The sequence below is a fragment of the Peribacillus sp. NPDC096540 genome, assembly GCF_050278525.1.
Classification (GTDB): domain Bacteria; phylum Bacillota; class Bacilli; order Bacillales; family DSM-1321; genus Peribacillus.
On the sequence record NZ_JBNNTG010000001.1, the window covers coordinates 164,686 to 222,356 of the forward strand.

Consider the following 57,671-nt stretch of genomic DNA (forward strand, 5'->3'; position numbering starts at 1 on the left):
CCGAAGCCAAAAAGCGTGCAGAGCAAGCAGCGGCACAAGCAGTGGCACAAGCAGCATCTCAAGCAGCATCTCAAGCAGCTGAATCAAAAAAACAATCTTCTTCTTCCAGCTCTAGTGCAAATAGCAGCAGTTCATCACCATCTTCATCATCAGCACCATCGGCACCATCTACGGCTAATGTAAGTCAAGTGCCAGCTGTTTCATCGGGTACTTTTACTAGACCAAGTGCAGGATATGTATCTTCAACAATGGGTGAACGTTGGAATAAACAGCATGCAGGTATTGATATTGCTGCTAGTGGAACAGTTCCTGTTGTAGCAGCAGCAGATGGAGTTGTAAGCCGTTCTTACTTCTCTAGTACATACGGTAATGTTATCTTTGTTACTCATTCAATCGGTGGTCAGCAATGGACAACGGTATATGCACATTTAAGCTCTAGACAAGCAAGTACTGGTTCTGTTGTTGCCAAAGGTCAACAAATTGGTATCATGGGGAACACAGGACATTCATTCGGTCAGCATTTACACTTTGAGCTACATAAAGGTGCATGGAATTATAGCAAGTCAAATGCAGTAAATCCATTAAACTACATACCTAATTAATACCCAATATATCAATAGAAAAACAGACTAGGATAAAATTCTAGTCTGTTTTTTGTTGTGTTCACTTTTTTTCTACAAGCATATTTCCTCCTAGCTGCTCATATAGTGAAATACATATCAGGGCAGAAATGGGGATAAATATGGTCAAAAAATGGGTACTTCCTCTAGCGATCATTATGTCATTAATTATCGGGGCAGGGGGCGGCATATATTGGACAAGCTTCCCAGTTAAGAATGAGACAAAACAGGAAAACCAAATGGTAATAAAAGATAAGGAATGGGCAAAAGTGGAACAAGCTTATGGTTTGATCGTAAATCAGTATGTGGACAAGGTGGACGGTTCTCACCTGGTCGAAGGTGCCATTCAAGGGATGCTGTCAGCATTGAAAGATCCATACTCCGTATATATGGACAAGGGAACCGCAAAGCAATTTAATGAAACGTTAGACTCCTCGTTTGAAGGGATCGGTACGGAAATCGGGATGGAAGATGGTAAGGTCATTATTGTGTCTCCTTATAAAGACTCCCCTGCTGAAAAAGCGGGGTTAAAGCCAAAGGACCAAATTCTTAAGGTGAATGGTGAAAATGTCGAAGGTTTGGATTTGTATGAGACACGCTTAAAAATCCGTGGTGAAAAAGGGTCAGCCGTCAAAATGGAAATAAAGCGTGCGGGGGTTTCAAATCCAATTGAATTCAATATGGTTCGTGATGAAATTCCACTTGATACTGTTTTTTCATCGATTAAAGAAGTGGCGGGAGAGCAAATCGGCTATATTGAGTTAACCACTTTCTCGGAAAATACCGCATCTGATTTTAAAAAGCAGATGAAGGAGCTAGAAAAGAAAGGGATTAAAGGATTGGTCATAGACGTACGCGGCAATCCAGGTGGCCTCCTATCGAGTGTGGAAACGATACTTGGAGAGTTTATCACAAAAGATAAACCATATTTACAAATTGCCGAAAGAACGGGAGAAACGCAATCCTTTTTTACAAACCTAAATAAAGAAAAGGATTATCCGATCGCTGTCTTGACGGATAAGGGAAGTGCTTCAGCCTCAGAAATCTTAGCTGGTGCGATGCAGGAGGCGGGGGGCTACCCATTGATCGGTGAGAAGACCTTCGGCAAGGGCACGGTACAGCAGGCTGTACCAATGGGAGATGGCAGCAAGATTAAGCTTACGCTCTACAAGTGGCTGACGCCATCTGGGAACTGGATTCATAAAAAGGGGATTAAGCCGACAATTGAAGTAAAGCAGCCGGTTTACTTTGATGCCCATCAGCTGTCCGTTGAAAAGGTATTGCAGCGTGATATGAATGATGAACAAATTCAATATGCCCAAACAATTTTAAAAGGGCTTGGTTTTGAAACGGGACGTGAAGATGGCTATTATGACTGGAGTACAGAGATAGCAGTTAAAGCATTCCAAAAGCAGTATGGTTTGAAAGTGACAGGTAAACTGGACACTAAAACCGCTGCACACCTAGAAACCGCAATTCTGGGGGAAATTCAGGATGAAGACAATGATATTCAGTTGCGCACGGCATTGAATTATGTGGTGAAGTAAAGGAGAAGGCATCGCACATTTGTAGCGATGCCTTTTTGAATTGGTTCAATTTGAGGGCTGGATATTTTAAATACGATGAACAGAGAAAACTTAAGGAAACGCTATTTTTTCTTCATCTTAATAGGCAGGGAGCTGACATATTTGATAGAATAGTAGGTAACTGATTAGGAGAAATTATACATACAGTTGATTACTTGTAAGGATGGTGGGAAGAAATTGACAACAGATTGGCTGAGTGCATGCTTACTAGGATTAGGAAAACTCTTTCTTCATCCATTGCTTTATGTTTCAATTGCATATTGTTTATTCATAGGTTATCTTCGCGTTAAACGAGAACGCCATGACTTTAATACGAAGATTTACAGAAAATCCATGGAGCTGCGTGCTTTGTTTCCGCAAGGACTGATCTGGGGATTAATTCTTTCTTTCCTCACCTTGGCTTCTGGAATTGTCATTCCGCTGGCGGCGTTAATCATTGTGGCAGTGGTTACGATTATAGCTGTGCTGACCGTGAACAGGAGATTTGTTTCACCCGTTTATACAATGGGAGTCACCTTCTTTATCCTTTTCTTTTTATACGATAGAGATATTCAACTGCCGATATTTCAGGATGCGTTTAATCAGTTGAATCAATCTGTCTATCCAACACTCGTTTTGTTGATTGGGTTTTTATTGATTGCTGAAGGCTTTCTGATTGTTAGTAATGGAAGTAAAAGGATATCCCCTCAGTTGGAGGTTTCCAAGCGGGGACAGCCAATAGGTGTGTATGTTTCTCAACGAATATGGCTAATTCCGATGTTCGTTATGATTCCAGGAGGTGAACTTCCAGCGCCTTTCGAATGGTATCCGGTTTTTTCAATCGGTGAAGTGTATCTGTCACCGATTGTTGTGCCCTTTTTAATTGGGTTTAAGCAAAAAGTTCATGGAACGCTTCCGGAACAGGCTATTAGGGCCCAAGGTAAAAAGGTAGGAGCATTAGGGTTCGTGATTACAGCATTTGCGGTTATTAGTAACTGGTACCCGCTATTGGCCATCATAACAGCTGTTTTAGCTCTTCTAGGACGAGAGTTTCTGCATTATTCACAAAAGGTTTCGGACGCAAGGCTCCCTTTTTATTTTTCGAAAAGCAAGCTTGGTGTCCAGATTTTAGGCGTTATCCCTCAGTCCCCGGCGGATAAAATGGGGTTAGTTAAAGGCGAGATCATCTCGAAAATAAATGGTATCGTCGTCAGGGAAGAAGAAGAGTTATACAGGGCGCTGCAGGTAAATCGGGCTCACTGTAAGCTTGAGGTCATCGGTAATAATGAACAAATTCGTTTTGTGCAAAGAGCTTTATTTGACGGCGAGCATTATGAATTAGGCATTCTGTTTGTTGACGATCAATTGAAAGAGAGTGGGCAAGCAGGGTAATTGCGATAATCACGTGGAATAGTGTCTAATTCCACGTTAATAATTTTGCGTGACGTATTATTTTTGTTGTTGATCGATATAGAGGAAAATAGTTGCCGATTTTGAATGGATCTTTGACCACATCACTACCTTTTACTTCAATGAAAGAGACAAAACTTCAATTGAAATGAATTTGAAAAAATGAAACGGCCTTTCTTGATTATCGAGAAAGGCCGTTTCTTAGTTTGAGTTTTACTTTTCAAGCATTATTTTTTCTAGATCATCTAGCATCTTGTTAGCTGCAATAACACCGCCAGCTGTATTCCAAGTTGCGTCGCTGACCTCATAGGTATTTCCTTTTTTCACTGCATCTAGGTTTTTCCAAAGAGGATCATTTGTCCATTCTTTTGCTGTACTTAGGGCTTGTTTGTCACCTTCAGGTGCGTATGTGAAGTAGAAAAGAATATCTCCATCCATTTTAGGTATGACTTCTTTTCCTACCTCAATTGCAAGGTTACCAAGTTTATTATCTGCAGTAAACAGTTCTTTCTGCTGCTCTGCACGTTTAAATCCTAATTGATCGAAAATTACTCCAGAGAATGAATCTGTGTAGTAAATACGAGTTGTTCCAGCCATGAAACGAACAATAGATACTTCTTGATTTACCTTATCACCAAGTTTAGCTTTTAAGTCTTCAGTATGGGCATCAAATTGAGCAATTACATCGTTACCTTTTTCTTCAAGATTTAAAGCTTTTGCATATAATTTAAAGTTTTCTTTCCAATCTCCTCTAAGTGTTTCTGAAAAAACAGTAGGAGCAATCGCACTTAATTTATCATATACAGCTTCCTGGCGTATTTTACTGCCGATAATTAAATCAGGTTTTAGTGCTGCAATTTTCTCTAAATTTACTTCATGCTCAACACCAACAACTTCAACGCCATCCATATCTTCTTTAATATGATCGTACCAAGGGTCTCCAAGCCAAGATTGAACAGCACCAACTGGTTTAACTCCTAAAGCAAGTAATGCTTCTGTACCTTCATTTGTAAGAACGACCACTCTTTTAGGTTGTTTTTCTAATTTTGTGGTTCCCATTGCATGTTCAATTGTATAGCTTTTCTCTTCTTTTTTGTCATCAACCTTATTTCCTTCAGCTTGATCATTTGAACTTCCGCAAGCTGCTAGAAGGAAGACTGCAAATAAAGTAATAATAGTAAAAAGTGATCTAATCTTAAACATCTTATGTATCCCTCCTAATTTAAAGCGAATGATAATCATTCGCACTTACCAGCATCATCATAAAATGAATATACTTTTCTGTCAATATATAATTGAAAATGATTCTCAAAATCATTGACATAGTCCCTTTACCGCCAGTACAATTAATTATCATAAGTATTACAAAAGTGATTGGGAAGGTAATTGGATATGTTATTAAAAAATACATGGCAGAAATGGATGGGGTTATTTATTACCATTGTTTTGCTGCTTTTTTTACTGTGCTCAAGCATTGTATACGGTTATACGAATACAACTTGGCAAATGGCCATTGACGCATTTACACATTTCAATGGATCAAATGAACATATTGTTATTCAATCTGTAAGATTTCCCCGCGCTCTTATCGCATCTGCAGTTGGTGCAAGCCTAGCTATCTCAGGTGTATTAATGCAAACGCTAACTAAGAACCCACTTGCTTCTCCTGATATATTTGGGGTCAATGCTGGGGCTGGCTTGGCGGTTGTTACTGGTGTCACCATATTTGGAATAAGCAATCTCCAGGTATTCACTTGGCTGTCTTTTATTGGAGCTGCTATAGCAGCGGTAAGTATATATATGATCGGTAGCATGGGCCGTGGTGGGTTAACACCGATGAAGCTGACATTGGCTGGTGCAGCAATGACAGCCATGGTATCTTCGTTAACACAAGGTCTTCTTGTCTCAAATGAAGCACTTTTAGAGCAAGTTTTATTTTGGCTTGCAGGGTCAGTTTCCGGTAGGAGTTTGGAAAATTTAACTGCAGTGTTTCCGTATCTTGCAGTTGGATGGGCCCTAGCCTTAATTACATCTGGAAAAATGAATGTGTTATCTATGGGTGAAGATGTTGCAAAAGGCCTTGGCTTAAATATAGTTTTTCTTAAAATTGTGCTGGGACTGGTAGTTATCCTACTCGCGGGAGGATCAGTAGCGGTTGCTGGTCCAATTGGCTTTATTGGAATTGTTGTTCCCCACCTTACCCGTTTTATAGTAGGTATTGACCATCGCTGGTTGATTCCTTTTGCTGGACTTTTAGGGGCGGTGCTTTTGCTTGCAGCTGATATCATATCAAGGTATATTTTGATGCCACAGGAAGTTCCGGTCGGAGTTATGACAGCAATTATTGGGACCCCATTCTTTATTTATATTGCCAGAAAGGGGTTCAGCGGTCGATGAAGTCATATAAGAACTTTCGTTTGTTTAATGAAAGAATATCATTCCTAATGGATAAAAAAGCTATTATTGTTGTTTTTGTATTATTTTTGGTTACTGCGTTAGTGTTTGTGATCAGTACAGGGATAGGTGAAATGAATATTCACCCTTTGAGTGTCTTACAGGTCTTCCTTGGAGGAGGAACTGAGGGTGATCGCCTTGTGATTCAGTCTTTCCGCCTGCCAAGAATTATTGTTGCACTTTTGGTAGGGATGGGTCTTGCAGTAGCAGGGGGGATTCTTCAGGGGATGATTCGAAATCCACTTGCCTCACCTGATATTTTAGGAATAACTGGAGGAGCAACTGTAGCTGTTGTTGGTTTCATGGCTATTTTTAGCGACAAAAATCATTCTTTAACAGTGAGTATTAATTGGATGCCTCTAGCTGCGTTTATTGGTGCCACAGTTGTTGCATTACTTGTTTATTTCTTAGCATGGAAAAATGGAGTTCCCCCAATAAGGCTTGTATTGATTGGGATAGGAGTCATGGCTTTAATGAAAGCCCTCACTACTTTGATGATGATTCTTGGTCCAATCTATCAAGCAAGCCAGGCAAACCTTTGGATTACAGGATCAGTGTCTAACTCTAGCTGGCAAAATATCGCCGTGCTTGCACCATGGACCATCCTATTTCTTTTACTAGCTTTTCTTTATGCAAGAAATATTAATTTACAGGAGCTTGGTGATGACTTGGCAACTGGGCTTGGAGGGCAAGTTCAAAAACAGCGATTTACATTATTGATGATCAGTACGGCTTTGATTGGTGGTTCTACTGCTTTTGCAGGAGGTATTGGCTTTGTTGGATTAATGGCTCCTCATATGGCTAGAAGATTGGTAGGTTCAAGTTTTGGAGTGTTATTACCGACTTCAGCCTTGCTCGGCGGTATACTAGTTATGATCGCAGATTTGATTGGACGAACCTTATTTTCACCACTAGAGATACCTGCAGGTGTCTTTACAGCAAGTATTGGGGCTCCATACTTTATTTACTTACTTTATAAAACGAGGAACTCATAAATGCTAAAATATGAGGGAGCAGGAAATAGGGCAGGATATTTATAATACCTGATCTCGTTATCAAAAATAAAAGAAGCAGCTATCCTAACGGATAGCTGCTTCTTTTATTAGGCTTCTTTAGCTGCTTCGATTTCAATGGTAAGTGTGATTTGGTCGCCTATAAGAACGCCGCCTGTTTCTAATGCTGCATTATAGGTTAAACCATAATCGCTGCGTTTGACTTTCCCTTTTCCGCTAAATCCTGCTTTTTCATTTCCCCATGGATCTTTTCCTTGACCTTCAAACGTAATAGCGAATGTTTCTTCATTTGTTATTCCATTAAGGGTTACATCACCCGTCACATCGTACTCATCATCACCTGTTTTCACAATTTTCGTTGACTTAAACGTTAAAGTCGGGTTTTTTTCTACATCAAAAAAGTCAGCTGAAAGCAAATGATTATCTCGGTCTGCATTACGTGTGTCGATACTTGCCACATCTACAGTAAAATCTATTTCAGCTGTTGTTAAGTCAGATGGATTTGCAGAAATGTTTGCCTCGAATTTATTAAAACTCCCTTTTACTTTTGCGATCATCATATGTTTTACAGAAAATTCAATAGCACTGTGGGTTGGATCAATTGTCCATTTTGTATTTGTCATTGTTTTTTCCTCCTAATATATGAATCTTGAATATATATATCTTTAATTTGAGATATTTGAACGTAATGTAATTATAAAAGGTTAGCTAACTAGTGTCAACTGGAATTTTTCCTGAATTTTGAAAAACGCACAAAAAACCTGTGCCAATTTTATGAGGCGCAGGCCTTTTAATACTTTATTTTTTATAAAATAAAACTAACTGTCTTTATTAATTGGGCTCTTTCTTTTCTTCATGAATAGCGACTTTACTTGGCCAGAAGGCACGGCACCCAAGTAGTGCGGTAATCGCTGGAACAAGGAATGGACGAACGATGAACGTGTCCATTAACCATGCCTGATGGCAGCATAGCCTTTTTTAGTTGTCTACTTGAAAGGGGTAAGTCCAGAATAGATTTCCATTCAAAGCTTTTTATTGATTATAAAAATTTTAACTCAAAGTATACAATCTGAAACACCCAAACTTGAAAGACCACGGTACAAAAACGGGAAATTTCCAGGTTATTTAGGAAAACAAGCTGTTATATTTATCTCCGATCCAACACTACTTTTTTCCTTAATCTTGAAGAACTTGGTCTTACATTATCTGAATAATGTTGAAGAAAGAAGAGTAAGATTTGGGGATTAGGGGAAGGTAAAGTGTATTGTGGATTTTATTAGTAAAGGAGGAAATATTTTGTTTGGAAAATCAAAAAAAACAAATGATAAGTCTGAAAAAATGTTAACAAACCGACAAGGGCACCCCATCACTAATAACCAGAGTATCCGAACGGTCGGCAACAGAGGCCCAAGTACACTAGAGAACTACGACTTCCTGGAGAAGATTAGTCACTTTGATAGAGAACGGATTCCAGAGCGGGTCGTGCATGCCCGCGGTGCAGGCGCCCATGGCTATTTTGTTCCGACTGGCAAAGCAGGGGACGAGCCGATTTCAAAATATACGAGAGCTAAGGTATTTCAGGAAGAGGGTAAAAAAACACCAGTATTCGTCAGGTTTTCATCTGTAATTCATGGAGGGACTTCACCAGAAACCCTACGTGACCCCCGTGGATTTGCTGTTAAATTTTATACAGAAGATGGAAACTGGGATCTTGTCGGAAATAACCTGAAAATTTTCTTTATCCGTGATGCCATGAAATTTCCGGATTTGATTCACGCTTTTAAGCCCGACCCGGTCACGAATATACAGGACGGGAGAAGAATTTTTGATTTTTGCTCAAGCTCTCCAGAAACATTTCATATGATTACGTTTTTGTTCTCCCCTTGGGGCATTCCTGCTAACTACCGCATGATGCAGGGATCTGGTGTTAATACCTATAAATGGGTGAATGAAGAGGGCAAAGCAGTCCTTGTTAAGTATCACTGGGAACCTAAACAAGGGATCAAGAACTTGACACAGAAAGAGGCTAATGAAATTCAGTCTACGAACTTCAATCATGCCACACAGGATTTATATGAAGCAATCGAACGTGAGGAATATCCGGAATGGGATCTCAACGTACAGATTATGAGTGATGATGATCACCCTGAATTGGATTTCGACCCGCTAGATGATACAAAGATTTGGCCAAAAGATGAATTCCCATGGCTGCATGTTGGTACGATGGTATTGAATAAAAATCCGGAGGACTATTTCACTGAAGTGGAGCAGGCTGCATTCGGTACGGGCGTCCTAGTAGATGGACTAGACTTCTCGGATGACAAGATGTTACAAGGGCGTACGTTCTCGTATTCTGATACACAACGTCACCGTGTAGGAGCAAATTATCTTCAATTACCGATTAATGCACCGAAAAAACCAACAGCAACCAATCAAACTGGTGGACAAATGCAATATGAAGTTGGCAGAGGAGATCAAAGTCCTCATATCAACTACGAACCATCAACTGTAGGCGGTTTAAAAGAAGCCAAGCAAACCGGCAAAGAGTATACACCTTTTATAGAAGGAAAACTTGTTCGAGAAACAATTGATCGCCAAAGCAATACGAAACAGGCTGGTGAAACATTCCGTGAATTTGAAGATTGGGAAAGAGATGAATTAATCTCCAATCTTGTGTCAGCATTAGCTCCTGCAGATCCACGCATTCAGGAAAAAATGGTTGCTCTTGCAGAGGAGGCTGATGAAGAATACGGTCGCAGACTGAAAGAAGGTTTAGATTCAGTTTCAAAACATACAGAGTCTTCAAAACCTATGGGAGGGACGGATAAACCAGAGGAAGGAGCTAGAAAAGGACATGACTCAGATCCGTATTAACAGGTGGAAAAGAGGCAAACTTCCTTCTTAGAAGGGGTTTGTCTCTTTTCTTATTAGAAAAACATTTGTAAACGTGGTGGAGCAACCTTTCGAACAATTATTAAATATAGTAGGAAATAGATTGGCAAAAAACTTCAGAATCATTTAAACTGAAACTATTCTATTTTTCTCTTATAAAGGAGATGAAAAAATGATTAAATTCCTTTCTGCCCTTTTCTTTCCTTGTCTACTTGTTATGCTTTTTTCAAGGGTCACCTATAATTATATCGTGGGTCTTGTTTTAACAGTTGCGTTGATTACAGCTTCTGCATATAAAGGTTATACGCATACAAATTTATTAATCATCGTTGACGCACTGTCACTGACAGTGGGATTTTGGTTGTCAAAAAGAATGATGAAACGAACATCAAAGAGCGCCTGACATAAAGGTGCTTTTTTTGTACTTCTTCTTGTTATCACTCTTGGCATCTAAAGAATATAAAAACTAAAAATAGAATGGACGTTCGCTTTTTGCTGGTTTGTTTTGAGGCTATTGTGGTAGAATGTGTATATATACTTACTTAAACCGGAATAAATAGAAGGGATATAGTATATCCCTTATTTTATATAAAAATATTTCAGTAGGAGGCTATGCTTGGTGAAGGATAAGTTTGAGTTAGTCTCAAAATACTCTCCTCAAGGAGATCAACCTGCGGCAATAGAAAAGCTTGTCGATGGTGTAAAAGAAGGAAAGAAAATGCAGACATTGTTGGGAGCAACGGGTACAGGGAAAACATTTACCGTTTCTAATGTAATTCAACAAATCAATAAACCGACGCTTGTCATTGCCCACAATAAAACGCTGGCAGGGCAGCTTTATAGTGAGTTCAAAGAGTTTTTTCCTAATAATGCTGTTGAATACTTTGTTAGCTATTACGATTACTACCAGCCAGAAGCCTATGTGCCTTCCACTGATACATTCATTGAAAAAGATGCAAGTATCAATGATGAGATTGATAAACTACGTCACTCGGCGACATCCTCTTTGTTCGAACGAAAAGATGTGATCATCATTGCCAGTGTTTCTTGTATTTATGGATTGGGTTCTCCAGAAGAGTATCGGGAGATGGTGGTATCTCTCCGCACAGGCATGGAGATAGATAGAAATGCATTGTTGCACAGACTTGTGGACATTCAATATGAGCGGAATGATATTGCATTTCAACGGGGGACTTTCCGGGTTCGTGGTGACGTGGTCGAAATTTTCCCGGCCTCCCGCGATGAACATTGTGTACGGGTCGAGTTTTTCGGGGATGAGATTGATCGTATTCGTGAAGTCGATGCCCTAACCGGTGAGATTACTGGTGAACGGGAACATATCGCCATTTTTCCAGCTTCCCATTTCGTAACTCGTGAAGAGAAAATGAAGATCGCCGTTCAAAATATCGAAGAAGAGCTGGAAGTACGATTGAAGGAATTGCGGGAGGATGAAAAACTGCTTGAAGCTCAGCGCTTGGAGCAGCGGACCCGTTATGATTTAGAAATGATGCGGGAAATGGGTTTTTGTTCGGGTATCGAGAACTATTCACGCCATTTAACCCTCCGTCCCTCAGGTGCAACACCATACACCTTGATGGATTACTTTCCAGAAGACTTTCTATTAGTTGTGGATGAATCACACGTAACCCTTTCACAAATCAGGGGCATGTTCAATGGAGATCAGGCTCGTAAGCAAGTGCTCGTTGATCATGGCTTCCGCCTGCCTTCTGCAAAAGATAACCGTCCACTCCGATTTGAGGAATTTGAAGAAAAGGTTCATCAATCTATATTCGTCTCGGCAACTCCGGGACCATTTGAACTCGAACACACACCGGAAATGGTTCAGCAGATAATCCGTCCTACTGGCTTGCTAGATCCTACGATTGAAGTACGACCAATTGAAGGCCAGATAGATGACCTAATAGGTGAAATACAGGAGCGGGTTAAAAAGAATGAACGGGTACTAATTACGACCTTAACGAAAAAGATGTCTGAAGACTTAACTGATTATTTAAAGGAAATTGGAATCAAAGTTCAATACCTGCATTCAGAGGTAAAAACATTAGATAGGATAGAAATCATCCGAGAATTACGAATGGGCAAATACGATGTGCTAGTTGGAATCAATCTTTTGCGTGAAGGTTTGGATATTCCGGAAGTGTCGTTGGTTACGATTCTCGATGCTGATAAAGAAGGCTTCCTTCGCTCAGAGCGTTCACTCATTCAAACGATGGGCCGGGCTGCTCGTAATGCCAGCGGCCACGTTATTATGTATGCCGACCGTATTACGAATTCGATGGAACTTGCTATTAATGAAACGAAGCGGCGCCGTGAAATTCAGGAAAGATACAATAAGGAGCATGAAATTACACCGCAAACCATTCAAAAGGACATTCGTGACTCCATCCGGGCTACTCATGTAGCCGAAGAAGGAGAAGAGTATAAAGAAGACCTTGCTCCAAGCCTCGCGAAGCTGCCTAAAAAAGAGCGCGAAAAAGTGATGGTAAGTATGGAAAAAGAAATGAAGGAAGCAGCAAAGGCACTGGACTTCGAACGGGCTGCCGAGCTGCGTGACTTATTACTAGAGTTAAAAGCGGAAGGGTGACGAAACATGGCAATGGAGAAAATTGTGATAAAAGGCGCAAGGGCCAACAATTTAAAGAATATTGATGTCACGATACCTAGAGATAAACTCGTCGTGATAACAGGGTTATCCGGTTCTGGAAAGTCTTCCTTGGCTTTTGATACGATTTATGCAGAAGGTCAAAGACGTTATGTAGAATCACTGTCCGCTTATGCCCGTCAGTTTTTAGGCCAAGTGGATAAACCGGATGTCGATGCGATTGAAGGGTTGTCACCGGCGATTTCTATAGATCAGAAAACGACGAGCCGGAATCCTCGTTCAACTGTGGGGACTGTCACGGAGATTTATGATTATTTAAGATTGCTATATGCTCGAGTCGGCAGGCCAACCTGTCCGATTCATCATATAGAAATTACCTCTCAAACGATTGAGCAAATGGTAGATCGCATCCTTGATTACCCTGAGAGAACCAAGCTTCAAGTATTGGCACCGATTGTTTCAGGTAGAAAAGGAACGCATGTAAAAGTTTTAGAAGAAGTAAAAAAACAAGGGTATGTCCGCGTTCGGGTGGATGGAAAGATGCACGATCTTAGTGAAGAAATCACTCTTGAAAAGAATAAAAAGCATTCTATAGAAGTCATTATAGACCGAATTGTTATTAAAGAGGGAGTCATGTCACGGCTTGCGGATTCACTAGAAAGTGCTTTGAAGCTTGGTGAAGGAAAAGTCATAATTGACGTTATGGGTGAAGAAGAACTTCTGTTCAGCGAACACCATGCCTGCCCATACTGCGGCTTTTCCATCGAAGAGCTAGAGCCGAGAATGTTTTCCTTCAATAGCCCGTTCGGGGCCTGTCCAGATTGTGATGGCTTGGGAGCGAGACTTGAAGTGGACCGTGATTTGGTCGTCCCGAATAAGGAATTAAGCCTGCGTCAACATGCGATTGCCCCATGGGAGCCAACGAGTTCTCAATATTATCCTCAGCTTCTTGAAGCAGTTGCCACCCATTATGACATAGATATGGATGTGCCAGTTAAAGATATACCGGATGATAAATTGGAGAAAATTTTATACGGTTCAGGTAAAGATAAAATTTATTTCCGTTATAAAAATGATTTTGGAAGAGTGCAAGAAGGACATATTCTATTTGAAGGGGTCATCAGAAACATCGAGCGGCGTTTTAAGGAGACGAACTCTGACTATATTCGTGAACAAATGCAGAAGTATATGTCAGAGCACCACTGTCCAACATGTAAGGGACATCGGCTGAAAAAAGAGAGTCTTTCTGTGCTTATTCAAGGGGTCCATATAAGTGAGACTACCGCTTTATCGGTAGAAGAAGCATTAGTATTTTTTGACGAGCTTGATTTGACCGAAAAGGAAGCTGCAATTGCGAGATTGATTTTACGTGAAATCCGGGAGCGGCTCGGTTTCCTAGCCAATGTCGGTTTGGAATATTTAACGTTAAGCCGGGCAGCAGGAACATTATCAGGCGGTGAAGCACAGCGTATTCGATTGGCAACACAGATTGGTTCCCGTTTGACTGGTGTTTTGTACATTTTGGATGAACCGTCTATAGGATTGCATCAGCGAGATAATGATCGATTAATTGAAACATTAAAGAATATGCGAGAAATTGGAAACACGCTGATTGTTGTTGAGCATGATGAAGATACGATGCTTGCTGCGGATTATTTGATTGATGTCGGACCAGGTGCAGGTGCTCATGGTGGAGAAATCGTGGCAGCTGGAACCCCGGAAGAGGTCATGAATAACCCTAAATCATTAACCGGCCAATATTTATCAGGGAAGAAATTTATCCCGCTGCCATTGGAACGCCGGAAAAATGACGGTCGTGTTATTGAAATTAAAGGGGCCAAACAAAATAACCTAAAAAACGTTAATGTTAAATTCCCGCTTGGAGTTTTTACAGCTGTCACAGGAGTTTCAGGTTCGGGGAAAAGTACATTAGTGAATGAGATTCTTCATAAGTCATTAGCTCAAAAGCTAAACCGCGCCAAAGCTAGACCAGGGGAGTTTCGTGAAATTAAGGGAATCGAGCATTTAGATAAGGTCATTGATATTGACCAATCACCTATTGGTAGAACGCCACGCTCTAATCCAGCGACCTATACAGGTGTATTTGATGATATTCGTGACGTTTTTGCTTCAACGAATGAAGCGAAAATCCGTGGCTATAAAAAAGGACGATTCAGTTTCAATGTGAAGGGCGGTCGTTGTGAAGCCTGCCGTGGTGACGGAATTATCAAAATTGAAATGCATTTTCTTCCTGATGTCTACGTTCCGTGTGAAATCTGTCATGGTAAACGTTATAACCGAGAAACGCTTGAAGTGAAATATAAAGGTAAAAACATTTCTGATATTCTCGATATGACTGTTGAGGAAGGGGTTAATTTCTTTGAAAACATCCCGAAAATCAAGCGGAAGTTACAAACGATTTATGATGTTGGTCTGAGCTATATCAAGCTTGGACAGCCGGCAACCACTTTATCGGGCGGTGAAGCACAAAGGGTGAAACTCGCTTCTGAATTGCATCGCCGTTCAACTGGCCGCTCTTTTTATATTTTGGATGAACCGACTACCGGACTTCATGTCCATGATATAGCGAGGTTGCTCGAAGTCTTGCAACGGCTGGTAGACAATGGGGATACTGTTTTAGTAATAGAACATAATCTTGATGTCATCAAAGCGGCGGACCATATTATTGACCTAGGTCCAGAAGGCGGGGATAAGGGCGGAATGATTGTCACTTACGGTACGCCTGAAGAAATATGTGAAGTTTCCGAATCATACACAGGGAAATACTTAAAGCCTGTTCTGACCCGTGACCAAATTAGAATGGAAAATTTGATTGAAGAAAAAGAACAAGCGCACGAACATGCTTAAAAAAACAAGCCAGTTGGCTTGTTTTTTTGTGGAATTATGACAGCGGCATTTTAATTAATCATTTGATTAAAATCTATGAATGCTAGATATTTCCGGGGAAATTCCGCTTTGCTCTTTTCGGAAATTGTCGCAGCACCTTGTCGAGAAATGGGAATTAGTGTATTTATGAAACTTTTTAGATTTCTAGGCGTATGTATGAATAAAGTGATATAAGAAGGCGAGGAATGTTCATGCAGGAAGAAAGAAAGAAAATTTTAGAGATGATTCAAGATGGAAAGTTGACAGCGGTAGAAGCAATGAGCCTTTTGGAAGACTTAGAAAAAGCTAGTCAGGAAAGTGAAGCGAAAGAGCAGAAACTACAAAATGAATTATCAACCGTAGTCGTGGAAAAGAAAAGCGAGGATAATCCTCAAGACACGTTTAAGAAAAATATTCAGTCATCAAAGGAAAAGATTATTGATTTTGTTGAAAGTGCTTTTAAGAAGATTAAAGAAACCGATCTTGATTTCAATTTTGGAAAATCAGTTGATGTCAGTCATATTTTCCAGCATGATTATGAGGTTCTGAATGGAGTTGATATAGATATAGCGAATGGGAAAATAAAAATTGCTACTTGGGATCATAAGGATGTACGGGTTGAATGTCAGGCAAAGGTTTACAGGGTAGAGGATATCGAAGAAGCGAGAAAAAACTTTTTAGAGGATGTTCACTTCTCGATTGAAGAAGGGAAAATGATGTTTAAGGTTCGCGAAAAATCCATTAAAGTCGATGCAGTTTTGTACATTCCACGGAAGGAATATGAGGACATTCAGGTAAGGTTGTTTAACGGTGCTATAACCGCCGAATCATTGCAATCCAATATACTCAAAGCAAAAACAGCTAATGGTGCGATTCATATTTTAAAGGGTAATGGTGAGTCGTGCGAGCTCGAAACAGGTAATGGAACGATCACCATTTCAGATACAAATTATAATGACTTGGAAGCTGAAACCTTAAACGGTGCTATTAATGCGGATGGTTATTTCAAAAAAATAGATGTGCAAACTTTTAATGGTGAAATCGTCTGCAAAAACTCCGAGCTAGATTGCGACTCTATACATGCTAAATCGATTACCGGAAAAGTCCAGATGGTCCTGCCGCCTGGAAAGGCAATCGAGGGAGAATTGAAATCTAATTTAGGAAGTTTTAACGTAAGCTTGGAAGGTATGACCATCATCGAGGAAAAGAGTGATGTGGTTCAAAAGGTACTTAAGTTTAAGACTGCTAAAGAGGAAGTTCCTGTGCTTCATGTATTTGCAGAAACCAAGACTGCAGCGATAACAGTTTCCTAGAAAATGAAAGCCCACCAGTCAAATGGCGGGCTTTCATTTATTTTTGTACGGTAATGATTGCTTTGTATCCGTCTTTGGCTAACCTTTTGATAAGAGCCTCTGCATTTTTCTTTTCTGTAAAGGCACCTATTTGAACTTTATACAAAATGGGGTTTACATCAGCTTGGAGGTTATAGTAGGCGAAGATGCTTTTAGCAATAGATTCTCCGCATTTTTGCCGATACGCTGTAGTTTTTAAAAGAGATGCTTCTTTTTGATTGGTCATAAACCCGCATTCGACTAAAATGGCCGGACATTTTGTTTCGCGTAAAACTTGGAAATTGGATGTTTTTACCCCTCTATTTTTTAACTGAGTGGCTTTAACAAGTTCGCTTTGGGTCTTTTCAGCTAGGGAAAGTGACTCTTTCGGTCTCGAGACATAAATGAACGTTTCAATTCCATTTGCCTCATGCCAACTTCCAGAACCAAAGGCATTTGCATGAATGGAGATATATAAGTCAGCTCCGAGCGAAATGGCTCTGTTTATACGTTCCTTAAGTGGAACATCTCGACCGTCTTCATGAACAAAATGAACGGTGACTGCTTTTGATTTTTCTAAATAAAACTTCGTAAATTCAGCCGTTTCCCGATTGAATTCGTATTCCTTCATACCCTCAGGAGATTGTTTACCGGGGGTATTATAGCCATGCCCTGCATCAATAATGATTTTCATGGAATTCTTTCCTTTCCAAAAATACTTTATCCATTATTATAATCAATCGAGTGGAATAAAAAGTAGCATGTTCATCAGAAAAAAAGAATAAATCGATAATGCTTTGTTTGGTTATTAACAGAAAAATGCTAAAATAGACAAAGTATCTCTAAAAATAGTATTGCTCCAAAAGGAGGAAAGATATATGGCAAAAGTCCGTACAAAGGATATAGTTGAAGCATTCGGTCTAGAACTTATCAGCGGAGAAGAAGGAATTAATCGCCCAATTGTGACTAGTGATTTATCTCGTCCAGGTCTCGAAATAGCTGGTTTTTTTGATTATTATCCAGCGGATCGAGTACAGCTCTTAGGTATGACGGAGATGTCATTTTTTAATCGACTGAATGAGCCGGATCGAATACAGAGGATGGAAGAACTATGTAGGGACTATACACCAGGCATTATCATTACGCGTGGTCAGGAAGTGCCAATAGAGTTGATTGAAGCATCAGAGCGGGAGTCCGTTCCTGTGATGAGATCTAATATGAAGACTACAAGGTTATACAGCCGTCTGACCAACTTCCTTGAAAGCAGACTAGCACCGACTACAGCTGTTCATGGTGTATTAGTAGATATCTATGGCTTAGGTGTATTGATTACTGGAAAAAGCGGAGTCGGTAAAAGTGAGACAGCGCTTGAATTAGTGAAACGGGGCCATCGCCTTGTTGCAGATGACTGCGTAGAAATCCGTCAGGAAGATCAGGATACGTTAGTCGGGAATGCTCCTGATTTGATTGAACATCTTCTTGAAATACGAGGGCTAGGAATCATTAATGTAATGACGCTATTTGGGGCCGGTGCTGTCCGGAGCAATAAAAAAATCTCGATAGTCATTAGTCTTGAACTATGGGAAAAAAATAAGCAATATGACCGGGTTGGACTTGATGAAGAAAAAATGAAAATTATTGATACGGAAGTTACGAAAATAACCGTACCTGTCCGCCCTGGACGAAATTTAGCTGTAATTATTGAAGTGGCAGCCATGAACTATCGTCTAAAACGGATGGGAGTAAATGCTGCAGAACAATTTTCAGATCGTTTGAATCATGCGATTGCAGAACCGGATCATGATGAATTTTAATGAATAGGAATATAGAAAAGAGGGGACGAAATGGAACAAGCTATACAGCCGCTGAATCCGATTGCAATTGATCTCGGGCCAATTCAGATACATTGGTATGGTCTAATTATCGGTTTCGGCGTATTACTAGGTCTAATTATTGCTTTAAGGGAATGTGAGCGCAGAGGTCTTGATAAAGAAATATTTACAGATTTGATATTGTTTGCTGTTCCAATTGCGATTATTTGTGCACGTATTTATTTTGTCATCTTCCAGTGGGAGTACTATTCACAAAACCCGGGGGAAATCATCAAAACATGGCATGGCGGCATAGCCATACACGGTGCATTGATTGGATCAGTGTTGACTGCCATAATTTTTGCCAAGGTCAAGAAAATCTCATTTTGGAAGCTGGCGGATATTGCTGCACCAAGCTTATTGTTGGGACAGGCAATTGGCCGTTGGGGTAATTTTATGAATCAGGAAGCGCATGGAGGAGAAGTAACAAGATCGTTCTTGGAAAATATGCATCTGCCTGAATTCATTATTAACCAAATGTACATAAATGGAACTTACTATCATCCAACTTTTTTGTACGAATCGGTTTGGAATATTATCGGTGTAATTATTCTTCTAAGTTTACGCAAAGTGAACCTGCGTAGGGGCGAGCTATTTTTAACATATGTATTATGGTATTCCATTGGTCGTTATTACATTGAAGGGCTAAGGACAGATAGCTTGATGTTAACGGAGTCACTTCGTATCGCACAAGTGATTTCCATTGTGTTGGTCGTCGTTGCTATTGCATTAATGATCTTTAGAAGGGTCCGTGGATATGCCGAGAAAAGATATTTAGATGCATAGAGAATATGTGTAAAGGGAGAGGGCATAGTGATAGTAGATTCGGTTAAAAAGGGGTTCCTTTCTGGCTTGAATACAACTTGGTCATTGGGAAAAGTGATTTTTCCAGTTACTTTGATTGTTACCGTGCTTCAATATACACCTGTATTGCCATGGATCATAAACTTGATAGCACCATTGATGAATCTCATCGGCCTTCCGGGTGACGCGGCAATCCCTCTCGTACTAGGGAATTTCTTGAACTTATATGCAGCGATTGCAGGTATATTAACGCTAGACCTGACTGTAAAAGAAGTATTTATTATCGCAATGATGCTCTCTTTTTCACACAATTTATTAATTGAATCAGGTGTGGCGATGAAAACCGGTGTCAAGCTGTGGATCATTTTAACTGTGCGGATTGGACTGGCGCTTTTGTCTGCTGTTGTCATCAATCTTGTTTGGCAGGGCGGATCGGAAATGGCACAAGGAATTGCTATTCGGGAGACACCCGAGATTACAGGAGCTAGTGCCATCCTTTTACATGGGGTTATGCAAGCTCTTTCAGGAATTGCCCAGCTGGCAGTTATCGTAATCCCGCTTATGGTCGCCGTTCAAATCATGAAAGATTTAAAATGGCTGGAAGTCTTCTCAAAAGCTCTTGCTCCTTTTATGAAAGTTTTAGGGATGAAGCCAAATGCCTCTATGCCATTTGTAACAGGGTTGACACTGGGTCTTGCATATGGGGCAGGTGTAATGATTCAAGCAGCGAAAGAGGATAATGTCTCGAAGAAGGATATGACGATTGCATTTATCTTTTTAGTTGCTTGTCATGCTGTTATTGAGGATACACTTATTTTTATTCCACTGGGGATTCCGGTTTTGCCGTTATTACTTATCAGATTAATCACCGCTATTGTACTTACGATGGTGGTCGCTTATATTTGGAATCGGACTGACAGTGTGCAGAGGAAGGAAGCCGTATATGAACAGTAACATAAATACATTATTATTTGACCTTGATGGAACGTTAATCAATACTAACGAATTGATTATCAACTCTTTTACAGAAACTTTAGAGCATTATTGTCCGGGACAGTTCAAGCGAGAGGATATTATTCCATTTATCGGCCCGACATTGGTTGATACGTTTTCGTCTATCGATCCGGAACGTGTAGATGAAATGATCGCTTTCTATCGGGAGCATAATTGGAAGAATCATGATTTACTTGTGACACAGTATGACGGTGTGTTTGAAACAATTCAAACTTTGAAGCAGAGTGGCTATAAATTGGCAGTCGTTACGACGAAGAAACGTGATGTCGTCGAAAAAGGTCTGCGTTTAAGCAAACTTGATCAATTCTTTGAAGTCGTGGTCACTTTGGATGATGTGGAAAAAGCCAAGCCGGATCCAGAGCCGCTGGTAAAAGCGTTAAACCAACTTGGTTCGGTTCCTGATGAGGCGATCATGGTTGGAGACAGTTATCATGATATTCTTGGCGGGAAAAATACGGGTACAAAAACAGCGGGTGTCGCGTGGTCGATTAGAGGCCGTGAATTTTTAGAAAGCTATCATCCTGACTATATGCTTGAGCAAATGGCTGACTTACTGAATATCATAGAGATCGAAAAGCTTACAGAGGTTAGAAAATGAGACGCACGACCCGCTATCCGGTAGAAGGGGCTAATTCACTTTGGCATGTGTATAAGACCGTACCATTTTGGAAAGTCGTGAAGAACTTTGTGGTGATTCAGTTAGCGCGTTATACACCGTTTTTAGGCATGAAGAATTGGCTTTACAGGACTTTTTTACATATGAAAGTTGGAAAGCATACTTCGTTCGCCTTGATGGTCATGCCGGATGTGATGTTTCCGGAAAAAATATCAGTTGGGATAAATACAGTCATCGGCTACAATACAACGATTCTTGCTCATGAATATTTAATTAATGAATATCGGTTAGGAGAAGTCGTGATTGGAGACGAAGTGCTGATAGGAGCCAATTCGACTATCCTCCCAGGACTTACAATTGGGAATGGATCAATCGTTTCTGCCGGGACTCTTGTCCATAAAGATGTTCCTGAAGGAGCTTTTGTGGGAGGAAATCCAATGAAAATTATTTATACGAAAGAGGAAATGCTGAAGCGGGAACAGCAAACTTCCTTATAAAAAAGAAGGACTTGCTCATTTAATGTGTCAAGTCCTTTTTACTGTAATTTGGGGTATAGCGGAGCCAATTCACTCTTTATCTGATGGATAACTTGGTCAATCGATACCATCTCTTCGTTTGTCGCTACTTCATACGTATTTTTTAATACTTGAAAAAACTTTTCCTGAGTTTCTTTATCCATTTTGTGCTTGTCCTCCTAGTCTCTTTATATGGAGAGAGGGCTGCAAAAGGATGCAGCCCTCATTTTTAATTGTCTAGTTCAGATTTCAGTAAATCGGCCACCAAAACATACCTTTCGGGTGCACTACCAATATATGAAAATGGATAGCAGGTTGTTACAGTAAGCGTAGCTTTAGGCTTGGGAACGATCACGGTGCGGTCATCAGCATCGACGATACGGACTTTCCTCACTTTATAGGTAAACGTACCAGCTTCTGTTTTGGTGATTAGCAGGTCGCCCTTTCCAACCTCACCAAGCTTCCTGAAGATGGTATCCCGATGTCCGGATAAAACGGAATTATCCTTTTCACCCGGTAGAACCGACTCAGCGTAATGACCGACACCCTTTTCAAGTTCATCCTCGTTCGTTCCATGGTAGATCGGAAGTGTTGCCTCAAGCTTTGGAATATAAAGCTCACCCATTAAATCACCTGTTTCCGGTCGTGTATCATATAGTTCATCTTCGTCCGGAGTATTATCCGCTTTTGTTTCTGGGTGTTTGGTTGTTGCCTCAGTTGTTTCAAACTTATTCCATTTATATATGGCATATCCTTTTAACAGTGTATAAGCGTTCGTCGTTGTAAAATAAAAACCCATGATTAAAAAGCAAGTCGCAGTGACAAGTAACCATTTCTTTTTCTTGGAATGCCTATTGTCGCTCATTTTACTTAACGAGTCTCGCTTTTCTAAATAATCCAAATCCAAAGGCTATCATGACTAAACCGATTAATGAACCGAATAGGTAATTACCTGCTGTGTTAGGCAACACTCCGCCTTTTATAGTTTTATGTGTGGGTTTCTTCTCTCCGCCTTTTATTGTTTTATGTGCGGGTTTCTTCTTTGTTTTTTTTACATCAACCACTTTAGATATGACCTCTGTAGACTGTTTAAGGTCATTACCAGTTTCTTTCACTAAATTGGAACCAATCATTTCACCTGTCAATTTAAAATCTAGTAAAAAGTTGCCGCTTAAATCATAGATTGAAACTAGTAAACTAGCATTCGTTAATTCCTTAAGCTTGAATAATGCTTCAAGGGATAGGTTTGTGGTGACACCGTCCTGAATTAAAGCAAATTTGAATTGAATTTGTAGCAAGTTTTGCAAATCATCATAAATCGAAAGCAATTCCGCTACTTGTTTCGCAGACAATTCATCAATTGTTTCAAAATATTCGAATTGGTTCATCCTATCGGAAATCGCCATTAGACGATCTTCAAAAGCTGGATCCTCGACGATGGGTAAAAGGTGATTCATGAATCTGTCGAGCTCTTCGTCTGTAAGACCGATCTCAGTAAAGAGTCCATCCATTAAATCGAGCATCTCTTCATCATCATACTCCATGTCTTCCTCATCATAATCCATTTCTAAAATAATAAGATCTTCAATGTCATAAATGAAGTGGAAGGTATCAATAATGGACTCTCCCTCTTCAAGTTCGCCGTAATCAATTAATAAGTCTGTAAGTTCTTCTTCGGTCATTTCATATTCATTAAGAAGATTCTGTAAAGTCTTAGGAGTGACAGTCGGTCCCAATGTATCACGTAGCTCTGCTACCGATTCGAACTCATCTAATGTCAAATCGTAGTAAGCTAAATAATCTTCCAGTTCAACTTGTGTCATTCTTATTTCAGTCAGATATGCATTCAGCTCATCCTGGTTAATCATAGTTGCGGCAAAGCTCTTTGTTCCGCTAAAACCAAGCGAAAAAAGAACGACACATGCAACAAAAAACGAAAAAATTCTCTTCAATCTCATTTCCCCCTAAAATAAAATAATACCAATCTCCTAAAAAGTATAAGACAGCCTAAACAAAAGGTATACATCAATAACAAAGATTGGCTAAAGATAGGTATATGGATCTGGGAAATAGGTTCTGGCCCTTTACTTTTTATTCCAAAACCTTGCTGCTGTAAGTATCAGTAACCGTTATTTGTTTATGGAAATAGGGTCATGCACCTTTTTCTTGACGGGAGATGGGGGCAGGGGTAAACTATTAACAACTTCATCTTGTTACCATATTAGCGAACTAAAGTAATTTAATAGATAATTGCGAGTATTTATATGATTATGTTATTTTTTTTGATACTATTTTATATGTTAGCCCAGGTGGTTTTAAGAGTTTAATATGGAAAGATAATTGTATATACAAAAAAAGAATACTTGTAACGACATTGGTTTTTGCTTAAAGGCGGACCAATTGGAAATATATATAAAGTAACCATTATTCAAAAGGATGTGCAGTCGTGACTAAGCCATTTATGTTTGAGAAACCGTTAGGCATGAGAGATACACTGCCGGTGCTGTATGAAACGAAAGCCTCGGTCCGAAATAAAATGAGTGATGAAATCAAGAAGTGGGGTTATCAATTTATTGAAACGCCTACTTTGGAATATTATGAAACAATTGGTGAAGCTTCAGCTATTTTGGATCAGCAGTTGTTTAAACTGCTTGATTCCCAGGGCCATACGCTTGTACTTCGACCGGATATGACAGCCCCTATTGCACGAGTTGCAGCATCCAAACTGTTAAAACAGCAAATACCGCTTCGTCTTGCCTATACAGCGAATGTGTATCGCGCTCAGCAGCGTGAAGGCGGACGGCCAGCAGAATTCGAACAGATTGGTATTGAATGTATCGGGAATAAATCAATCAGTGCCGACGCTGAAATGATTGCGTTACTGGCCGATGTTTTAAAGGCAGCCGGACTTCAGGAATTTAAGATTTCCATTGGTCATATTGGATTTTTACAGGAATTTTTCTTGAGCATTCTAGGTACGGAAAAAAGAGCTTCTGTATTAAGGAAGTTTTTATATGAGAAGAATTATGTAGGTTTTCGGGAGCATGTAAAATCACTGCCGCTTTCATCTATCGATAAACAACGGCTCATCGAGTTTACTTCATTAAGAGGTAGTGAAGACACGCTGAAAAAAGCGTTGGATTTGGTTGAAAACAACAAGGGACAAGATTCTCTAGGTGAACTGAAGGAGTTATCTGCTCAGTTGAAAGAATTTGGCGTGGATCAATATGTGAGCTTTGATTTAACATTAGTCAGCCATATGAGCTACTACACCGGAACTTTATTTGAAGTGTATGCAGATCAAGTAGGTTCACCAATCGGTAATGGTGGCCGCTACGATAACCTACTTGAAAAGTTCGGCTGGAATGCTTCTGCTACGGGTTTTGCCATTCGTGTGGATCGTCTTGCTGAAGCACTTGGGGAACCTATGCAGCCTGTTGCGCCGGAATGTATTTTATTCACTCCCGAACGCCGAATGGAAGCACTGGATTTTGCAAAATCAAAACGATCTGAAGGAAAACGGATGACGATTCAAGATATCACGGTCGTTCAAAATGTTGATGCGTTTACAAGAACATTTTCGGAAGTGCATTTATTTGTGGGAATTGGAGGGAATGGAAAAGATGAATAATAGCTTTTTAACAATTGCGATGCCTAAAGGGAGAATCTTTGAAGAAGCGGCAGAGCTATTAAGAAAGGCCGGTTTTCGTCTACCTCCTGAGTTTGATGATTCCCGGAAATTAATTCTTGAAGTAGAAGAGGAGAATCTACGTTTCATTTTAGCTAAACCGATGGATGTTGTGACATATGTGGAACACGGGGTAGCGGACATTGGAATTGCAGGTAAAGATGTTATGTTAGAGGAAGAGCGAGATGTATATGAGTTACTTGATTTGAAAATTAGTGCCTGCTACTTAGCTGTTGCTGGTCTACCTGGTACGAAAATCAGCGACATCGCGCCAAAAATAGCTAGTAAATATCCAAATGTGGCCTCTAGTTATTTCCGTGAACAAGGTGAGCAAGTCGAAATTATTAAATTGAACGGATCTATTGAGTTAGCTCCTTTAATAGGCTTAGCTGAACGAATTGTGGATATCGTTTCAACGGGACAGACATTGAAGGAAAACGGTCTTGTTGAATATGCCAAAATTGCCGATGTGACTTCAAGGTTGGTGGCAAACCCTGTCAGCTACCGTATAAAAGAAGCACGGATTACTGAAATAGTAGATCGCTTAGCAGAAATTATAGAATAGTAAAAGAATCGCTAATGAGGTGAGCGTATGAAAATTGAACGGTTAGCAGAAGGAATTTCACTGAAGCGCTCGGTTGATGCAGGTACGGCTGATCAACGAAAAGCGGTTCAGGATATTATTTATGATGTAAGAAAAAGCGGAAACGTTGCTTTACATAATTATACTGAGCGTTTTGATGGTGTAAGTCTTGAGGAGTTACTCGTTTCCGAACAGGAAATTGAAGAAGCAACAGCAGCCTTAACAGTAGAGCAGCTTGCAATAATCCAAGAAGCTGCAGATAATATTCGATTGTTTCACGAGAAACAAATTAGGAATTCATGGATTACCACTGATGATACAGGAACAATGCTTGGACAAAAATTAACACCTCTTGATGCGGTTGGGGTGTATGTTCCAGGTGGCACAGCTGCATACCCTTCATCTGTACTGATGAACACAATGCCTGCTAAAGCTGCAGGAGTGGAACGAATTGTTATGGTATCTCCTCCAGGAAAAGACGGCAAATTAACGCCAGCGGTTTTAGCGGCTGCGAAAATTGCAGGAGTGACAGAAATTTATAAGGTTGGAGGCGCTCAGGCTATAGCGGCTCTTGCTTATGGAACAGAAACAATTGTGAAAGTTGATAAAATAGTAGGTCCAGGAAATATTTATGTTGCGTTAGCCAAACGGGAAGTATTCGGGGACGTTGCCATCGATATGATTGCCGGGCCTAGTGAGATAGCTGTGTTAGCTGACGATTCCGCAATTGCTTCTGAAGTGGCAGCGGATTTGCTATCACAGGCAGAGCATGATGCCCGTGCTTGCAGTGTTCTGGTGACGACTTCAATGGAGCTGGCTGAAGAAGTATTAGCGGAAGTGAACAAGCAGGTAGCGTTACTTCCACGCCGTGATATTGCAGCTGCATCCATTAAGGATTATGGACGAATTGTTGTATGCGAGAATATGGTGGAAGCTGTTGGGGCCATCAATGAACTGGCACCTGAGCATTTAGAAATTGTGACCCATAATTCACTCGAAGTAATGGCTAAAATTCGCCATGCAGGGGCTATCTTTATTGGTCGCTTTAGTTCGGAGCCAGTCGGTGATTATTTTGCAGGCCCAAACCATGTGTTGCCTACTAATGGGACAGCCCGCTTTTCCAGCCCGCTGAATGTGGATGATTTCCAAAAGAAATCCAGCATCATCATGTACAGCGAAACCGCCTTCCGTCAAAATGCGGAGAAAATCGCTGCCTTTGCCCGCATGGAAGGCCTTGAAGCCCATGCCCGCGCCATCGAATCTCGCGGTGGGAATAAACTTGGGAAATAGGGTCTGACCCCTGAAAATAATGTGGAAAACATTGATATAAAAGTATTTGTAATGCATTTTGCATCATGGGAAATGGGGTCTGACCCCAATGAGGAGGAGTTGTAATGGAGCGTTTTGCTAGTGTGGAGCGGAAGACGAATGAGACTGATATTAGCCTGAAGTTTGGTGTGGATGGGGAAGGGAATTCCTCAATTAAAACGGGTGTTCCGTTTATGACGCATATGCTTGATTTATTCACGAAGCACGGGAAGTTTGATTTGACCGTTGATGCGGAGGGCGATACAGAAGTAGATGATCATCATACAACTGAAGATATTGGTATTTGCTTAGGACAAACATTATTGGAAGCTCTTGGAGACAAGCGAGGTATAAAGCGTTACGGAAATGCTTTCGTGCCTATGGATGAAGCACTTGCGCAGGTTGTCATCGATTTAAGTAATCGTCCGCATCTTGAGTTTCGTGCTGAATTTCCTTCACAAAAGGTTGGTACCTTCGATACTGAATTAGTGCACGAGTTCCTTTGGAAGTTTGCCCTTGAAGCCCGGATGAATCTCCATGTTGTCGTTCATTACGGTCACAACACGCATCATATGATTGAGGCGATATTTAAAGCGCTTGGGCGTGCATTGGACGAAGCTACTACCATTGATCCTCGGGTTAAAGGTATTCCTTCAACGAAAGGAATGTTGTAAATGATAGGAATCGTCGATTACGGAATGGGGAATTTATTCTCTGTCAGTAAAGGGCTGGAACGACTTGGAGCTGACTCATTCATTTCCGATAATCCAGAAGAACTTTCTAAAGCGACAGGAATTATTCTTCCCGGTGTCGGTTCTTTCAGAGATGCTATGAGTCTTTTGGAAAAACAAAAGCTTGATGAATTCCTGAAAAAATATGTAGCCGGTGGAGGTTATTTATTAGGCATCTGCTTGGGTATGCAGCTTCTCTTTGATGAAAGCGAGGAAAATGGACCGGCAAAAGGATTATCCCTCATCCCAGGTAAAGTCGTTCGTTTTACGGGGGTGGATGCCAATGAGCAGACTTATAAGGTGCCGCACATGGGCTGGAATCGTCTTGAATTTAAACATTTATCGCCAGTGATCGAAGGCCTTGAAGAGGAACACGTTTATTTCGTCCATTCTTATTATGCTGATACTGATGAGTCATATATTACCGCTTCAGCAACGTATGATGTGGAAGTACCGGCGATTGTTGGCAAAGGAAATGTATTTGGGATGCAGTTTCATCCGGAAAAAAGCGGCCAGATGGGCATGTCACTCTTGAAAAATTATTTGTCATTAGTAGAAGGGGAGGAAAAAGCATGAGCAACTTTACGATTTACCCAGCGATTGATATGCGTGGAGGCAAATGCGTTCGCTTAATCCAAGGAGACTACAATCAGGAAACGGTTTATGGCGATTCCCCCTTTGATATGGCTAAAAGTTTTGCGGACCAAGGAGCCGATTGGATACATATGGTCGATCTGGATGGAGCTAAAGAAGGCGTTCGTATCAACGATTCCTACGTAATTAAAGCAGCTAAAGAGTTAGGGGCCCGCGTTCAAATTGGTGGAGGCATTCGGACGGAGCAGGACATTGCTCATTATCTTGATAATGGTGTAGAGCGTGTAATTCTAGGCAGCTCCGCCGTTTCAGACCCGGAATTTACTAAAGATATGATCAGAAAATATGGAAACCATATCGCGATTGGCATTGATGCGAAGGATGGTAAGGTTGCCACGCATGGCTGGCTTCAAACGTCAGAAACGCTGGCCATAGAGCTTGGGAAACTACTAGCTGATGCTGGCGCAGAAACATTTATCGTAACAGATATCGCGACAGACGGCATGCTTTCAGGACCAAATAAACACGGGATTGTAGCAATGGCGAAGGCAACTGGGAAAAATGTAATTGCTTCTGGCGGCATTAGTTCACTCGAAGATCTAGTTACTCTCAAAGAGTATGAAGCTCAAGGTGTTTCAGGGGCGATTATTGGCAAGGCCCTGTATACTAATCGCTTTACTGTAAAAGAAGCGGTAGAAAAGGTGCGTGGTTAAATGCTGACCAAACGAATTATTCCTTGTCTGGATGTAAAAGAAGGACGTGTAGTTAAGGGGATACAATTTGTTTCCTTGAGGGATGCCGGGGATCCAGTTGAGCTTGCTGCCTTTTACGACCAAGAAGGTGCTGACGAACTTGTCTTCCTTGATATTTCTGCTTCACATGAAGGTAGGGAAACGATTATTGACGTTGTTCAAGCGGTAGCAGGCAGTCTAGCAATTCCGTTTACAGTTGGCGGCGGTATTAATTCGCTAGCGGATATGAAGAAGATTTTACGCGCTGGTGCAGACAAAGTATCCTTAAATACCGCAGCTGTTTTACGTCCTGACTTAATTAATGAAGGTTCCGATTATTTTGGTGCTCAATGCATCGTAATTGCTATTGATGCGCGATATGATGAAGAGCTTGGTTCATGGCGTGTTTATACCCATGGCGGTCGAAAACCTACTGAATGGGAAGTTATTGATTGGGCGAAGGAAGCGGTCACAAGGGGTGCTGGTGAAATTTTATTGACAAGCATGGATTGTGACGGAGAAAAACAGGGCTTTAATATCGAATTAACAAAAGCGGTATCAGAAGCAGTTTCGGTTCCTGTTATTGCCTCAGGCGGTGCGGGCAATGCGGAACATTTCCAGGAAGCATTTGAAGAAGGAAAAGCGGACGCAGCGTTAGCAGCTTCGATTTTTCATTATAAAGAAACCTCTGTCAAAGAAGTCAAAACGTTTCTCAAACAACAAGGAGTGGTTGTACGATGAATCTCGAAACTATTAAATATGACGAAAAAGGTCTGGTTCCGGCGATTGTCCAAGATGCAGGAACTGGCGAAGTGCTGACACTTGCTTATATGAATAAAGAATCCTTGCAATTATCCATAGAAAAAGGAGAAACCGTGTTCTTCAGCCGTTCACGCAAAGAGTTATGGCATAAAGGAGAAACGAGCGGGAATACACAGAAAATCACTGAAATGAAGTATGACTGCGATCAGGATGCTATAGTCGTTCGTGTTGTTCCTGCAGGGCCGGCATGCCATACAGGCGCAACAAGCTGTTTCAGCGAAACGATTTATCAAAATAAAGAAGCGCTAAAAGCGGTACAGACAAATGTGACTTTCTTGACGGAATTAGAGAAATTGATTAAAAAAAGAAAAACAGAAATGCCTGAAGGATCTTATACAACCTACTTATTTGATAAGGGTGTTGATAAAATCTTGAAAAAAGTCGGAGAAGAAGCTGCTGAAGTGATCATTGCTGCTAAAAACCGAGATGCTGAAGAACTTTCTATGGAAAGTGCAGACCTTCTTTATCACTTATTCGTTCTTCTTCAAGAACAAGAATTGCCTTTCCAAGCAGTGCTTGATGTATTGAAGGATAGACATTCTGATAAAGACGAACCTAAAGAAAATGAATAAATAATCAGATGCCCTCCATAATACGGAGGGTATTTTTCTGTGTGTTTACGACTGGGATGACATATATCGATGACCAAACCGTAAATAATGGTCGAATGTTGCTTTCGGAGGAAATAAAATGAGCGGAATGGGACGTTTCGGTAATCCATGGGTGGTAGAAGAATTCACCGTTACTAAATGAATTTCGAAATAAACTACAGCTTGCCAATATCCGTTCTAAATCGTTAAATATAAAAAAATCCAAGATCAGGTTGAATCTTTTTTACACCTGTGAAGGGAAACAATTATGAGAAAATGATGATTAAAAACCTGTTTGATTTTGCCTGATAATTTCTAAATAAAAGAATCATAAATCCATTTTCCATTTTCTTGAATTGTTCGGCAAATATTCTTCAATATGTTATAATACTATGGTTAATCAACTTGTAGATGGAGGATTACATGAGTAAAGACTCTAAATTTGGCCAACAGGCAAAAATTCTAACCTTTCACCCGACAGGTGAGTATTATTTCACCAAGGGTCTAAAAGCATATCATAGACGAGAACTACCTAAATCAAAAAAATACTTGGAACGTGCGCTGGAACTTGAACCTGCAGAACCGATGATAGCCTGTCAATTGGCAATCACCTGCTCAGAGATCGGGGAATATAATTATTCAAACAACCTCTTGGAAAATATCTTGGATGTTATGGATCCATATATGTCGGAATGCCATTACTTCCTGGCGAATAATTATGCTCATTTAGGCATGTTCAAAGAGGCTTACCGTCACGCGAGTGCATACCTGGATAAAGAAGAAGACGGAGAGTTCAGTGATGATGCAGAGGATCTTCTGGAACTAATCACCTTCGAGTCGGATGAACCCGAAGAAAATCTCTTTAAGCATGATGGACTTATTTCCAAGCAGGAAAAGGCTCGCGAGTATTTGGAATCGGGGAATTTCCCTAAGGCAATTGAAGTACTAAAAGAAACGATTGCCGAATACCAGGATTATTGGTCGGCTTATAATAATCTAGCACTTGCTTATTTTTACCTTGGCCAGGTAGATGAAGCCTTTGAAACGTTGGATGAGGTACTTGAAAAAAGTCCAGGAAACTTGCATGCGCTTTGTAACCTGGTGGTTTTCCATCATTATCAACAGGATGAGGATAAGGTGGAAGAGCTCATACAAATGCTCGAAAAAATTCGGCCGATGTTATCTGAACATCGCTTCAAGCTTGGTGCAACTTTCGCGTTAATCGGGAACTATGCATCCGCATATAAATGGCTAAAAATATTGCAGAAACAAGGGTTTGAAGGAGATGGAACCTTCTACTATTGGCTTACCATATCGGCCTTCCACTTAGGACATGAACAGGCAGCTAGAAAAGCTTGGAAAAAGGTTGTAGAAATGAATCCTGAAAAAGAAGGCATGGAGCCTTGGGGGGATATGAATGCAACTTCTGATGGGTTTGAACATCATTTTCCTTCCATTATTAAACGGCTTGAAAGCGAATTTATTGAAGAAAGATTATTTGCTATTTTCCTTTTGAAACATTCGGTTCATAAGCAAAAGCTATTGAAAAACCAGGTCCTCAACCTAAACCAGAACTTTACTGACTTGGAAAGGGATTATGCAGACCTTGTGCAATCTCCTGCAAAAAATCGTCAACTGACACCCATTGATTTTGCCGATCGAACGGCTGAATTATTATATCAGCATTTTCAACCGATTCAATTAGATGAAGCTGGGCTTTATTTAATGTGGTTTTCTGTCTTCATCGAAGCGGTTAAATCAGAGCAAAAGCTTAATAATCCAGCAGGCTGGGCATCTGCAGTCGAATACGTGTGGAATCAGCTTAAAAATGAAAAGATGAGCAAGCAGGCAATAGCAGACAAACATTTCATATCGGTGTCGACCTTATCGAAGTATGTAAAATTGGTTCAAACGCTCCTAGAGTGAGCAGATATTTGGACGAAAAATTATTTGTTATATAGGATAATAGGTAGGGAACACTAACCTTAGTGAAGGTTCCATTTGTTATGGAATATGGAGGAGTGAGAACATGTCTGAAAAAATTTATGACGTTGTTATTATCGGAGCTGGTCCTGCTGGGATGACGGCTGCAGTCTATACATCACGTGCGAACCTTTCAACATTGATGTTAGAACGCGGAGTACCAGGCGGCCAAATGGCCAACACAGAGGAAGTTGAAAACTATCCAGGATTCGACACAATCCTCGGACCTGAACTTTCAACAAAAATGTTTGACCATGCCAAGAAATTTGGTGCGGAATATGCCTATGGAGATGTTAAGGAAATAATCGATGGGGAAGAGTATAAAACAATTGTTGCCGGTTCTAAAGAATTTAAAGCACGTTCGATCATTATTTCTTCAGGTGCCGAATACAAGAAAATCGGCGTTCCTGGCGAAAAAGAATTAGGCGGACGTGGTGTATCGTATTGTGCTGTTTGTGATGGAGCATTCTTCAAAGAAAAAGAACTGTTCGTTATCGGCGGAGGGGACTCTGCAGTTGAAGAGGGTGTGTACCTAACTCGTTTTGCTTCGAAAGTAACGATCGTTCACAGACGTGAAGAGCTTCGTGCACAGAAAATCCTTCAGGATCGTGCGTTTGCCAATGAAAAAATTAACTTCATCTGGAATCATACTTTGAAGCAAATTAATGAAGAAGGCGGTAAAGTTGGTGGTGTCACTCTTGTTTCCACAGTAAATGGAGAAGAGAAAGTACTGGACGCAGACGGTGTATTCATATATATCGGAATGCTGCCACTAACTAAACCATTTGAAAACTTAGGCATCTTGAATGCTGCAGGCTACATCGAAACGAATGATCGGATGGAAACACGGGTCCCAGGTATTTTTGCTGCTGGAGATGTTCGTGAAAAAACATTACGCCAAATCGTTACAGCAACAGGTGATGGAAGTATTGCTGCTCAATCTGTTCAGCATTTTGTGGAAGAACTTCAAGAAAAGTTGCAACCAAAAGCTTAAGTATTATTATTTATATACAAAAATTAACACATCGTAATTCTGTTTTAATTATGTTGTAACACAAGTGAAATAATGATTGGGTATAGTTAGAGTAGAAGTTGACCCCCTTTTATTATAAAACGTTGAGGACTCAGATTAAGAATCTGTGTCCTTTTTTTTGTTTCCTGCTTCCTGCTTTAAGACTATACCTTTCCTACCATTTTTTAGGGGCAGTCAATATGTTGTAATAGAAGTGAGACATCCATCTGCATCCAGGGAGAGAAAGTGGAGAAGAATAGGAGGTAAGCTAGAGAAAAAAATTTCTCTGTGATTCCACAGGATGAATATTCCCCCAATGCAGGAAGGTTACTTTATTGTTAGCTTATTTCAAAAATAGTATAATGATAAGATATACTAAACATATATCACATAAGGGGTAAGATTTAAAATACAGCTTGTTTGAACTATAAGCATTTGTAAATCGCCAAATGGATGTCTAGCGGCGGTTTAAGGATATAAACTGAATCTCTGGAATGCAAGAGTGAAGGTTTCTATAGTCGAGCAGAGGCCAATTTGAGGTGAAGAACGTGCAACGTGTCACAAACTGTGTATTGATTAAAGATAATCAAATCCTATTATTAAAAAAACCAAGACGCGGATGGTGGGTCGCTCCTGGTGGCAAGATGGAGCCCGGAGAATCCATACGTGATGCCTGTATAAGAGAATATCGCGAAGAAACAGGCGTTTATTTAAAAAACCCTACCATCAAAGGCATTTTCACCTTCATTATGAAGGATGGGGATAAGGTGTTGTCAGAATGGATGATGTTTACTTTCTTTGCTACAGACTCTGATGGCGTCAATGTAGATGTATGTGAAGAAGGGGAGCTTTACTGGCACCCTATAGAAGGTGTTAAAAAGCTGAAAATGGCTGAAGGGGATTTTCACATTCTAGACTATATGGTTCATGGAAGTGGAATTATTTACGGAACGTTTACCTATACACCTGAATTTAAGTTGCTTTCTTATCGACTAGATCCAGGTTAATATTTGCTTATAAAAAAGATTGCTATACATGGGGGCGGAGAAATAATGAGTACAGGGCAGATGAATGAAACGCAATTGGTCATCATAACTGGAATGTCAGGAGCAGGAAAGACAGTGGCGGTTCAAAGTTTTGAAGACCTCGGCTTTTTTTGCGTCGATAATTTGCCGCCCACTTTATTACCAAAGTTTTTGGAGTTAATGAAGGACTCTGGGAATAAGATGAATAAAGTAGCACTAGTTATGGATTTACGGGGGAGAGAATTTTTTGATTCCTTATTTCTAGCTTTGGACAAATTAACTGAAACATCATCGGTCTCACCAAGAATTCTTTTTCTTGAAGCTGATGATGATTCCTTGGTCCGTCGATACAAGGAAACGAGAAGGACCCATCCATTAGCTCCATTAGGCCGGCCATTAGAAGGCATTAAAATGGAACGGGAACTCTTGGATGAACTAAAGGGAAGGGCTCAGTTGATTTTTAATACTTCACAGCTGAAGCCACGTGAATTAAGGGAAAAAATTGCTTCAGAATTTTCAACGGATAAAAGTGTAGGATTTACAGTCAATGTCATGTCTTTCGGGTTCAAGCATGGTCTACCTATAGATGCAGACCTTGTGTTTGATGTACGTTTTCTACCCAATCCGTACTATATTGACCACATGAGGCCAAAGACGGGATTGGAGCAAGAAGTATCTAGTTACGTTTTAAAATGGAGTGAGACACAAAAGTTTTTAGAAAAGGTAACAGATTTGCTTACCTTTATGCTTCCGTATTATAAGCGTGAAGGGAAAGCACAACTTGTTATTGCGATTGGATGTACAGGAGGTCAGCACCGTTCTGTAGCATTGACCGAGTATATTTCGAACTACTTCCAAAAGGATTACAGGGTTCAGGTGTCTCATCGAGATATCGAAAAAAGTAAGGGGAAAGTAAAAGATGCTAAATAAAAAGAAACAGCCTAGAGTTGTGATCATTGGAGGAGGGACAGGCCTTCCAGTTTTATTAAGAGGATTAAAGAAGCATCCAGTGGATATAACAGCAATCGTTACGGTAGCTGATGATGGTGGAAGTTCAGGGCGCCTTCGTGAGGACATGGATATCCCTGCACCTGGTGATATTCGTAACGTGCTTGCTGCATTGTCAGATGTAGAGCCACTTGTTGAGCAAATGTTTCAGCATCGCTTTAAGAGTAAAAATGAGTTGTCCGGGCATTCGTTGGGGAATCTGATTCTCGCTGCTATGACCTCATTGACGGGAGATTTTGTCCATGCAATCCAGGAAATGAGTAAATTCCTGAATGTCCGGGGTAAAGTACTGCCAGCTGCCAACCAAAGTGTGGTTCTCCATGCGGAAATGGATGATGGATCGATTGTTACTGGAGAATCCAAAATCCCCTATTCAGGAAAGAAAATAAAAAAAGTGTTTCTGTCGCCTCAACATATAAAGCCGCTAAGTGAAACTCTCCAAGAAATCAAGCAGGCAGATCTTATCGTAATTGGTCCAGGAAGCTTATATACTAGCATTCTGCCTAATTTACTTGTCCCAGGCCTTGGTGAAGAAGTAGGCCGCTCTAAAGCGAAGAAAGTGTACATTTGCAATTTAATGACACAAGCAGGCGAGACGCTGGATTATAGTGCAAGCGATCATATAAAAGCTATATATGATCATATGGGAAATGCATATATTGACAGGATACTTGTTAATAATGAGGAAATACCGTTTGAAATTCAGCAACGCTATAAAGCTGAATATGCCAAACCGGTTGTGTACGATGTGGAAAGTCTAAAAAGAATGGGTCTAGAAATCATACAAGAACGCATTTTCAACTATGAAGGTAATGTAATACGCCATGACACCAAAAAAGTGGCAGATTTACTTTATAATATGCTTATAAATGAAACGAAAAGTCATATAGTTCCGTAGATATAAGTGGAGACTGCTTTTTGACTAATAAAAAGAGATTACCTGCGTTCGATTGGAGGTGAAATGGATGTCTTTTGCTTCAGAAACAAAAAAAGAGCTTACTACATTGGAAGGAAAGGATTGCTGCGGAAAAGCAGAATTGTGTGCGCTTATCCGGATGAATGGATCCCTTTCATTTTCTAATCGGAAGCTTGTTGTGGATATTCAAACTGAAAATGCAGCGATTGCCAGACGGATTTACACGCTGTTGAAAAAAAGTTATGAGGTCCAGGTCGAGCTGCTGGTTCGTAAAAAGATGAAGCTTAAAAAGAATAATGTTTATATTGTCAGGATGTCATCTGGAGGGCAGCGGATTTTAACCGATTTAGAAATTTTAGGTGAAGGCTTTGAAATTCTCCATGCCATATCCGATACTATTGTTGGGAAGAAATGTTGTAAGCGTTCATATCTAAGAGGTGCATTTCTTGCCGGAGGCTCGGTTAATAATCCGGAAACGTCTTCCTATCATCTTGAGATTTTCTCGCTTTATAAAGAACACAATGATGCGCTTTGTGAGCTAATGAATAAGTTTGGCTTAAAGGCTAAGACGCTAGAACGTAAAAAAGGGTATATCATTTATTTAAAAGAAGCCGAAAAAATTGCTGAGTTTTTAAGTATTGTGGGAGCTCATGCAGCTTTATTAAGGTTTGAGGATGTAAGAATTGTCCGTGATATGCGAAATTCCGTGAATCGCCTTGTGAATTGTGAAACAGCTAATTTGAACAAAACGATTGGGGCCTCATTGCGTCAGGTTGAAAATATCCATTACATTGAGGATACGGTAGGGTTGAATATTTTACCAGATAAGCTTCGGGAAATTGCGGAGCTAAGGATAGCATTTCAGGATATAACCTTAAAGGAACTTGGAGAAATGGTATCAGGAGGAAACATAAGTAAGTCGGGGATTAATCATCGTTTGCGAAAAATTGATGAAATAGCTGATAGACTCCGTGGAGGAGAAGCTATTGCTGCGAAAAAATAAAGCTAACAGGGGAGATCAAGATGGTGGAAAAACAAGTAGAAGTACGACTAAAAACAGGTTTACAAGCGCGACCAGCGGCTCTTTTTGTTCAAGAAGCTAACCGCTTTCATTCAGATGTTTTCCTTGAAAAAGAAGGCAAAAAGGTGAATGCAAAAAGTATTATGGGACTAATGAGTCTTGCCATTAGCTCTGGCGTGTCCGTAAAGCTTATCGTTGAAGGCCGTGATGAAAAAGAAGCAATAGAGGCATTAGAAGAATTCGTACAGCAAGAAGGATAAAATAAGAGGATGCCGACAAGCATCCTCTTATTTTTTTTATAGTTTTCACATAAAAGAAAAAGGACTCAAAAGTCGCTTAATGCAACTTTCGAGTCCTTTTGTTTTATTATTTAGAGTCTTTTTTATCTTCAAGATTGCTACGAGTGATTACTTTGTCAATTAAGCCATATTCAAGAGCTCTTTCAGAGGTCATGAAGTTATCACGTTCTGTATCTCTTTGAAGGACTTCTATAGGTTGACCAGTACGTTCTGCAAGGATTTGGTTCAATTTGTCTTTCAAATGAAGGATACGGCGTGCTGCAATTTCAATTTCCGTTGCTTGACCTTGAGCTCCTCCAAGTGGTTGGTGAATCATGACTTCACTGTTTGGCAGAGCATAACGTTTGCCCTTTTCACCAGCAGCCAATAGGAATGCACCCATAGAAGCAGCCATGCCAATACATACAGTTGATACGTTAGGTTTAATATATTGCATTGTATCGTAGATAGCCATACCAGATGTGATGCTTCCACCTGGGCTGTTAATGTATAAAGTAATATCTTTTTCAGGATTTTCTGCTTCTAAAAATAGTAGTTGAGCAACAATAGAATTGGAAACATTGTCATCAATTGCGCTTCCAAGCATAATGATCCGGTCTTTTAATAAACGGGAATAAATATCGTAGGCACGCTCCCCACGACTTGTTTGTTCAATAACTGTAGGAATTAAATTCATGTTCATTTCCTCCTTCGATTAAGAGAATCATATAAATTCTTTATGTATGTATGATACACTTTTTGGTCAATTTAGGTCAAACAAAACAAACCCTATTATTGATAATTTGTTCGACAATTTTCTGACTAAGTCTCCTTCCTGTTTATATTTATTAATAATTATGCCGCACAGGGATGAATTTCCACATTACCCATAATACCCAAAATCCGAAGTTTTAAACCTGATAGCCCTTGCAAAGGAAGGCATTCTATCATATAATGAAGTCTGTCGAAAAAATATAGTAACTAATCTTTTATTTCGCCCTCGTAGTGCAACGGATAGAACGCAAGCCTCCGAAGCTTGAAATGCAGGTTCGATTCCTGCCGAGGGCATTACCAATCTCCTGCTTAATAAAGTGGGGGATTTTTTATTTGTCATTTTTAAGCGAAGGCATCCGATGGGTCCAACCGATTTTTGATGAATTTACTCGATTTCCGTAAATTTCTATCGAATCCTGTAATATTACCCTCAATTTGGAAAATATACGCCGCCACCTCTGGAAAATGTTGATTTCTCAATAAAAGTAGTTGTGAAAATCGCTTTCCTGACATATAGTATTTAAAATAAACATACTATTTAGAAAAAAACGTAAGCGTTTTCATGGGTTTTTGTGTAGAATTTTCTCCTGATAATGTAAAATGGAATGGGGGAGGGATGAATCGATGAGTATGAATATGAAAGCAGGACTTTTTCAACAGCAAACATTAAAGATGGCAATGACCCAGGAGCTGATGCAAGCTATTACATTGTTGCAGTACTCCGCACAAGAGCTTTCCGCATTCTTAGAAAATAAAATGGTGGAAAATCCATTACTGTCCCTAGATCAGCCTACATCTGCTTTGTTTCAGCCAACCTTTGACCGGAAAAAAGGTAAACGAACTCTTAATAATACGTATGATGCTAATTATTGGATTGAACAAATCAGTGAAGATACCTTTTCACTTGAACAGCATGTCATGTCGCAAGTGAATCACCAGCACCTTTCTGGTGAGCAGCAGAAGGCGATGTTGCTCTTAATTCATAACCTTGATGAAAACGGTTACTTGCGAATCCAGCTGGAAGATATATGTGTTCCGGGAATATCTTCAGTCGTTTTGGAAGAGAGTCTACTACTTTTACAGCAACTCGAGCCGCATGGGCTTGCAGCGAGAAATCTTCAAGAATGTCTTTTACTTCAGGTAAAAGCAGAAGGTGTGAATCTGCTGGCAGAATCGATCATAGAAAACCATTTCCTCGATTTTGCTGAAAAGCGGTGGAAAGACTTAAGTAAGAAAATTGGCGTTACAATGAAGGAGATTCAAGAAGTTTTTGATTATGTCCAGACATTGAACCCGCGTCCTGCTTCACTCTTTTTTCAGGAAAAACCATCCTATATTGTGCCGGATGTGGTCGTGGAAGTTCGTGACGGAATCCTGCTTGTCGGGAATTATGATGGTAACACCCCAAATCTTAATGTGGATAAAGGGTATTTAAACAGAATGAAGAGCCATAAGGACCAGGGAGTGCAACGCTTTATCCAGGATAAGTGGCAAGAATACCAATGGATCTCAAGAGGGATTCAACAGAGAAAAGAGACTATATTGAAGGTTATTCAATGTATAGTCGAAAAACAGCCCGCGTGCTTTCATCACGGTTTAAATTATTTAAAACCGATGACCATGAAAGAAATCGCCGACGAGCTTGGAATACATGAGTCCACAGTAAGCCGGGCTGTTAAAGGGAAATACGTGCAGACACCATTTGGTACGATAGAGATGAGGATATTTTTCACTACTTCTTTACAATCTGTCGGCCTTGATGAAGATATGTCGGGCATGCAAGCAAAAAAAAGCCTTCAAGCAGCCATCGATGGTGAAAATAAACAAAAGCCGCTTTCGGACCAGGACTTGGCTGAACGATTAAAAGAGGAACATGGAATTATTCTGGCACGTCGAACTGTCGCCAAATATCGGGAACAATTAGGGATTCCATCTTCATCTAAACGAAAAAGATATGATTGAAAAGGATGAGTGATTTGGAATCAAATGTGTTTGTATTATATAGCAGGGAAAAATGTCCATTATGTGAAAAAGCCAAAAAGATTCTTGAAGAGATGAAAGTGGAATCAGGTATAGTATATACGGAAATTGATATCTATTCTGATGACGCTTTACTTGAAAAGTTCGGGCTTATGATCCCTGTTATTGAATGGAAAGGTAATATAATTCAATTCGGAAATGTTGATAAATCAGCTTTAAATAGGCTTGTGGAAAAATAATTTTTCAAATCATTTGAAGAAACATTCCGTTCCTGCTAGAATAAAATATGTAGCAGGAATATTTTTTTATTTCAAGTGGGACACAAAATGACTAGGTGGGACACAAAGTGTCCAACTTAACTTTTAGGAGTTTTAAACATGCGCACATTACTCGAGGTACAAAGAAAATTATTACCTGATTTCCTTATGGCTATGCAAAAAAGATATGATATCCTGCGTTATATCAAAATGATGCAGCCAGTTGGAAGGCGAAGTCTGGCAGTTAGCCTTAATTTGACGGAGCGGACGCTTAGAGGTGAGGTGGATTTTCTGAAAAGTCAGAACCTGATAAATATATTCAGTTCTGGAATGACGCTGACTGATGAAGGGATGGAAATCCTGGATAAGTTAGAAGGAATAATGCGTGAAGTAATGGGTATAGACATAATGGAACGGAAGTTGCAGGACATATTACAAGTGGATGAAGTCATCATAGTCTCTGGAAATTGTGATGAAATTCCATGGGTGAAAAAAGAATTGGGGAAAGCTTGTGCAAACCGTATGAAACAAGAATGGACCTCAAAGAATACCATTGCTGTTACCGGTGGATCAACAATGGCCGAAGTGGCTAATTCTTTGTCACCTGATGAAGCTTCAAGGAAATTGACGTTTGTCCCTGCTCGCGGCGGAATTGGTGAAGCAGTACAGAATCAAGCTAATACCATTGTAGAGAAAATGGCATATAATGCGCATGCCTCGTACAGAGTGTTATATGTACCTGATCAATTAAGCGGTGAGGTATATGCTTCCTTTATGAAAGAACCTACAATTAAAGAAGTCATTTCCCAAATCAAGTCAGCTGATATGATTATCCATGGAATTGGTGATGCTTTGGCAATGGCAAAGAGAAGAAATTCTTCACCAGAAATGTTAAAGAAGCTGATTGATGGAAATGCTGTAGGAGAAGCATTCGGTTACTATTACGATGAAAACGGAAAAGTTGTTCATAAAGTTTTGACTGTCGGCATTCAATTAGATGATCTTAGCCCTGAAAAGCGAGTGATAACTGTAGCAGGTGGGAAAACTAAAGCAAAGGCAATCCGTTCATATATGAAAGGCGCACCTTCATCGACGGTTTTAATCACGGATGAAGCGGCAGCACAAGAGTTAATTCAGGGGAACTATACCCCTTAATATATTTGCGAACTTAAAAGGAGGAATTTTTCATGGTAGTAAAAGTTGGAATTAATGGTTTTGGACGTATTGGACGTAATGTATTTCGGGCAGCATTGAATAATCCTGAGGTAGATATTGTAGCTATTAACGATTTAACAGATGCTAATATGTTAGCGCACCTTCTGCAATATGATTCAATTCATGGTTCTCTTAATGAAAAAGTAACAGTGGATGGAGATTACCTGGTTGTTGATGGCCATAAAGTTAAAGTTTTGGCTGAACGTGATCCTGCACAGTTAGCATGGGGTGAATTAGGAGTAGAAGTAGTTGTTGAATCTACAGGACGTTTCACAAAACGTGCCGATGCAGCTAAACATTTGGAAGCTGGCGCGAAAAAAGTCATTATCTCGGCTCCTGCATCTGATGAAGACATCACAATCGTTATGGGCGTAAACGAAGAAAAATATGATGCAGCAAACCACCACGTAATTTCCAATGCATCTTGTACAACGAACTGCTTAGCTCCATTTGCTAAAGTACTTCAAGAACAATTCGGAATAAAACGCGGTATGATGACTACTGTTCACTCTTATACAAATGATCAGCAAATCCTTGATTTGCCTCATAAAGATTATCGTCGGGCACGTGCAGCAGCTGAAAATATCATTCCTACAACAACTGGGGCAGCAAAAGCTGTTGCGCTTGTTCTTCCTGAACTTAAAGGGAAATTGAATGGTATGGCAATGCGTGTACCTACTCCAAACGTATCTGTAGTTGACCTTGTTGCAGAACTTGAAAAAGATGTAACAGCTGAAGAAGTAAATGCAGCATTTAAAAAAGCATCAGAAGGAGAACTAAAAGGAATTCTTGAGTACAGCGAACTTCCTCTAGTATCAGGTGACTATAACGGTAACCCATCATCTTCTACAATTGATGCTCTTTCCACGATGGTAATGGAAGGAAACATGGTAAAAGTATTATCTTGGTATGATAATGAAACAGGATATTCTAGCCGTGTTGTAGATTTAATCGACTATTTGGCTAAAAAAGGATTGTAATTAGAATATAAAAAAACCTCACCAAGGTGAGGTTTTTTTAATAACACCTCTAAAAAAACTTGGCAGAAGATGATATTATTAGTAAGTCATTAAACAGTCAAGCGTTTACATTTCTTGTTTTTGGATAATTTCTTGGAAACCGACTATAATGAAAAAGAGAAAAGGGGAGTTGGGATATTTACCCTCTCCCTTTTTGACTAAAAGAATCAAAAATATGATAACAATATCTAAGGGGGTTCTTGGATTATGAATAAAAAGTCGATTAGAGATATTGAATTAAAGGGGAAACGCGTATTTTGCCGTGTTGATTTCAACGTGCCGATGCAGGACGGAAAGATTTCGGATGATACGAGAATCAAGGCTGCACTACCGACGATTTCCTATCTGACAGAACAAGGCGCTAAAGTCATTTTAGCTAGCCACCTTGGTCGTCCAAAGGGACAAGTTGTTGAAGAATTGCGTTTAGCTCCTGTTGCGGAAAGACTAAGTGAACTTAGTGGCAAAGATGTACAAAAGGCTGAAGAAGCTTATGGGGAATCAGTTCAATCAATGATTGATAACATGGGAAATGGCGAGATTCTATTGTTAGAAAACGTTCGTTTCTATCCTGGCGAGGAGAAGAACGATCCTGAATTAGCGAAGTCATTTGCTGCATTGGCTGATGTTTATGTAAATGATGCTTTTGGAGCTGCTCACCGTGCACATGCTTCAACGGAAGGGATAGCCCATCATCTTCCAGCTGTTGCAGGATTGTTAATGGAAAAAGAGCTTGCGGTATTAGGGAAAGCTCTATCCAACCCAGATCGTCCTTTTACAGCTATAATTGGCGGGGCAAAAGTAAAGGATAAAATAGGTGTTATCGAGAACCTGTTGGAAAATGTCGATCACTTGATTATTGGTGGTGGATTAGGTTATACATTTATTAAAGCACAAGGTCATGAAATCGGTAATTCTTTATTAGAAGAAGACAAAATTGAGCTGGCAAAATCTTTCATTGAGAGCGCGAAAGAAAAAGGCGTACAACTTCATTTGCCAATTGATGCTGTTGTGGCAGCAGAATTTTCACCTGATGCAGAAGCCCAGAATGTCGATATTGATGCTATCCCAAATGATAAAATGGCGCTTGATATTGGACCTAAAACGAGTGAGTTATTTGCAGATGTAATCAAGGGCTCTAAGCTAGTAATTTGGAATGGACCAATGGGTGTATTTGAATTCGATAAATTCGCGAATGGAACGAGAATTGTTGCGGAAGCATTGGCGGAAGCAAAAGATACGTACAGCATTGTAGGCGGAGGGGATTCTGCTGCAGCTGCTGAAAAGTTTGGCTTAGCAGAAAAGATGTCCCATATATCAACTGGTGGCGGTGCATCGCTTGAGTTCATGGAAGGCAAAGAGCTGCCGGGCGTTGTAGCCTTGAACGATAAATAAGGGTGAACCGTTAAATTATCAACTTTAGAAGGGATGAAAAACCAAATGCGAAAACCGATTATTGCAGGAAACTGGAAAATGAATAAAACACTATCTGAAGCGACTGCCTTTTTAGAAGAAGTGAGCAATTTGATTCCGAAGCAAGATTTAATCGATTCAGTTGTATGTGCTCCAGCTTTATTTTTGGATCAACTTGTTCAATCAGCAAAAGGAACCGATGTGAAAATCGGGGCGCAAAACATGCACTTTGAAGAAAGTGGTGCCTTCACAGGAGAAATCAGTCCAATTGCTTTGGCGGATCTTGGTGTATCATATGTCATTCTTGGTCATTCGGAACGCCGTGAAATGTTCAATGAAACGGATGAAGCCGTAAATAAAAAAGCTCATGCTGCTTTTGCAAATCAGTTAACGCCTATCATTTGTTGTGGTGAAACACTGGAGCAGAGGGAAGCTGGCGAAACGAATGATTTCGTTGGTAGCCAGATAGAAAAAGGCCTTGCAGGGCTATCTGATGAACAATTAAAACAAGCTGTTATTGCTTATGAGCCGATTTGGGCGATTGGAACAGGAAAATCATCATCTGCTCAGGATGCAAATGAAGTTTGTGCACATATCCGCTCAGTTGTTGCAGAAAAGTTTTCTAACGAAGCAGCGGCAGCCATCCGCATTCAGTACGGCGGCAGTGTGAAACCTGAGAATATCAAAGAGTACATGGCTCAGCCTGATATTGACGGTGCACTGGTTGGTGGGGCAAGCTTGAAAACCGATTCCTTTTTACAATTGCTGGAGGCTGGTCACTATGAGTAAGTCGCCTGTGGCACTTATCATCTTAGACGGTTTTGGTTGCCGCAATGAAGAAGAAGGAAATGCTGTTTTTCATGCAAAAAAACCGAACTTTGATCGTTATTGGGACCAGTATCCGCATTCCCATTTAACTGCAAGCGGGGAAGCTGTCGGCTTGCCTGCCGGTCAAATGGGGAACTCCGAAGTGGGACATTTGAATATTGGGGCAGGACGGATCGTTTATCAAAGTCTTACTCGTGTGAACCTGGCAATCCGTGAAGGTGAGTTTGCAGAAAATCCAACTTTGGTCGATGCGATGAGCCATACCAAGAAAAAAGGCACGGACCTTCATCTTTTCGGCCTTCTTTCAGATGGCGGCGTGCACAGTCATATTGAACATATGTACGCCCTGCTGAAATTGGCCGCTAAAGAAGGAGTTAAAAATGTATATGTACATGCATTTTTAGATGGACGTGATGTCGGACCGAAAACGGCGCAAGGTTATATTAAGGAAGCGGAAGCGAAAATGAAGGAAATCGGTGTTGGTCAGTTTGCGACCATTTCCGGAAGATATTATTCGATGGACCGTGATAAACGCTGGGAACGTGTGGAGAAATCCTACCGTTCAATGGTGTATGGTGATGGACCTGCTTACTCTTCTGCTATGGAATGTGTCGAGGATTCTTACAAACATGGTATTTTTGACGAGTTCGTGATACCTTCAGTCATAACTTCGGAGGACGGTAAACCGGTGGCAACGATTAAAGATGATGATGCAGTTATCTTTTATAACTTCCGTCCAGACCGGGCAATTCAGATTTCAAATACATTCACGAATGAGGACTTTCGCTCATTTGACCGCGGTCCTGGTTTTCCGAAGCACCTCCATTTTGTATGCTTGACACATTTTTCAGAAACAGTTGAAGGATATGTTGCTTTTAAGCCGACAAATCTTGATAATACATTAGGGGAAGTACTTTCTCAAAATCAACTAACTCAGCTTCGCATTGCTGAAACGGAAAAGTATCCTCATGTGACATTTTTCATGAGCGGCGGGCGTGAAGAGAAGTTTCCTGGAGAAGAAAGAATTTTAATTAATTCTCCGAAAGTTGCTACATATGATTTACAACCAGAAATGAGTGCTTATGAAGTAACGGATGCGTTGTTGGAACAAATTGAGGCGGACCGCTTTGATGCTATTCTTTTGAATTTTGCCAACCCGGATATGGTCGGCCATTCAGGGATGCTGGAGCCGACTATTAAAGCGATTGAAACCGTGGATGAATGCCTAGGTAAAATTGTTGACCTAATCGTCTCAAAAGGCGGAACAGCAATCATAACCGCTGACCATGGGAATGCTGATGAAGTTGTCACGCTTGAAGGCAACCCCATGACAGCCCATACAACAAATCCTGTGCCTGTCATTATCACCAAAAATCAGGTAACATTAAGAACAGGTGGTATCCTAGGTGATTTAGCTCCAACGATGCTTGATTTGCTTGGAGTCGAAAAACCTGTTGAAATGACAGGGAAATCCCTATTATCTAAATAAAATTGTGAATTGGAAAAGGAGAGATTTATAATGCCGTACATCGAACATGTATATGCACGCGAAGTGCTAGATTCTCGTGGTAATCCAACAGTAGAAGTAGAAATCCAAACAGAGTCCGGATACTTCGGGCGTGCAATCGTACCATCAGGTGCTTCCACAGGAGAACACGAAGCAGTTGAGCTTCGTGACGGAGATAAATCTCGTTACCTGGGTAAAGGGGTACAAAAAGCAGTTGATAATGTAAATGAAATCATTGCTGAAGCTGTCATTGGTTTGGATGTAACGAACCAAGCTGGCCTCGACCTTACAATGATCGAACTGGATGGTACTGAAAACAAAGGAAACCTGGGAGCAAATGCAATCCTTGGTGTATCAATGGCTGCTGCCCACGCCGCTGCAGAATTTTCTGGTTTACCATTGTATCGTTACCTTGGAGGGTTCAATGCGAAACAACTTCCAACTCCAATGATGAACATCATTAACGGTGGATCACATGCCGATAACAATGTTGACTTCCAGGAATTCATGATTCTTCCTGTTGGTGCTCCTAGCTTCAAAGAAGCAGTTCGTATGGGTGCTGAGGTATTCCATGCATTGAAATCCGTTCTTTCTGCTAAAGGCTTGAATACGGCTGTTGGCGATGAAGGTGGATTTGCGCCAAATCTTGGTTCAAACCGTGAAGCACTACAAGTCATCATCGAGGCAATTGAAAAAGCAGGCTACAAAGCAGGCGAAGATATCTACCTTGGTATGGACGTAGCTTCATCTGAATTCTATAACAAAGAAACAGGCAAATACGATCTTGCAGGCGAAGGCCGCAATGGTGTTACATCCGAAGAAATGGTTGCTTTCTATGAAGAGCTAGTGAATGAATTCCCGATTCTTTCCATCGAAGACGGCTTGGACGAAAATGACTGGGAAGGCCACAAACTTCTAACAGAACGCATTGGTTCTAAAGTTCAATTAGTTGGTGACGATTTATTCGTAACCAACACGAAAAAATTGGCTGAAGGAATCGAAAAAGGCATCGGTAACTCCATCCTGATCAAAGTGAACCAAATTGGTACACTGACTGAAACGTTTGAAGCAATCGAAATGGCTAAACGCGCTGGTTACACTGCAGTCGTTTCCCACCGTTCAGGTGAAACAGAAGATGCCACAATCGCTGACATCTCTGTTGCAACAAATGCAGGGCAAATCAAAACGGGATCTATGTCTCGTACAGACCGTATCGCTAAATACAACCAACTTCTTCGCATTGAAGATCAACTTGGTGATCTTGCGGTATATGCTGGCTTGAAATCTTTTTATAACTTGAAGAAGTAATCTTCTAAAAAAAGCTGACTCTAAAATTCGTTGAAAGACGATAATCTTGAGTCAGCTTTTTTATGAAAGCCTTAATAACATTGGGTTCAAGCCTGATAAATAGATTTAATTAAACGTTTGATTAAATCGAATTCATATAAAAAAGGTGCCGCATCTGGGCACCTTTTTTTATTTATTCGTTACAGCTTGTACGGGTACGGCATTATAGAATTCTTCTAATGTACTCTTCGTTTCAAAGATTTCAGCAGCGGTATCTACACCAACATAGCGAATATGCCATGGTTCGTATTTATAACCTGTGATGTTTTCCTTGCCTTTTGGATAGCGGATAATATATCCGTATTCATGGGCGTGTTCGGCCAGCCAGTCAGCTTCATTTGTGTCACCGAAGCAGTCTTGAGCAGCGCATGCACCATCATGGGTCGTAACATCAATAGCTAGACCTGTTTCATGCTCACTTGTTCCAGGCAGAGCACTGTAGGTTTTAGCTTTTTCTTCCCCATCTCTTTTCACATAGTTATTAAAGATAGAGATTTGTGTTTGGTGTGAGCGGTAGGCAGAGACGCCGGCTAAATTCATGTTTTCTTTTTCAGCAGCTTGAAACATTTTTTCAAGAGCTTCTCCCGCTTCTTTTCGCATCATTCTTTTTTCAATTTTATCTTGAAAGATGAAATCTACTTTTGGATAGATAAGGTCGGCAGGTTTGTAATCTTCCGGCAGACTGTATTGTTTATTGACAAGGACAGGTATGCTTTCCGGTTCGGCCAATGTCTGAAGCCCTTTCTGTGCAGGTTTAACAGTCGTATCGACTTCTACCTGGCGTTGGGCCGATTCATTTGAATCACTTTTTTCATTAGTTTCTGTCTCCGTATCTTGGGAGATCGGCTGTTCTTCTTTTTGCTCTTTCTTATCATTGTTGGATAGGTCGAATGAACATCCAGCTAATAGAATAAAAGTTGATAGAGCAGTTGCTGTAAATATAGGTTTTAACATATGAAAGGCCCCTTGCTTTTAAAATAAAATTTCCAAAGATAAAGTTTTTACAATATTACCGGGATAAATAGTCCCTTGTTAATTCACTTTGATATTTATCCAGAAATAAGCCAATCCAAACTACCATCAACAAAAAAGGATAATCATTACGGACTGCGGTTTCCACGACGGGATTAGACCAAAAGTGTGAAAGGAAACCAGATGACATCCTGATTGTCTCGAATGTGACCAGGGCGTGTAGTGATAACCAGAGAATCGTAAGGGTATTGGTCCCAAACCCAATGACCGCGGCTATGATGCTCAATAAAACAGCTGCTGCCCCTAGTAGAAGGACATGAAAGCTTGATTGGAAAAAATCGATACTGCTATTGGAAAGTCCATTATAAATAATAGCAGTAAAATAAATAGTTGTCGTGATATATGCAGCGAATAATAAGTAACGGTTTCCGTGATACTTGGCTAGAAGTAATAAAAGCGGTGATAGGATGATTAACAGGACACTCATAAGATTGCTACCGCCTGTCCATAAAGAATAACCGGCAACCGCCGAGAATAGGATGGTCAGGAGATCAAGAATCCGAAGTATGGACTTAAACATGGTGACACCTCTTTCTTCTCTTTATGTAAATTATCTCAGACTTTGATTCAAAAAGAAATCAATGACTAAAAATGTTTAGAAGTTCTTACCATTAAATCATAACAAAGATTGTAGATATTTAATGGGTGTGGTAAAGTTAAAGTAATTGTATTGGTTCTTCAGGAGGTGTAATTGCATGCATGCAATTCTCATAACGCTTTTAGTGATTGTTAGTATCTCTCTTATTGTGACAGTATTGCTTCAATCAGGAAAAAGTGCAGGTTTATCAGGTGCGATTGCCGGTGGTGCTGAGCAGTTATTCGGAAAACAAAAAGCACGCGGCTTAGACCTAATTTTACATCGGGCAACGATAGTATTAGCTGTTTTATTCTTTGCTTTAACTTTACTTGTTGCATTCTTTGATGTGTAATGGATCAAAAATGAGTCTAGCTAAATAGCTAGGCTTTTTTCTTTGCACTATAGTTGTATGTATAGATATAGTAATTTTAGCACTTAATGATAAAATACAGAAATTTTTTTGGATGCTATTTACAAATAAAGGAGCTTATAATCATGAAAATCAAGCTGCAACAGCCCTTTACTTTTGAAGGCGGAAAAAGAGCTGTCTTACTTCTACACGGATTTACGGGAAATTCTGCAGATGTACGGATGCTTGGGCGATTCTTGGAGAAACAGGGATACACCTGTCATGCTCCACACTATAAAGGACATGGTGTGCCACCAGAGGAATTGGTAAAAACGGGTCCTGAAGATTGGTGGAAAGATGTAATGATGGCCTACGATTTTCTAAAAAGCAAAGGCCATGAAGAAATTGCTGTTGCTGGACTCTCATTAGGAGGCGTATTTTCTCTAAAATTAGGTTACACTGTACCTATAAAGGGTATCATATCAATGTGTGCGCCTATGTATATCAAAAGTGAAGAAATGATGTATAAAGGAGTATTGGAGTACGCTAGAGAATTTAAGAAGTACGAAGGGAAAACACAAGACCAAATAGAGCAGGAAATGGACCGTTTTGCTGACAAACCTATGAATACATTGAAAGCTCTCCAGGAATTGATAACTGATGTACGAGAGCACGTCGATCTTATCTACACACCGACATTTGTCGTGCAGGGTCGACATGATGATGTAATCAATCCGAAAAGTGCCGATATTATTTATGAAGCTATCGAATCACCTGTTAAACAAATCAAGTGGTATGAAGAATCAGGTCATGTCATAACCCTTGATAAAGAACGTAACGAGTTGCATGAAGATGTATTTGAATTTTTAGAAAGTCTGGATTGGTCCGAATAACAAATTTATTATACCCTGAATAGGAGGGGTTTTATGGAAGATAACATTCAAGAACACATAAATAAGCTTCTGACGTACATGACAGATGAAGCGTATAAGCCATTAACAGTACAAGAGCTTGAAGAGGCTCTAAAAATCGAAGACTCAGCAGACTTCAAGAATTTCGTGAAGGCGCTAGTTAAGATGGAAGAAAAGGGATTGGTAGTCAGAACGAGAAGCAATCGTTACGGCCTGCCGCAAAAAATGAACTTATTTCGCGGTAAGTTAACAGGACATGCTAAGGGCTTCGCATTTGTGACGCCTGAAGATAATCCAGGAATGGATGATATTTTCATACCGCCAAATGAAACAGGTACAGCAATGCATGGAGATATTGTCATGGTCCGTGTTTCTTCAGAAACGTCTGGCTCAAGACAAGAAGGTACGGTTATTAGAATTCTTGAACGCGGAATTACACAAGTAGTCGGTACATACTCTGAAAGTAAAAGTTTTGGTTTTGTCATCCCTGATGATAAAAAAATTGCAAATGATATTTTCATTCCACAGCATGCTTCTCATGGAGCGGTAGAGGGTCATAAGGTTGTTGTTAAGCTGACTTCTTATCCTGAAGGACGAGTAAGTGCAGAAGGAGAAGTCATTGAAATTCTTGGGCATAAGAATGACCCTGGCGTAGATATTCTGTCAGTGATTCATAAATATGGTTTGCCAATGGAGTTCCCTGAAGAAGTCATGGAGCAAGCGAATGCCGTTTCGGATACCATTGAAGAAAGTGAAATTGGAAACCGCAGGGATTTGCGTAATGATGTTTTGGTCACGATAGATGGAGCGGATGCTAAGGACTTGGATGATGCTGTTACGGTTTCTAAACTTGAAAATGGCAATTACAAGTTGGGTGTTCATATTGCTGACGTAAGCCATTATGTGAAGGAAGGTTCACCGATTGATAAGGAAGCTCTTGAAAGAGGGACGAGCGTTTATTTGGTGGACAGGGTCATTCCTATGATCCCGCATCGTTTATCGAATGGTATTTGTTCTTTGAACCCTCAAGTCGATCGTTTTACACTATCGTGTGAAATGGAAATCACGCCAAATGGTGATGTCGTCAATCATGAAATTTTTGAAAGTGTCATTAAAACGACGGAACGGATGACTTATGGCAATGTGAACAAAATCCTTGTGGACAAAGATGAAGAACAACTAGAACGTTATGAAGCGCTGGTACCTATGTTCCAGGACATGGAGAAGTTAGCGGCTATTCTTCGTAAAAAGCGGATGAACCGCGGTGCAATCGACTTTGATTTTAATGAAGCGAGAGTCATTGTGGATGAAGAAGGCCATCCGACTGAAGTCGTTTTACGTGAAAGATCAGTAGCGGAAAAGCTGATTGAAGAGTTCATGCTTGCAGCTAACGAAGCTGTTGCAGAGCATTTTCATCGTCTCGATGTACCGTTCATTTACCGGATTCACGAAGATCCGAAACCTGAAAAACTGCAACGTTTCTTTGAATTCATTACGAACTTCGGATATATTGTTCGAGGATCGGCAAATGATGTTCATCCAAAGGCCTTACAGGAAATCATTGAGGCTGTTGCCGGAAAACCGGAAGAAACGGTTATTTCAACCGTAATGCTTCGTTCAATGCAACAGGCAAAATATGATCCAGAGAGTTTGGGCCACTTTGGTTTATCAGCTGAGTTTTATACCCATTTTACATCACCGATACGCCGTTACCCGGATTTAATCGTACACCGTTTAATTCGGACCTATTTGGTGGAAGGGAAACTAGATCAAGCTACCAAGGAAAAATGGAATGCCATTTTACCTGAGATTGCCGATCATACATCGAAACGCGAACGTCGCTCAGTCGATGCTGAGCGGGAAACCGATGATTTGAAGAAAGCGGAGTATATGCTTGATAAAATTGGTGAAGAGTACACCGGTATCATTGGTTCTGTTACGAACTTCGGGATGTTTGTTGAGCTGCCGAATACCATTGAGGGGCTTGTTCATGTCAGCTTTATGACGGATGATTATTACCGCTTTGATGAGCGTCAGCTTGCGATGATCGGGGAACGAACAGGTAAAGTATTCCGGATTGGCGATGAGATAGACATACGTGTTTCCAACGTAAATAAAGAGGAGCGGGCCATTGATTTTGAAATCATCGGCATGAAAGTTAGCCGTCCGCGTCCTTCTGGGGAGAAGAAAATATTCAAGGCTAATTCAGGTGAGCGTAAACGAGGCCGCGGTGGTAATTCGGGCCGTAACGAAGGCAAAGGCGGCAGCCGTGGAGGCAATCGCAATAGTGATTCGTCTTCTTCCGAAAGAAAACCAAAAAAGAAGAAAAAATTCTTTGAAAATGCGCCCGCTGCTAAGCGAAAAAGAAAACCTAAAAAGAGATAATATAGAGGAGAGAGGATGATCCATTCATCCTCTCACCGATTGGGATGATAAAGGGGAGAGTTAGATGCCAAAAGGCTCAGGTAAGCAATTAGCACAAAATAAAAAAGCATTTCATGATTTCTTTATTGAAGATACCTTTGAAGCAGGAATTGTTTTACAAGGGACAGAAATCAAATCGATTCGGGCCGGAAAAGCCAATTTAAAGGATTCCTTCGCCAAAATTGAAAACGGCGAATTGTATCTACATAATATGCATGTCAGCCCTTATGAGCAAGGAAACCGTTACAATCATGATCCCTTACGAACACGTAAACTTCTCTTGCACAAAAAGGAAATCAATAAGCTTATTGGGGAAACGAAAGAAACAGGATACACAATCGTACCCTTGAAAATGTATTTGAAAAATGGTTTTGCCAAAGTTTTAATCGGGCTGGGTAAAGGGAAGAAACAATATGACAAGCGTGAGGACCTGAAGAAGAAGGAAGCTAAACGTGATATTGAACGTGCTTTCCGCGACAGACAGAAGATGTAGAACTGCCAAGACCTTACAATTGATTTTTTGAATGAATCTGTTATAATTAATTTTGTACCGATGACAACTGAATATCAGCACAACTTGCTGACTATTCTTTTCTCGTACGCTCCATTTTAATCATGGGGACGTTACGGATTCGACAGGGATAGTTCGAGCTTAAGTTGCGAGTCGAGGGGATCGGCCTCGTTAAAACGTCAACGCCTATAACTGGCAAACAAAACAACAACCTAGCTTTCGCTGCGTAACAACAGTCGATAGCTGTTCCTCCCTCCATGGCCCACGTGGTAGGGTAAGGGACTCACTCTAAGTGGGATACGCCGGAATCCACCGTCTGAGGATGAAGGAAGAGACCAATCAGACTAGCTGCTCTGCCGCCTGTCGATAGGCTAATGAGTTCGCGAAATGCGAATATATCGACTACACTCGTAGAAGCTTAAGTGCCGTTATGTCTGGACGTGGGTTCGACTCCCACCGTCTCCACCAATACATATATTGGTGGTTTTTTGTTTTTATGTGACTTAAACCATAAAATTGTAACAATGACATGCTTATGCTTTATAAACCATATTACAAACTTATGCTTTAATAATTTTGAGAATTAACTTCAACACCTGGGAATTAGACTTTTATAGGCTAATTCACAGGTGTTTTTTTGTTTGCATTAAAATATTTGGTATATAAGTAATAAAATATAATTATTAAGGGTACAATTTTTAAAAAATAAAAAGGTGAAATTTAGGATGGAGAATGAATTATTTAGTACAGAAGACATTCAATTATCAAATAGTTCTTTATATAACCTAAAACCGATGGAATTAGGAACTTTTCATTGTGAAAGTATGACGAGTTATATAACGCGTCTAGCTGAAGTTCATTGTATTAAGTTAGGTACACTAGTAAACAAGGTTATAGCTCCTACATTAAATAAGGATTTTATTCTGCAAAGCGCCAAGAGAGGAGGAAACCGTTTTTATGACGGTGCCAAGGCACTTAACGGAGTGAGCAAAAGTTCGAAGGATTTAGTTGAGGCCGTTGAAAAATTAACATTGAGAAATGATTTAATGAATTTAAACCTTACTAAATGGGAGGAGGTTTTAACATGTAGGGGGCTTATGAAAGAATCATTGTCATGGTGCCCCTCTTGCTTGAGAGAATTTAGAAATAAATATGGATATGAGTATTTTCCATTACTTTGGTTTATTAAACCGGTGAAGTACTGTTATGTGCATCAAACTAAACTTATAACCAAATGTGAAGATTGCAAAAAAGGTATACCAGTATTACATAGGAATTCTTTAAATGGTCGTTGCCCTTACTGTAATTCTAATCTTATAAATAAAGTAGAGGATAAGGATGATAATGAACTTGAAAAACAGTTATTTATAGCTAAAAGTATTGGAGAAATAATTTCTATCAGCTATACCTTAACGAAGAGTGTAAGTAGAAATCATATAAGTTCTAGACTTAACCAAATAATCACAAATTATTTCGATCGAAATAGAATCAAATTAAGGGAACAACTCGGAGTTCCTAATGTTACCTTCTTTAACTGGACAAGAGGAGATTCAATTCCTCCTTTAGATAAGCTCTTAGATATATGTTATCTATTAGGTTTTTCTTTAAAGGATTTTTTATTTGATACAGAGAAAATCCCTTGTATAAAAAAAGAGGTCTTACATAATCATATTCCTTTAGAAGGAAGAAGAAAGTTAGATTATAAAAAAATCGAAAAGTCATTGCTGAACTATCTCAAGTCTAATGAACCAATTTCAATGGCGGGAGTCGCTAAAGAAGTAGGAGTAAATAAACGTCTACTCTACGAGAACTTGCCTAATTTGAGTAAGGCATTATCGGATAAATATAAAGATCATATCAGTTCTATGAGTTATAAAAGAAAAAAAGGAGTAACGGAATTAATTGAGATTGGTGTCACTCAGTTGATTAATACTGGAGAATTACCTACTCAGAAGAGAATTGAAAACCAACTTTCTCTTAATTGTTTATTAAGAGAAAGTTTTGCAAAAGAACATCTTGTTAATATTGTTGAAAATTTAGAATAATGTAAAAATAGGTTATAGTAAGAAGAAGGGGGGGATTTCATGTTAAATGAGATAGAATTCCTAAGTTGGTGTGAAAAAAACAATATCTCCAATATTAATAGGGACTATATAAATAATAGTATTCGTTTTCAACAACCAGTAAGATCTGTTGGAACTGGTAATAGGAGTTTATCTGGAAAGTACCCCAGTAAAAAAATGGGTAAGACAATCCAGTGGGAAAGCGGAAAGGTTGAGGGACCAGCAATACTAATTATGGAGCATGATGAAAAAGTCTTAGAATTCTATGATCAACCAAACAAAATAAACCTGAGGTATACGAAAGACGGGAGAACAAGGGGCACGCTTTATACGCCAGACTTTTTTGTGATTAGAACAAACAGTGCTGGTTGGGAAGAGTGGAAAGACGAAAAAGAGTTAGAGGAAATAGCGAAAAAACAACCTTGGAAGTATGTTAAAGACTCTGAAGGTAGCTGGAGATGCCCGCCAGGTGAAGACTTTGCAAAGCAGTATAATTTTTATTTTAGAGTTTGTACGAATAACCAAGTAAATTGGAATATGCACAGAAATTTTGTCTTTTTAGACGATTACCTGCGAAAACAAAATAAATTAATTGTAAGTGAAGAAAACTTAGAAAAAATTAAACAATGTATTTTTCGAGAGGTAGGTATAAATCTTAGAAAATTAATTAGTCTGGCTAAATCAAAAGGTTTTTCTGTTGATGATATTTATATATCCATACTAAAGGACTTTATTTATGTAGATTTAACAAATAGCGTACTAGCTGAGCCTGAAACAGTAAGTTTATTTTTACACAAGGAACATTCTGACATGTATACAAACTTAATTCATTGTGAAAAGGAATATACAACTGGTTTTTCGAAGAATGTAGTAGATGTAGGAAAAGAAATTCTCTGGGATGGTCAGATTTGGAAAATAATTAATGTAGGAAATACAAGCATTTCTCTTTCTTCCAATGGCAAATATAACGAGGTTTCAAAGGAACTTTTTCATCGCTTAGTTAGTGATGGAAAAATTGTTATTGAAGGGGTAATACCAAGCGGCGAAGATGATGCTTTAATGGATATTGTAAATGGCAGTAGTGATGAAGATTATAAAATAGCGAACTACAGATACAATTTTGTTAAAGCTTACTTAAAAGATGGGAAAAAAAATTTAGAATCGCTAGAGGAACCCAAATTACGAACCATACGTGATTGGGTTAAGAACTTTAAAAAGGCAGAAAGCTTATTTGGAAACGGATATGTCGGTTTACTTCCTAATAATAAGAATAAAGGAAATAGAGCAACCAGACTTAATCAACAAGTAAAAGAATTAATGGATCAATTTATTAGAGAAAATTATGAAACAATTGTTCAAAAGAATAAGGCTTCAGTATATGGATCATTTAGGAATGAATGTGAAGAAAGGGGTTATAGTACACCAAGTTATATGACATTTTGTAAAAATGTCAACAATCGTCCAAGAGAAGAGCAAGTTACAAAGCGTAAAGGAAAGAGAGCTGGATATCAGGTAAAGGATTTTTATTGGGAGATTGAGAGAACAACACCCAGACATGGAGAT

The 57,671-nt window shown here is 39.9% G+C and carries 53 protein-coding genes, 1 tRNA gene, 1 other RNA gene and 1 pseudogene (2 of these 56 only partly in view); 47 read left to right on the forward strand and 9 right to left on the reverse strand.

Features of this window, described 5'->3' with window-relative positions; genetic code table 11:
• The 3 genes from ACQKMR_RS00710 to ACQKMR_RS00720 form a co-directional block, all read left to right on the forward strand.
• On the forward strand, nucleotides 1-602 hold the 3' portion of the coding sequence (locus ACQKMR_RS00710; RefSeq protein WP_427695547.1) for a murein hydrolase activator EnvC family protein. The gene continues 811 nt to the left of window position 1, outside the view; 602 of the gene's 1,413 nt are visible here — the last part of the coding sequence; the start codon falls outside the window, past its left edge; it ends in the stop codon at nucleotides 600-602.
• A 140-nt stretch (nucleotides 603-742) separates the two neighbouring features.
• On the forward strand, nucleotides 743-2,167 hold the full coding sequence (locus ACQKMR_RS00715) for a S41 family peptidase (protein WP_427695548.1): 1,425 nt from the start codon (nucleotides 743-745) through the stop codon (nucleotides 2,165-2,167).
• Nucleotides 2,168-2,353: 186 nt separating this feature from the next.
• Nucleotides 2,354-3,577 (forward strand): PDZ domain-containing protein, encoded by a 1,224-nt coding sequence (locus ACQKMR_RS00720; protein WP_427695549.1) that lies wholly within the window; start codon nucleotides 2,354-2,356, stop codon nucleotides 3,575-3,577.
• A gap of 231 nt (nucleotides 3,578-3,808) precedes the next feature.
• On the opposite strand, the gene ACQKMR_RS00725 is transcribed toward ACQKMR_RS00720, so the two are convergent.
• Complete coding sequence (locus ACQKMR_RS00725) at nucleotides 3,809-4,798, reverse strand: ABC transporter substrate-binding protein (RefSeq protein WP_427695550.1); 990 nt, start codon at nucleotides 4,796-4,798, stop codon at nucleotides 3,809-3,811.
• Nucleotides 4,799-4,987: 189 nt separating this feature from the next.
• On the opposite strand from ACQKMR_RS00725, the gene ACQKMR_RS00730 reads away from it, so the two are divergent.
• The gene (locus ACQKMR_RS00730) at nucleotides 4,988-5,992 is read left to right on the forward strand and encodes a FecCD family ABC transporter permease (protein WP_427695551.1); all 1,005 of its coding nucleotides are present in this window, start codon (nucleotides 4,988-4,990) and stop codon (nucleotides 5,990-5,992) included.
• Nucleotides 5,989-7,044, forward strand: coding sequence for a FecCD family ABC transporter permease (locus tag ACQKMR_RS00735; protein ID WP_427695552.1), 1,056 nt, complete (start codon nucleotides 5,989-5,991; stop codon nucleotides 7,042-7,044). Before ACQKMR_RS00730 ends, ACQKMR_RS00735 begins: the two co-directional genes overlap by 4 nt.
• A 107-nt stretch (nucleotides 7,045-7,151) precedes the next feature.
• Here the strand turns inward: ACQKMR_RS00735 and ACQKMR_RS00740 are convergent, their stop codons facing one another.
• A complete protein-coding gene (locus tag ACQKMR_RS00740; protein ID WP_427695553.1) occupies nucleotides 7,152-7,685 on the reverse strand; it encodes a YceI family protein in 534 nt (177 codons plus the stop codon).
• A 715-nt stretch (nucleotides 7,686-8,400) separates the two neighbouring features.
• Here ACQKMR_RS00740 and ACQKMR_RS00745 point away from each other — a divergent pair.
• From ACQKMR_RS00745 to ACQKMR_RS00765, 5 genes are all read left to right on the forward strand, one after another.
• The gene (locus tag ACQKMR_RS00745) at nucleotides 8,401-9,936 is read left to right on the forward strand and encodes a catalase (RefSeq protein ID WP_427695777.1); all 1,536 of its coding nucleotides are present in this window, start codon (nucleotides 8,401-8,403) and stop codon (nucleotides 9,934-9,936) included.
• Between the two features lie 190 nt (nucleotides 9,937-10,126).
• A complete protein-coding gene (locus tag ACQKMR_RS00750) occupies nucleotides 10,127-10,357 on the forward strand; it encodes a CsbA family protein (RefSeq protein ID WP_427695554.1) in 231 nt (76 codons plus the stop codon).
• A gap of 216 nt (nucleotides 10,358-10,573) precedes the next feature.
• The gene (gene uvrB, locus ACQKMR_RS00755; protein ID WP_427695555.1) at nucleotides 10,574-12,559 is read left to right on the forward strand and encodes an excinuclease ABC subunit UvrB; all 1,986 of its coding nucleotides are present in this window, start codon (nucleotides 10,574-10,576) and stop codon (nucleotides 12,557-12,559) included.
• Between the two features lie 6 nt (nucleotides 12,560-12,565).
• Nucleotides 12,566-15,445, forward strand: coding sequence for an excinuclease ABC subunit UvrA (gene uvrA / locus ACQKMR_RS00760; protein ID WP_427695556.1), 2,880 nt, complete (start codon nucleotides 12,566-12,568; stop codon nucleotides 15,443-15,445).
• A gap of 224 nt (nucleotides 15,446-15,669) precedes the next feature.
• Entirely contained in the window at nucleotides 15,670-16,776 is a 1,107-nt protein-coding gene (locus tag ACQKMR_RS00765; protein WP_427695557.1) for a DUF4097 family beta strand repeat-containing protein, read from the forward strand.
• A gap of 37 nt (nucleotides 16,777-16,813) precedes the next feature.
• On the opposite strand, the gene ACQKMR_RS00770 is transcribed toward ACQKMR_RS00765, so the two are convergent.
• Entirely contained in the window at nucleotides 16,814-17,488 is a 675-nt protein-coding gene (locus ACQKMR_RS00770) for an N-acetylmuramoyl-L-alanine amidase (RefSeq protein ID WP_427695558.1), read from the reverse strand.
• Nucleotides 17,489-17,672: 184 nt separating this feature from the next.
• On the opposite strand from ACQKMR_RS00770, the gene hprK reads away from it, so the two are divergent.
• From hprK to ACQKMR_RS00795, 5 genes are read left to right on the forward strand one after another with little or no spacing between them, the layout of a single operon-like run.
• On the forward strand, nucleotides 17,673-18,608 hold the full coding sequence (hprK, locus tag ACQKMR_RS00775; protein ID WP_427695559.1) for an HPr(Ser) kinase/phosphatase: 936 nt from the start codon (nucleotides 17,673-17,675) through the stop codon (nucleotides 18,606-18,608).
• A 30-nt stretch (nucleotides 18,609-18,638) separates the two neighbouring features.
• Nucleotides 18,639-19,451, forward strand: coding sequence for a prolipoprotein diacylglyceryl transferase (gene lgt / locus ACQKMR_RS00780; protein ID WP_427695560.1), 813 nt, complete (start codon nucleotides 18,639-18,641; stop codon nucleotides 19,449-19,451).
• 27 nt (nucleotides 19,452-19,478) lie between these two features.
• Nucleotides 19,479-20,423 (forward strand): nucleoside recognition domain-containing protein, encoded by a 945-nt coding sequence (locus ACQKMR_RS00785; protein WP_427695561.1) that lies wholly within the window; start codon nucleotides 19,479-19,481, stop codon nucleotides 20,421-20,423.
• Nucleotides 20,413-21,081, forward strand: coding sequence for a pyrophosphatase PpaX (ppaX, locus tag ACQKMR_RS00790; protein ID WP_427695562.1), 669 nt, complete (start codon nucleotides 20,413-20,415; stop codon nucleotides 21,079-21,081). The genes ACQKMR_RS00785 and ppaX overlap by 11 nt, the downstream gene beginning before the upstream one ends.
• A complete protein-coding gene (locus ACQKMR_RS00795) occupies nucleotides 21,078-21,596 on the forward strand; it encodes an acyltransferase (protein ID WP_427695563.1) in 519 nt (172 codons plus the stop codon). The genes ppaX and ACQKMR_RS00795 overlap by 4 nt, the downstream gene beginning before the upstream one ends.
• Before the next feature lie 38 nt (nucleotides 21,597-21,634).
• Here the strand turns inward: ACQKMR_RS00795 and ACQKMR_RS00800 are convergent, their stop codons facing one another.
• The 3 genes from ACQKMR_RS00800 to ACQKMR_RS00810 all read right to left on the reverse strand — a co-directional run bounded on the left by ACQKMR_RS00800 (nucleotide 21,635) and on the right by ACQKMR_RS00810 (nucleotide 23,566).
• The gene (locus ACQKMR_RS00800; RefSeq protein WP_427695564.1) at nucleotides 21,635-21,778 is read right to left on the reverse strand and encodes a hypothetical protein; all 144 of its coding nucleotides are present in this window, start codon (nucleotides 21,776-21,778) and stop codon (nucleotides 21,635-21,637) included.
• 65 nt (nucleotides 21,779-21,843) lie between these two features.
• The gene (locus tag ACQKMR_RS00805; protein ID WP_427695565.1) at nucleotides 21,844-22,479 is read right to left on the reverse strand and encodes a class D sortase; all 636 of its coding nucleotides are present in this window, start codon (nucleotides 22,477-22,479) and stop codon (nucleotides 21,844-21,846) included.
• 1 nt (nucleotide 22,480) lies between these two features.
• Nucleotides 22,481-23,566, reverse strand: coding sequence for a processed acidic surface protein (locus tag ACQKMR_RS00810; protein WP_427695566.1), 1,086 nt, complete (start codon nucleotides 23,564-23,566; stop codon nucleotides 22,481-22,483).
• A gap of 494 nt (nucleotides 23,567-24,060) precedes the next feature.
• Between ACQKMR_RS00810 and ACQKMR_RS00815 the strand changes: the two genes are divergently transcribed.
• The 16 genes and pseudogenes from ACQKMR_RS00815 to ACQKMR_RS00890 all read left to right on the forward strand — a co-directional run bounded on the left by ACQKMR_RS00815 (nucleotide 24,061) and on the right by ACQKMR_RS00890 (nucleotide 37,886).
• Complete coding sequence (locus ACQKMR_RS00815; RefSeq protein WP_427695567.1) at nucleotides 24,061-25,245, forward strand: ATP phosphoribosyltransferase regulatory subunit; 1,185 nt, start codon at nucleotides 24,061-24,063, stop codon at nucleotides 25,243-25,245.
• Entirely contained in the window at nucleotides 25,238-25,867 is a 630-nt protein-coding gene (hisG, locus tag ACQKMR_RS00820; RefSeq protein ID WP_053348866.1) for an ATP phosphoribosyltransferase, read from the forward strand. The genes ACQKMR_RS00815 and hisG overlap by 8 nt, the downstream gene beginning before the upstream one ends.
• 27 nt (nucleotides 25,868-25,894) lie before the next feature.
• Nucleotides 25,895-27,175, forward strand: a complete 1,281-nt coding sequence (gene hisD / locus ACQKMR_RS00825) for a histidinol dehydrogenase (RefSeq protein WP_427695568.1) — start codon at nucleotides 25,895-25,897, stop codon at nucleotides 27,173-27,175.
• Nucleotides 27,176-27,279: 104 nt separating this feature from the next.
• Nucleotides 27,280-27,867, forward strand: coding sequence for an imidazoleglycerol-phosphate dehydratase HisB (hisB, locus tag ACQKMR_RS00830; RefSeq protein WP_427695569.1), 588 nt, complete (start codon nucleotides 27,280-27,282; stop codon nucleotides 27,865-27,867).
• Nucleotides 27,868-28,500, forward strand: a complete 633-nt coding sequence (hisH, locus tag ACQKMR_RS00835; RefSeq protein WP_427695570.1) for an imidazole glycerol phosphate synthase subunit HisH — start codon at nucleotides 27,868-27,870, stop codon at nucleotides 28,498-28,500. It abuts the gene before it with no gap.
• Nucleotides 28,497-29,231, forward strand: a complete 735-nt coding sequence (gene hisA, locus ACQKMR_RS00840) for a 1-(5-phosphoribosyl)-5-[(5-phosphoribosylamino)methylideneamino]imidazole-4-carboxamide isomerase (RefSeq protein ID WP_427695571.1) — start codon at nucleotides 28,497-28,499, stop codon at nucleotides 29,229-29,231. The genes hisH and hisA overlap by 4 nt, the downstream gene beginning before the upstream one ends.
• A complete protein-coding gene (gene hisF / locus ACQKMR_RS00845) occupies nucleotides 29,232-29,990 on the forward strand; it encodes an imidazole glycerol phosphate synthase subunit HisF (protein ID WP_427695572.1) in 759 nt (252 codons plus the stop codon).
• A complete protein-coding gene (gene hisIE / locus ACQKMR_RS00850; RefSeq protein WP_427695573.1) occupies nucleotides 29,987-30,643 on the forward strand; it encodes a bifunctional phosphoribosyl-AMP cyclohydrolase/phosphoribosyl-ATP diphosphatase HisIE in 657 nt (218 codons plus the stop codon). Before hisF ends, hisIE begins: the two co-directional genes overlap by 4 nt.
• A 50-nt stretch (nucleotides 30,644-30,693) precedes the next feature.
• A pseudogene (locus ACQKMR_RS00855) lies at nucleotides 30,694-30,824 on the forward strand (aldehyde dehydrogenase family protein); the annotation flags it as partial.
• Nucleotides 30,825-31,084: 260 nt separating this feature from the next.
• On the forward strand, nucleotides 31,085-32,587 hold the full coding sequence (locus ACQKMR_RS00860) for a tetratricopeptide repeat protein (protein WP_427695574.1): 1,503 nt from the start codon (nucleotides 31,085-31,087) through the stop codon (nucleotides 32,585-32,587).
• Between the two features lie 103 nt (nucleotides 32,588-32,690).
• The gene (gene trxB, locus ACQKMR_RS00865) at nucleotides 32,691-33,638 is read left to right on the forward strand and encodes a thioredoxin-disulfide reductase (protein ID WP_427695575.1); all 948 of its coding nucleotides are present in this window, start codon (nucleotides 32,691-32,693) and stop codon (nucleotides 33,636-33,638) included.
• A gap of 566 nt (nucleotides 33,639-34,204) precedes the next feature.
• The gene (locus ACQKMR_RS00870) at nucleotides 34,205-34,663 is read left to right on the forward strand and encodes an 8-oxo-dGTP diphosphatase (RefSeq protein ID WP_427695778.1); all 459 of its coding nucleotides are present in this window, start codon (nucleotides 34,205-34,207) and stop codon (nucleotides 34,661-34,663) included.
• A gap of 45 nt (nucleotides 34,664-34,708) precedes the next feature.
• A complete protein-coding gene (gene rapZ, locus ACQKMR_RS00875) occupies nucleotides 34,709-35,611 on the forward strand; it encodes an RNase adapter RapZ (RefSeq protein ID WP_427695576.1) in 903 nt (300 codons plus the stop codon).
• Nucleotides 35,601-36,587, forward strand: coding sequence for a gluconeogenesis factor YvcK family protein (locus ACQKMR_RS00880; RefSeq protein WP_427695577.1), 987 nt, complete (start codon nucleotides 35,601-35,603; stop codon nucleotides 36,585-36,587). Before rapZ ends, ACQKMR_RS00880 begins: the two co-directional genes overlap by 11 nt.
• Before the next feature lie 67 nt (nucleotides 36,588-36,654).
• Entirely contained in the window at nucleotides 36,655-37,608 is a 954-nt protein-coding gene (gene whiA / locus ACQKMR_RS00885; RefSeq protein ID WP_427695578.1) for a DNA-binding protein WhiA, read from the forward strand.
• Between the two features lie 20 nt (nucleotides 37,609-37,628).
• Nucleotides 37,629-37,886, forward strand: a complete 258-nt coding sequence (locus ACQKMR_RS00890) for an HPr family phosphocarrier protein (RefSeq protein WP_053348612.1) — start codon at nucleotides 37,629-37,631, stop codon at nucleotides 37,884-37,886.
• Nucleotides 37,887-37,992: 106 nt separating this feature from the next.
• On the opposite strand, the gene clpP is transcribed toward ACQKMR_RS00890, so the two are convergent.
• Nucleotides 37,993-38,601, reverse strand: a complete 609-nt coding sequence (gene clpP / locus ACQKMR_RS00895) for an ATP-dependent Clp endopeptidase proteolytic subunit ClpP (protein WP_427695579.1) — start codon at nucleotides 38,599-38,601, stop codon at nucleotides 37,993-37,995.
• A gap of 299 nt (nucleotides 38,602-38,900) precedes the next feature.
• On the opposite strand from clpP, the gene ACQKMR_RS00900 reads away from it, so the two are divergent.
• From ACQKMR_RS00900 to eno, 9 genes are all read left to right on the forward strand, one after another.
• Nucleotides 38,901-38,972: transfer RNA gene (locus ACQKMR_RS00900), tRNA-Arg, on the forward strand.
• Between the two features lie 330 nt (nucleotides 38,973-39,302).
• Nucleotides 39,303-40,640, forward strand: a complete 1,338-nt coding sequence (gene rpoN, locus ACQKMR_RS00905; protein ID WP_427695580.1) for an RNA polymerase factor sigma-54 — start codon at nucleotides 39,303-39,305, stop codon at nucleotides 40,638-40,640.
• A gap of 14 nt (nucleotides 40,641-40,654) precedes the next feature.
• Nucleotides 40,655-40,897 (forward strand): glutaredoxin family protein, encoded by a 243-nt coding sequence (locus ACQKMR_RS00910; RefSeq protein WP_427695581.1) that lies wholly within the window; start codon nucleotides 40,655-40,657, stop codon nucleotides 40,895-40,897.
• Between the two features lie 138 nt (nucleotides 40,898-41,035).
• Nucleotides 41,036-42,070: a sugar-binding transcriptional regulator gene (locus ACQKMR_RS00915; protein ID WP_427695582.1), complete on the forward strand. Its 1,035-nt coding sequence runs from the start codon at nucleotides 41,036-41,038 to the stop codon at nucleotides 42,068-42,070.
• 32 nt (nucleotides 42,071-42,102) lie between these two features.
• Nucleotides 42,103-43,110, forward strand: coding sequence for a type I glyceraldehyde-3-phosphate dehydrogenase (gene gap, locus ACQKMR_RS00920; protein WP_427695583.1), 1,008 nt, complete (start codon nucleotides 42,103-42,105; stop codon nucleotides 43,108-43,110).
• Between the two features lie 246 nt (nucleotides 43,111-43,356).
• Nucleotides 43,357-44,541 carry a phosphoglycerate kinase gene (locus ACQKMR_RS00925; RefSeq protein ID WP_427695584.1) on the forward strand — a complete coding sequence of 395 codons (1,185 nt, stop codon included), beginning with the start codon at nucleotides 43,357-43,359 and terminating at the stop codon, nucleotides 44,539-44,541.
• Nucleotides 44,542-44,586: 45 nt separating this feature from the next.
• The gene (gene tpiA / locus ACQKMR_RS00930) at nucleotides 44,587-45,348 is read left to right on the forward strand and encodes a triose-phosphate isomerase (RefSeq protein ID WP_427695585.1); all 762 of its coding nucleotides are present in this window, start codon (nucleotides 44,587-44,589) and stop codon (nucleotides 45,346-45,348) included.
• Complete coding sequence (gene gpmI / locus ACQKMR_RS00935) at nucleotides 45,341-46,876, forward strand: 2,3-bisphosphoglycerate-independent phosphoglycerate mutase (RefSeq protein ID WP_427695586.1); 1,536 nt, start codon at nucleotides 45,341-45,343, stop codon at nucleotides 46,874-46,876. Before tpiA ends, gpmI begins: the two co-directional genes overlap by 8 nt.
• A gap of 30 nt (nucleotides 46,877-46,906) precedes the next feature.
• Entirely contained in the window at nucleotides 46,907-48,202 is a 1,296-nt protein-coding gene (gene eno, locus ACQKMR_RS00940; RefSeq protein WP_427695587.1) for a phosphopyruvate hydratase, read from the forward strand.
• A 168-nt stretch (nucleotides 48,203-48,370) separates the two neighbouring features.
• Here eno and ACQKMR_RS00945 read toward each other — a convergent pair whose 3' ends face one another.
• Both ACQKMR_RS00945 and ACQKMR_RS00950 read right to left on the reverse strand, forming a co-directional pair.
• Nucleotides 48,371-49,195 carry a M15 family metallopeptidase gene (locus ACQKMR_RS00945; RefSeq protein ID WP_427695588.1) on the reverse strand — a complete coding sequence of 275 codons (825 nt, stop codon included), beginning with the start codon at nucleotides 49,193-49,195 and terminating at the stop codon, nucleotides 48,371-48,373.
• Between the two features lie 55 nt (nucleotides 49,196-49,250).
• Nucleotides 49,251-49,793: a hypothetical protein gene (locus ACQKMR_RS00950; RefSeq protein WP_427695589.1), complete on the reverse strand. Its 543-nt coding sequence runs from the start codon at nucleotides 49,791-49,793 to the stop codon at nucleotides 49,251-49,253.
• Between the two features lie 175 nt (nucleotides 49,794-49,968).
• On the opposite strand from ACQKMR_RS00950, the gene secG reads away from it, so the two are divergent.
• The 7 genes from secG to ACQKMR_RS00985 all read left to right on the forward strand — a co-directional run.
• The gene (secG, locus tag ACQKMR_RS00955; RefSeq protein WP_427695590.1) at nucleotides 49,969-50,202 is read left to right on the forward strand and encodes a preprotein translocase subunit SecG; all 234 of its coding nucleotides are present in this window, start codon (nucleotides 49,969-49,971) and stop codon (nucleotides 50,200-50,202) included.
• A gap of 143 nt (nucleotides 50,203-50,345) precedes the next feature.
• Nucleotides 50,346-51,092, forward strand: coding sequence for an alpha/beta hydrolase (locus tag ACQKMR_RS00960; RefSeq protein WP_427695591.1), 747 nt, complete (start codon nucleotides 50,346-50,348; stop codon nucleotides 51,090-51,092).
• A 33-nt stretch (nucleotides 51,093-51,125) separates the two neighbouring features.
• Nucleotides 51,126-53,495: a ribonuclease R gene (gene rnr / locus ACQKMR_RS00965; RefSeq protein ID WP_427695592.1), complete on the forward strand. Its 2,370-nt coding sequence runs from the start codon at nucleotides 51,126-51,128 to the stop codon at nucleotides 53,493-53,495.
• A gap of 64 nt (nucleotides 53,496-53,559) precedes the next feature.
• The gene (gene smpB, locus ACQKMR_RS00970; RefSeq protein WP_053348626.1) at nucleotides 53,560-54,027 is read left to right on the forward strand and encodes an SsrA-binding protein SmpB; all 468 of its coding nucleotides are present in this window, start codon (nucleotides 53,560-53,562) and stop codon (nucleotides 54,025-54,027) included.
• 124 nt (nucleotides 54,028-54,151) lie between these two features.
• Nucleotides 54,152-54,513, forward strand: a transfer-messenger RNA (tmRNA) gene (gene ssrA / locus ACQKMR_RS00975).
• A 257-nt stretch (nucleotides 54,514-54,770) separates the two neighbouring features.
• Complete coding sequence (locus tag ACQKMR_RS00980) at nucleotides 54,771-56,090, forward strand: TniQ family protein (protein WP_427695593.1); 1,320 nt, start codon at nucleotides 54,771-54,773, stop codon at nucleotides 56,088-56,090.
• Between the two features lie 39 nt (nucleotides 56,091-56,129).
• On the forward strand, nucleotides 56,130-57,671 hold the 5' portion of the coding sequence (locus ACQKMR_RS00985; protein WP_427695594.1) for a TnsA endonuclease N-terminal domain-containing protein. Its footprint extends 1,158 nt past the window's final position; only the first 1,542 of its 2,700 coding nucleotides appear in the window; its start codon is at nucleotides 56,130-56,132; the stop codon falls past the right edge of the window.

What these genes read in the sequence shown, in the direction of transcription:
- ACQKMR_RS00715 (WP_427695548.1), top strand. Translation starts at nt 743, where the DNA reads ATGGTCAAAAAATGGGTACTTCCTCTAGCGATCATTATGTCATTAATT.
- ACQKMR_RS00725 (WP_427695550.1), bottom strand. Translation starts at nt 4,798, where the DNA reads ATGTTTAAGATTAGATCACTTTTTACTATTATTACTTTATTTGCAGTC.
- ACQKMR_RS00730 (WP_427695551.1), top strand. Translation starts at nt 4,988, where the DNA reads ATGTTATTAAAAAATACATGGCAGAAATGGATGGGGTTATTTATTACC.
- ACQKMR_RS00735 (WP_427695552.1), top strand. Translation starts at nt 5,989, where the DNA reads ATGAAGTCATATAAGAACTTTCGTTTGTTTAATGAAAGAATATCATTC.
- ACQKMR_RS00740 (WP_427695553.1), bottom strand. Translation starts at nt 7,685, where the DNA reads ATGACAAATACAAAATGGACAATTGATCCAACCCACAGTGCTATTGAA.
- ACQKMR_RS00745 (WP_427695777.1), top strand. Translation starts at nt 8,401, where the DNA reads ATGTTAACAAACCGACAAGGGCACCCCATCACTAATAACCAGAGTATC.
- ACQKMR_RS00750 (WP_427695554.1), top strand. Translation starts at nt 10,127, where the DNA reads ATGATTAAATTCCTTTCTGCCCTTTTCTTTCCTTGTCTACTTGTTATG.
- uvrA (WP_427695556.1), top strand. Translation starts at nt 12,566, where the DNA reads ATGGCAATGGAGAAAATTGTGATAAAAGGCGCAAGGGCCAACAATTTA.
- ACQKMR_RS00765 (WP_427695557.1), top strand. Translation starts at nt 15,670, where the DNA reads ATGTTCATGCAGGAAGAAAGAAAGAAAATTTTAGAGATGATTCAAGAT.
- ACQKMR_RS00770 (WP_427695558.1), bottom strand. Translation starts at nt 17,488, where the DNA reads ATGAAAATCATTATTGATGCAGGGCATGGCTATAATACCCCCGGTAAA.
- hprK (WP_427695559.1), top strand. Translation starts at nt 17,673, where the DNA reads ATGGCAAAAGTCCGTACAAAGGATATAGTTGAAGCATTCGGTCTAGAA.
- lgt (WP_427695560.1), top strand. Translation starts at nt 18,639, where the DNA reads ATGGAACAAGCTATACAGCCGCTGAATCCGATTGCAATTGATCTCGGG.
- ppaX (WP_427695562.1), top strand. Translation starts at nt 20,413, where the DNA reads ATGAACAGTAACATAAATACATTATTATTTGACCTTGATGGAACGTTA.
- ACQKMR_RS00795 (WP_427695563.1), top strand. Translation starts at nt 21,078, where the DNA reads ATGAGACGCACGACCCGCTATCCGGTAGAAGGGGCTAATTCACTTTGG.
- ACQKMR_RS00800 (WP_427695564.1), bottom strand. Translation starts at nt 21,778, where the DNA reads ATGGATAAAGAAACTCAGGAAAAGTTTTTTCAAGTATTAAAAAATACG.
- ACQKMR_RS00805 (WP_427695565.1), bottom strand. Translation starts at nt 22,479, where the DNA reads ATGAGCGACAATAGGCATTCCAAGAAAAAGAAATGGTTACTTGTCACT.
- hisG (WP_053348866.1), top strand. Translation starts at nt 25,238, where the DNA reads ATGAATAATAGCTTTTTAACAATTGCGATGCCTAAAGGGAGAATCTTT.
- hisD (WP_427695568.1), top strand. Translation starts at nt 25,895, where the DNA reads ATGAAAATTGAACGGTTAGCAGAAGGAATTTCACTGAAGCGCTCGGTT.
- hisB (WP_427695569.1), top strand. Translation starts at nt 27,280, where the DNA reads ATGGAGCGTTTTGCTAGTGTGGAGCGGAAGACGAATGAGACTGATATT.
- hisH (WP_427695570.1), top strand. Translation starts at nt 27,868, where the DNA reads ATGATAGGAATCGTCGATTACGGAATGGGGAATTTATTCTCTGTCAGT.
- hisA (WP_427695571.1), top strand. Translation starts at nt 28,497, where the DNA reads ATGAGCAACTTTACGATTTACCCAGCGATTGATATGCGTGGAGGCAAA.
- hisF (WP_427695572.1), top strand. Translation starts at nt 29,232, where the DNA reads ATGCTGACCAAACGAATTATTCCTTGTCTGGATGTAAAAGAAGGACGT.
- hisIE (WP_427695573.1), top strand. Translation starts at nt 29,987, where the DNA reads ATGAATCTCGAAACTATTAAATATGACGAAAAAGGTCTGGTTCCGGCG.
- ACQKMR_RS00860 (WP_427695574.1), top strand. Translation starts at nt 31,085, where the DNA reads ATGAGTAAAGACTCTAAATTTGGCCAACAGGCAAAAATTCTAACCTTT.
- trxB (WP_427695575.1), top strand. Translation starts at nt 32,691, where the DNA reads ATGTCTGAAAAAATTTATGACGTTGTTATTATCGGAGCTGGTCCTGCT.
- rapZ (WP_427695576.1), top strand. Translation starts at nt 34,709, where the DNA reads ATGAGTACAGGGCAGATGAATGAAACGCAATTGGTCATCATAACTGGA.
- ACQKMR_RS00880 (WP_427695577.1), top strand. Translation starts at nt 35,601, where the DNA reads ATGCTAAATAAAAAGAAACAGCCTAGAGTTGTGATCATTGGAGGAGGG.
- whiA (WP_427695578.1), top strand. Translation starts at nt 36,655, where the DNA reads ATGTCTTTTGCTTCAGAAACAAAAAAAGAGCTTACTACATTGGAAGGA.
- ACQKMR_RS00890 (WP_053348612.1), top strand. Translation starts at nt 37,629, where the DNA reads ATGGTGGAAAAACAAGTAGAAGTACGACTAAAAACAGGTTTACAAGCG.
- clpP (WP_427695579.1), bottom strand. Translation starts at nt 38,601, where the DNA reads ATGAATTTAATTCCTACAGTTATTGAACAAACAAGTCGTGGGGAGCGT.
- rpoN (WP_427695580.1), top strand. Translation starts at nt 39,303, where the DNA reads ATGAGTATGAATATGAAAGCAGGACTTTTTCAACAGCAAACATTAAAG.
- ACQKMR_RS00915 (WP_427695582.1), top strand. Translation starts at nt 41,036, where the DNA reads ATGCGCACATTACTCGAGGTACAAAGAAAATTATTACCTGATTTCCTT.
- gap (WP_427695583.1), top strand. Translation starts at nt 42,103, where the DNA reads ATGGTAGTAAAAGTTGGAATTAATGGTTTTGGACGTATTGGACGTAAT.
- ACQKMR_RS00925 (WP_427695584.1), top strand. Translation starts at nt 43,357, where the DNA reads ATGAATAAAAAGTCGATTAGAGATATTGAATTAAAGGGGAAACGCGTA.
- tpiA (WP_427695585.1), top strand. Translation starts at nt 44,587, where the DNA reads ATGCGAAAACCGATTATTGCAGGAAACTGGAAAATGAATAAAACACTA.
- gpmI (WP_427695586.1), top strand. Translation starts at nt 45,341, where the DNA reads ATGAGTAAGTCGCCTGTGGCACTTATCATCTTAGACGGTTTTGGTTGC.
- eno (WP_427695587.1), top strand. Translation starts at nt 46,907, where the DNA reads ATGCCGTACATCGAACATGTATATGCACGCGAAGTGCTAGATTCTCGT.
- ACQKMR_RS00945 (WP_427695588.1), bottom strand. Translation starts at nt 49,195, where the DNA reads ATGTTAAAACCTATATTTACAGCAACTGCTCTATCAACTTTTATTCTA.
- ACQKMR_RS00950 (WP_427695589.1), bottom strand. Translation starts at nt 49,793, where the DNA reads ATGTTTAAGTCCATACTTCGGATTCTTGATCTCCTGACCATCCTATTC.
- secG (WP_427695590.1), top strand. Translation starts at nt 49,969, where the DNA reads ATGCATGCAATTCTCATAACGCTTTTAGTGATTGTTAGTATCTCTCTT.
- ACQKMR_RS00960 (WP_427695591.1), top strand. Translation starts at nt 50,346, where the DNA reads ATGAAAATCAAGCTGCAACAGCCCTTTACTTTTGAAGGCGGAAAAAGA.
- rnr (WP_427695592.1), top strand. Translation starts at nt 51,126, where the DNA reads ATGGAAGATAACATTCAAGAACACATAAATAAGCTTCTGACGTACATG.
- smpB (WP_053348626.1), top strand. Translation starts at nt 53,560, where the DNA reads ATGCCAAAAGGCTCAGGTAAGCAATTAGCACAAAATAAAAAAGCATTT.
- ACQKMR_RS00980 (WP_427695593.1), top strand. Translation starts at nt 54,771, where the DNA reads ATGGAGAATGAATTATTTAGTACAGAAGACATTCAATTATCAAATAGT.